This window comes from Liquorilactobacillus satsumensis DSM 16230 = JCM 12392, assembly GCF_001435195.1.
GTDB classification, from domain to species: domain Bacteria; phylum Bacillota; class Bacilli; order Lactobacillales; family Lactobacillaceae; genus Liquorilactobacillus; species Liquorilactobacillus satsumensis.
Window position 1 is genome coordinate 22340 of sequence record NZ_AZFQ01000034.1, and the last position, 51763, is coordinate 74102.

A 51763-nucleotide genomic window follows, 5' to 3' on the forward strand; every position below is an offset into this window, starting at 1 on the left:
TGTACTGCCTTAAAAAAGAAATCTAGTTTAAATTACGCTGTATAAATCCGCACCTTAAGCTTAAAGCTTTTCGTATCTAATATACATTAATTAACTAATATAGTCATATTTATTCATAAAAATAGCTTTTTTACGTTTTTTTATTAAAAAAGTATTGAAATCACATTTTGAATCAGTTATAGTAAACAACAACAAATTGAATTTTTATTCAAAAAAATGAATCTGGAAGGTGAGTAAATGCGTGTTGGTATTTTAGGTGCTACCGGTTATAGCGGGGCCGTCCTTTTTTCGCTATTGAAGCAGCATCCTCAAGTTACAGAAATTGATCTTTACGGTCATGAAGGACAAAGTACAGCCCGACGCTTGCTCGCAGATGAAATCCCAGCATTTTCAAACGCCGCACTTCCAATCGTTCCTTTTGTGCCACAAGATATTATGGCAACAACTGACTGCCTCTTTTGTGCAACTCCGGCAGGGATCACTAAAAATTTGATGGAACCGTTCATTGCACAAAATTTTCCTGTGATCGATTTATCAGGAGATTATCGTTTGAAAGATCCGACACAATATGAAAAATGGTATCACAAAAAAGCTGCCCCATCGCATCTACTGAAAGAAGCTGCGTACGGACTAAGTGAGTTCCTCACTCATCCAGGTCATTACATTGCCAATCCCGGCTGTTATGCAACTGCAACTTTGCTAGGACTTGCACCACTTGCATTAAAGAAATTAATTGAACCAACTTCAATTATTGTTGATGCAAAATCTGGAATTTCAGGTGCTGGTAAAAAACTAAGCGCTACTAGTCACTATACTTTTATAAATGAAAATGCATGCTTATACAAAATCAACGAGCATCAACATATTCCAGAAATTATGCAGCAGTTGCAGCAATGGAATGCAGCAATTCCAGCCATTCAATTTACGACCACGCTGATTCCGATCACGCGCGGTATCATGGTCACTATTTACGCAAAAGCGGCAGCCGGTTTAACCGCGACACAAATCCAAGCGGCTTATGCACAAGTTTATGCTCAAAGTCCTTTTGTTCGCCTGCGTAACCATGGCTTTCCAACTATTCAAGATGTCAAAGGTTCGAACTATTGCGATATTGGCTACAATTACAATCCAAAGACCAACACCATCACAGTTGTTGCAACCATCGATAACCTTTTAAAAGGTGCTGCTGGTCAAGCTGTTCAAAATTTCAATAAACTATCCGGTTTCACAGAAACTGCAGGTTTACCAGAATTGCCAAGTTTTCCCTAGAAAGAGATGAGCATATGCAAAAAATAAAGACTTTTACTGAACAAGAATTTTCCTGGCCGCACGACTTTTACAGCGATGGCACTAATTGCGGATTGCGGACTGGACGCCCAGATTTGGGTTGGATCTATTCGAAGACTCCCGCACATGCCGCCGGGGTCTATACAACAAATCGTTTTTGTGCAGCCCCTACCAAACTTACAAAGCAGCTCATCACGCAAAACCAGCTGCTTCAATGTGTCTTAATGAACAGTGTAATCGCAAATTCCTTCACTGGTGCTCAAGGAGTGGCCGCTGTCCAGGCGGAACAACAAGCTGTCGCAACTAAACTTGGAATTGCTCCCGAATTAGTTGGAGTAGCTTCTACAGGATTAATTGGAGCTTACTTGCCGCTCCACAAAATTACTCAAGGAATCACGCAGCTTGAGTTAACCAAGAAAACGACTGTGACACGTGCAGTCTTAACAACTGATACGCACCCTAAAACTTGTTGCGTCACGATAAAGATTGCAGGCCAGCCGTGCACAATTACTGGTTTTGCCAAAGGCTCTGGTATGATTCATCCTAAGATGGCGACCATGCTCGCCTTTATAACAACGGATGCTGCAATTGAAGCTGCAACACTGCAGTCATTACTGAGCGAATTAACGACTTCAACTTTCAACCAGATCACTGTTGATGGTGATACCTCAACAAACGATATGGTAGTCACTTTAGCCAATGGAGCTAGCAAAACTCCTCTCCTTACACCAACATCCCCTGATTTTGCTAACTTTAAAGCCGCTTATCACCATGTCTTAAAAAGCCTGGCCCAGCAAATCGCAGCAGATGGCGAAGGCGCAACTAAATTAGTTGAAGCAAATGTAGCCTCTGCTAAAACTGCTGCCGAAGCGCAAGCGGTAGCAAAAGCAGTGGTAGGTTCAAATCTTGTTAAGGCTGCGCTTTTTGGTGCAGATCCCAACTGGGGCAGAATTATCAGTACTTTAGGGGCAACTTCCGCGTCCTTTTCACCCGACAAGATTGACTTGTCATTAAATGGACATCTTTTAATCCAACAAAGCCAGCCGCTTTCTTTTGACAAAGAACTTGTCAGCCAGAGTCTGCAAAAAGACAAAGTCTACATTAACCTTGAACTGCATGCAGGCCAAGCCAGCGGTCAGGCCTGGGGTTGTGATCTAACCTATGATTACGTTAAAATCAATGCCTCTTACAGCAGCTAAACACTATCTTAAATATTATCTAGAAAGGAGCAGAAAATGGAAAATTTAATTGTGATTAAAATCGGCGGAAATACGCTTTCGCAGTTGCAGCCGAGTTTTTTTCAGCAGCTTCAATGCTGGCGGAAACAAAATAAAAAAATCCTCCTATTGCATGGTGGCGGTACAAAAATCACCGAATTATCGCATCAGTTGAATCTGCCTGTTCGTAAAATCAATGGAATTCGCGTCACAGATGAACAGGTACTTGAGGTTACGCGTCTTGTCCTCTTGGGAAGAACACAGCCACTTTTGCTCCAGCAATTAGCTGTAAATTCATTACCTGCATTAGGTCTAAACGCTGCCGACCAGTTTCTGCTTCGCGGTTCTTTCTTAGATAAGCAACGTTATGGCTTCGTCGGTAAAATCGTTCAAGTTAATTCAAGTTTGCTGGAACATCTCTTAGCAGAACAAATTGGTGTTTTAGCCCCGCTGGCACTTTCAACGGCTGGCCAATGGCTAAATGTCAACGGTGACAGTGCGGCGGCTGCAATTGCCAGCCTACTGGGCGCAAAACAACTCTATCTAATGACTGATGTTCCAGGCGTCCTCAAAGCTGGCCAAGTTTTGCCGACACTGAATCGTAAAACTGCACAGTACTTGCAAGCAGCACATGTCATTACAACGGGAATGCAACCTAAGATTCAAGCCGCCTTTCATGCAGTCGATACTGGTGTAAACCAAGTTCAAATCACCGATCACTTTTATCACTCTGGAACAAAGATCACACAGGAGGGAGTAAACAATGATGAATTCACTTTTTCAAACCTATAAACGTTTTCCTTTTGAAATTGTCAAAGGACAAGAAACCACACTAACTGACAATTCTGGCAAAGAATATCTCGACCTGACAAGCGGAATTGGTGTCTGCAATCTTGGCTACAGTGCAACTGCAGTCAAACAAGCTGTCAGTTCCCAATTAGACAAGATTTGGCATACTTCCAATCTGTATGAAAGTAGCCTGCAAGAAAAGGTTGCCGAATTACTTACAGTTGGAACCAACAAGAAAGTCTTTTTCTGCAACTCAGGCACCGAAGCTAATGAAGCCGCATTAAAATTAGCACGCAAGGCCACCGGTAAAAAAAAGGTGCTCGCTTTTGACCACTCATTTCATGGACGGACATATGGCTCCCTTTCGCTAACCGGCAATGAAACAATTAAAACCGGTTTCGGTCCATTAGTGCCAGATATCGCCTTTGCCACTTATAATGATTTTGCTGCACTAGCTCAAATCACCTCAGATCTAGCTGCTGTAATTTTAGAAGTTATCCAAGGAGAAGGCGGAATTGTTAACGGTAATCCAAAATGGCTGCACGCCATTGCTCAAAAATGCCATGACTTGGGTGTATTGCTGATTATCGATGAAGTCCAAAGTGGGATGGGCAGAACCGGTAAGCTTTTCGCCTATCAGCATTATGAGCTTGATCCCGATATCGTTACTGTTGCTAAAGGTCTGGCAAATGGCCTACCGGTGGGTGCCATGATCGGCAAAGAAAACTTAGCATCTGCTTTTGGTCCAGGAAGCCACGGAACAACTTTTGGGGGAAATCCGCTGGCAATGGCCGCAGCTGCAGCTGTTTTGGAAACTTTAGACGCCGCTTTTCTTGAGGCAGTACAACAAAAAGCGAGCTTCTTTTGGTACTATCTTGAAAAAGATCTTGCCCCACTTGCCGAAGTTACTGCTCTTTCTGGTAAAGGACTCATGGTAGGAATTCACCTGAAAAAGGAATTACCCGTCGAAAATGTAATTACCGCTCTGCAACATGCAGGATTATTAACACTTTCTTCCCGTGATAATACGCTTCGCTTATTGCCTCCACTTGTCATCACTGGCTCTGAGTTGCTTAAAAGTCTTGAAATAATCAAGAATGTTTTACAAAATATGACCGTGAGTCAGTAAGGAGAAAAAATATGAATCATTTTTTTGGAAGTTCATTTCTCAAAGAAACCGATTTTTCAGCAGCAGAACTAAATTATCTAATTGATTTTGCAATCCATTTAAAACATTTGAAACAACAAAATATCTCTCATCACTATTTAGCAGGGCGCAATATCGCTCTTTTATTCGAAAAGCCTTCGACAAGGACACGTTCCGCTTTTACAGTTGCAGCCTGTGACCTAGGTGCACATCCTGAATTCTTAGGTAAAGATGACATTCAACTAGGGAGTAAGGAATCTGTCGCTGATACTGCAGCTGTTTTAGGAAGCATGTTCGATGGAATTGAATTTCGCGGTTTCAAACAGCAGACCGTTGAACAACTTGCCGCTAAAAGCGGCGTTCCCGTTTGGAATGGCTTGACAGACACGTGGCACCCTACCCAAATGATCGCCGATTTTATGACCCTGAAAGAACATTTTGGACGACTTCAAGGATTAACTTTGACCTATGTCGGTGATGGTCGCAACAATGTTGCCAACAGCCTTTTAGTAACAGGAGCACTTTTGGGAGTGAACGTTCACATCGCTGCTCCCGCGACACTGCAACCCACAGCAGCTGTGCAGGCCTTGGCAAACCAAGCGGCTGCTAAAAGCGGAGCCCAATTACTGCTGAGTACTGATCCAGCTGCTGCCGTTAAAGGTGCAGATGCACTTTATACCGATGTCTGGATCTCAATGGGCGAAAAAGTCGATGTCGCCAAAAGAATTGAACAACTACTCCCATATCAAATAAACAAGCAGCTTCTCCAGCAAACCGGTCAAGAATCAACAATTGTCATGCACTGCCTACCTGCCTTTCATGACGATCAAACGCTTGTCGGTAAAAAACTGGCAGCTCAATTCAAGCTGTCTGCTTTAGAAATTACAGACCAAGTCTTCAGCAGTTCTCAATCCGTGGTTTTCGCAGAAGCAGAAAACCGGATGCACGCTATTAAAGCGATTATGGCCGCAACTCTTGGAAATCTTTTCATTCCGACAAATTTTTTTGAATAATTCCATCCATATAAAAACAGCTTGCATCACTAAAGACTCAAGGAGTCCGAATTTTGCAAGCTGTTTTTATTCTTTTAAATTTTTCACAAAAATTCTCAGACCTTACGTCCGGGATTCAGAATATTATTAGGATCAAACGTATGCTTTACCTTTTTTTGTAATGTCACTAACTGTTGTCCTAATTGTGGCAAAACCCATTCATCTTTCAGGTCACCAATTCCATGTTCGGCAGAAATCGTTCCTCCAATTGACTGAACATAGGCAAAAATTTTCTTAATAGCCGCCTTAACATCTGCAGGAATGACATTTAACTCACGTGGAATAGCAATATTAGGATGAAAATTTCCGTCTCCTGCATGTCCGCCGAGGAAAGCCTTGACTGGTGTCTGGAATGTCAATTGATCAACAAATTCAGCTAATGCCGGTAATTTTGAGAGTGGAACTGCCACATCTTCAACTATTAAACGACCATACGCTGCCTCTGCTTGATAATAGTCTTGGCGAATTTTGATAATCTTCTGGGCGTAGTCCTTTTCTGTGGTAACCGATACGTGCAGTGCATTGTTTTCATGGAGTATCTTTTTGAGCGCCTCAACCGCACCTTGGGGAGTTACATCAAGTTGAAAAATTAATAACGCTGCTGCGTTCCCTTTTCCTAAATCTGTTTGTTCCAGTCGATCCAAGGCTTCAATGGAAGTACTATTCAGTGCCTCCATCAAAGAAGGTGCCAAGCCGCTTGCAGAAATTTTTTCAACTGCAACACTAAGTTCCTTCATACTGGCAAAAGTAGCTAAACCCGTAGTCGGTGTGCCAAAAGGCAATGGTAAGATCCTGACAGTGGCTTCCACAATAATCCCTAATGTTCCTTCAGAACCCACAAAAAGGTCGGTTAAATCATAACCAACATTGTCTTTGAAGCAGCGGCTCCCCATTTCAACAAGTGAACCGTCTGCAAGTACTACTTTGAGTCCAATGACAGATTGTTTGGTAGTCCCATACTTTAAAGAACTCATGCCGCCTGCGTCAGTAGCGATGTTCCCACCAACTGAACTGATTGGCTTCGATCCCGGATCAGGTGCAAAAAAGTAGCCTTGCTGCCGCACTTGGGCATCGAGTACACCATTCAAGACCCCCGCTTGTACGATTGCATATTGATCTGGAATATTGATCTCAATAATTTCATTCAAACCTGAAAGATCAAGGACAATTCCTTCATTCTGACCTGCTGAACCATTAACAATTGAGGTCCCTGCCCCAAAAGCTGTAACAGCAATTCTTCGTTCATTGGCATAGCGCAAAACCGCCTGCACATCCGCGATGCTTTTTACACGAACTACGGCAGCCGGCGTATTGCCATCAATAATCTCTTGGGTATATTTATTCTGTCCATATTCTTTTCTAATTGTTAACTCAGTTTCAAGTTTTCCATCTGGTAAAACGAGTTTTTCAATCTCAGTTGCCATTTTTTTCGCTTCTTTCTGATGATTAGTTGTGACAGCTAGCGTTTGCCGCCGTAGACTAAGGTTCAAATTACAAAGTAACCCGGGCTTGGTTACACGTAATTTAGCCTTAGACATAGGCGGGGCTGGCTGGAACACGATTACAATTAGTTGTGACAGTCAGCGTTTGCCGCCGTAAACTAAGGTTCAAATTACAAAGTAACCCGGGCTTGGTTACACGTAATTTAGCCTTAGACATAGGCGGGGGCTGGCTGGAACACGATTACAATTAGTTGTGACAGTCAGCGTTTGCCGCCGTAGACTAAGGTTCAAATTACAAAGGCACAAATTACGAACGCTTCCTGTTGAGGTTACGTTCGTAGCTTAATTTCTTTGAGTGTTATTGTGCAAACTTGCTGCTACCTACTACTAAAAACACGACTGCCTAAACGATAGTAAACCGGCAATGCTACAAATGCGCCCGCAAACCCTTGGACGATGTTTAAAGGAACTCCCACAATCCCAGTAGCAAAAGTATACATCAAACTATCACTAAGCAGATAACCGCCAACCATTACAACTATGCCGACAAATAAACCAATCCATGCTGAATATTTGGTCGCACGTTCTCCAATTCTTCCAGCTAAATACCCTTCGAGTCCATGAACTACAAGCGAAAAGAGCATATATTGCGGGAAGCCCGAGATTAAGTCTAATAATAGTCCGCTAAGTCCGCCTACAAGCGCACCGGCAGAACGCCCCAATAATAATGCAGCAATGAAAATTCCAGCATCACATAAGTTAATATTACCATGTGTCATGGGTAATGGTATCAAAAAAATTCGCGCAATACCCACATTGACTGCAATTAAAATTGCTAACAAGATTACTCTTTTTAATCCATTTTGTTTCATTTTTGGCCCCCCTAGTCACAAAACACAACTCTCATTTTAGACTAATCATTTTGTAATTTTAACTGTTATTGTAGCATTAATTAACATAATGTAAACTGCTTATTTCTGCTTTTTAGTAAGTAGTTCCCTTATCAGCGGTGCTATTTTCAACCCATATTGCCTTGGACTTTTTGCATGTACAACTTGTTGTAAAGCATTATAGGTTACTTGAGTCGCAGTGCAAACGGCTTGCGTGAGTGAAGCTCCATTCCAAAGCTGGCCAGTTAGAACAGCTGCAAAGGCATCCCCACTCCCATAAAAATGACCTTTCATCTGAGGTAAAAAGAAATGTTTTACTTCACCATTTTCAAGCCACGCACATCCAATCCGATCATCCGTGCGAATGCCCGTGATGACTGCACGTCCAGTTGGTTTCATTAACAATTGGATTTTTTGCAATAATTGCTTTTGCTGCATCACAGTTGGCTTTTCCAGATACCTTTCTCCAGTTAAAAAACATGCTTCCGTTACATTCGGAGTGCTAAAATCTGCATGTCTGAGTAATTTAATGGTGCGGTGCACTTGATTAGCTGTTAATTCTGGATAAAAAAGCCCTTCATCAGCCAGCACCGGATCGATTATAACTAACTTCAAGGGAACCTTTGTCAAAAACGCATGTAAAATTTTACTAACTTCTTCACTGTCAATATAGCCTAGTAAAGCTCCATGCAATGGCACGTGCTGGTCTTGCCAGTGTTTCAAGGTGGCAGCAATCCAAGAAGCGGTTGCAAGCTTTACAGGCACTCCAAAGCCTTCACTTTGTGTTGACATAATTCCAGTTGGGAGGAGCGCAACTGGCACATCTTGTGCAGCTAATATGGGGTATGCAGCAGTCGTTGATAATCCACCAAGCGCAGATAGATCTTCTGCCACCACTAGATACCCCTTCTCAGTTTCTCCCATCTTCTTTAACCCTCCTGTCAAAAAACATGTACCCTTCTTCAAGCTTACTTTTATCTTTAAAGTATACATAATTAAAGTAAAAATAAAAGTGGAAGTGCAACTGCGACTAGCAAACTTTGAGGACCAACAATTATGTACCATAACCGGATTTTGAAGAACGGTAATTTGAGGTTTACGCAAGGGCTATAACAAACAAAAAGGCTGTGACAAAAGTTAAATTTTGTCGCAGCCCCTCTTTTATTCCGGATAAACGTGTTCCATAAGTCAAAATTCTCCGTCTAACTGCAAATTACTCATAGCAAAGTACTCGCTATGTTCGTAATTTCGAGTTAGCACTCAAAATTTTCCCGACTTATGTCACATTCTCTTTTTTTAAATTCTAATTATTTTTATGAAGAAGATCTTGCAACTTATCACCAAAACTGTCGATCTTCTTAGAAGCAAACACAGTCACACCGATCAAAACGCCCCCCACGATCAATGTACTTGCTACCATAAATTTAAAAATTGCCTTCAAAGCTTCCACAATAATTCCCCCTTTTTCCTTAGTAACCGCAATTTTTTAGTGACCTTTACGTTTGCGCCTTTCACCTAACTCCTTGCTAATTGCTAGCAAAAGTTGTCCGAGAGAAAGAAGCAAAGACAGTTTCGTCCAAAAACTAATTCGATTACTTGTTCTTTTCACAACTGCGCCTCCATTCTTTCCCCTAAGTTCTATTCTAATTATAGATGAAAGCGATCTCTAATAGCTAGTAATATGAATTGGAAACACTGCGTATCCTGCTTAATCAGAATTTTTGTTTATTTGTTAACAACGTCCGTACACCGATTGCAAGTCCGCCAACAATTGCTAAGATAAAAAAAAGTTTCTTTCCGTCTTGTTGATCAGTTTGCTTTGGAGCCTGCCGCTGCTGGGTACTAGTTGAAACTACTTGACTACTGGTTCCCGTCGAACTTGCTGCAGCCTTCGCTAGCGTACTGGCACTTGTGACTGCAAATGTCTGCGGCGCTTCTTTTTGCGTGCTTTCAGCTTGGGCAACAACCGCATCTTCCTGCTTGTCAAATACTTTTGCAGCCATCGCAGAACCTAATGTCGCTTTAAAAGTGCTACTACCTGTTGTAGCAAAAACTGTGCTAGTCAACTGACTGCTTTTTGTACTCTCACTCTCCAGCACAGCTGAAGCTTGACTGCTTTGCATCGTTGAGTCGCTGGTTGGGGCAGTCGTAGTCCTGCTATCAGGGATAATTGCAGCCGCGGATGATGCCGCAGCAGCCGGTTGTGGCAATTCAGTGGTATCGAAAATCATTAAAAAATGTACGCTTTTTACTTGTCCTGCAACGCTTGTCTGTAGTTGACCTTCAAGCGGAGCACTGAAATCTTGGACCAAAAAGGAAACCTGCGGCGTGTGTCCCGCTTCAGTCTTCGCTGGTAATTGCAGTTGTTGTCCATTAATAGTCAGGCTTGAAAGCACATCTTCTTTGTTTAAATCTAAGGTCACAATATAACGATCCTGGGTAACAACAATTTTTGCATTCCCCGTGAAAAAATTGCTTGCATCTGAGTGTTGTTTATTGTCAAAATCTTCAATTTGGTAGCTCACTTGCAGTGCTGTTGTTTGGCTTTCAGCTGCTTTGACAAGTGAACCTCCTGATAAAAATATAACCATTGTCAGCAGCATTACTGCTATTTTCTTGTTCATTTCCCTATCCTTGCTTTGAAGCTCTTTTATTTTTTGTAAAAAACTAACTTTCAAAAGTATATCATTAACTAGCCGCTGGCACCCTACTAATTTTCAATTTTTCAAAACACATGCAAATAGGCCGCCCGCTTTTTTCAACCTGCGCTAATATCGCAAAGGTGAAAAAGCGAACGACCCACTCGAATTTTAAAATTACTGCTTAAAAATTAAATTCTAAATTAAAACAGCTTCCAATCCTGCTGCCAAAATTCCTCCTACAAGCGGTCCGAGAAAAGGTACCCAGGCATACGACCAGTTAGGATCGGTTTTATTTGGTACAGGCAAAACTGTATAGGCAAAACGAGGTGCCCAGTCACGTGCAGGATTAAGCGCAAAACCGGTTGTGCCCCCCAGCGCTTGTCCAACCACTGTAATTAATAATCCCACAATCACAGGTTTTAGCCCCTGCGTAAAATCACCTAGGTTCAATAAGGTGAAGATAAATGCACAAGTTGCGATCACTTCACTCAGAAAATTAAAAGTTGGATTTTTAATTGCAGGAGCGGTTGCAAAAATTCCAACCATATTGCCATCTGCAGCAGTTTTCGTGGCTTTAAAATGCGGGTAATACTGAATAATAACGATTACCGCTCCAATAAAAGCACCTAAAAACTGACCCAGCAGGTATGGAAAAACTGCATTCCAAGGGAAAAAGCCAAAGACTGCAAAGCCAATTGTGACTGCAGGATTTAAGTGCCCTTGCGAACCAAAGTGACCAGCAACGTAAACACCAAAAGTAACTGCCATACCCCAAGCCAGTGAGATAAACATCCAATTCTGTGCATGCGCATATGTCTTCTTCAAGTTAACTCCAGCGCCACAACCAACACCAAAAATTATTAAAACTGCTGTCCCCAGCAATTCTCCCCAAAAACCTTCCATATCGCCATCCTCCTTATTTGATCTTCAAAGGTGCCAACTGCTTTTCAATCTCTGTCAACGGTACATCCGCCTGCAAGAGAGTGGCAGCTGTATACGCCCCTTCAAGCAGCGCCGTATCATACAGGTGAACCTTTTTATCAGACATTTCGATTGCAAGTTCGAGGTTCATCTTCGCACTACCAAGGTCATAGAATGCCAGTAACTCAGCTGCCTCATTTTGCTCGAAAGCAGTCACAATCTTCGTGGCACTTGTTCCAACTTCTCCTGCGTCAGTGCCGCCTGCAAACGTAAGCGCAACGTCCGCGGCAACTTGTTCCAGCAAGCGTGGAATCCCAGCCGCTATTTCTGGTACATGAGAAACAATTACGATTCCGATCTTTTTGGTCATTTTACACCTCCTGCTGCGATAAAGGTCTCAAACAGATACCCGCTCGACATCGCCCCTGGATCAAGATGACCCACCGAACGTTCTCCCAAATATGATGCTCTTCCTTTACGCGCAATCATTTCTTTTGTACTTGCAACTGCCTGCTTAATTTGTTCAGTTCCAAAGCTCCCGTCAGTAAGTGCCTTTACAGTTGGGGCCCAGACGTCAACCATTGTCTTGTCGCCTTCTTTGGCCCCGCCGCGTTTCTTAATTCCCTCTAACGCAGCTGCAAACAAGATAGCCGGTTCTTGTGATTCGTCACATTTTTTCGCCATTTCTAAAAAAGCCGTTCCATATAAAGGCCCAGAAGCTCCACCCACTTTGCTAATCAATGCCATTGCAATCGTTCTTAGTGTTTCTTTTAGCGTTGGATCCTTGAGTTTAGCCAAACTGTCTTTAACGCCATCGACGCCGCGTTTCATATTGTTACCATGGTCGCCGTCACCGATCGGAGTATCTAACTCACTTAAGTACGCTTTTTCCTGATCAATTTGAGCATAAAAAAGTTCCATCCATTTTTTCGTTAATTCAACTGTCAGCATTCCTGCTTCCTCCTTTGCCTACTACGTTTACCAAGCAACAGTTGCAACTGGATAATTCAGATATTCAAGCCACTTTTGCTCTGCTAATTCAAAAATAGTCAGCGAAATCCCTGCCATATCAATTGACGTCATGTAATTTCCAACCTTGGTAAAGACCGGCGTAATGTTTTTTTCAGCTAATTTATTTAAAACATCATGGCTGAAAATATATTGTTCCATCAAAGGTGTTGCGCCCATCCCATTTATCAAAAGTGCGTACTGATGGGTTGCATCCAAATGCTGAACTTCATCGATTTTAGAAAGCAGTTCAGCCACCAACTCCTTGGAAGGCTTGATCTTTTCACGTCGATATCCAGGTTCACTATGAATTCCAACCCCATATTCAATCTCATCGTCTGCTAACTCAAAACCAGGCTTCCCCACTTCCGGAACAGTTGCCGCAGATAATGCAACCGCAATTGTACTAATATGGGGCAAAGCTTTTTTAGCCAGCGTCTCAAGTTCGTCCAGGCTTGCACCTTGATCTGCTGCAGCTCCTAGCAGCTTATGCATAAGTACAGTGCCAGCAACTCCTCTTTTTCCTTGTGTATATAAGCTGTTTTCAACGGCAATATCATCATCAACAATGATCTCTTTGACCGCAATTCCATCCATTTCGGCCATATCACGTGCCATTTCAAAATTCATAACATCCCCAGAGTAATTCTTGATTACCAGAAAAACTCCTTTACCCTGATTAACCGCTTTAATTGCTGCATAAATCTGATCTGGAGTTGGTGAGGTAAAGACCTGCCCACAAACTGCCGCACTCAACATGCCTTTGCCTACAAAACCTGCATGTGTCGGTTCATGTCCGCTGCCACCGCCACTAACGAGTCCAACTTTTCCCTTCATTGATGCTTGGTCACTGCGAACCACTGCTTCTGTTTCCGGAATCTGCTTCAAATACTCTGGATACGAGCGTACAAGCCCATCGACCATCTCAGGAACAACGTCTTGTGGACTGTTGATAATTTTTTTCATTTCCTTCACTACTCCTTCTAAATAAACTTGAGCCCGTAAAAGTATACGCTTACAAAGAATGCTATCTAAAACATCCTTCCATCTAAATTTTTACCATAAACAGCCCCAATAAAACAGTAAAATGACTCACTATCATGTCAATTTTTTACCTTTAATGCACCTTATATCCAATGTGTAAAGCGCCTGCGCCTAAATTAAAAAGTTCGTATTCAACATTCTGTGCCCCAGCAGCAATAAACATTGCTTTCAACTGCTGCGGCGTTGCAAAACCGATTGCTGTTTTGTGCAAATAGTTATAATCACTGCAATTATTTCCTTTAAGTCTGGCAATCAGTGGAACCAGCTGCAGATACCCCTTCCAACCAAGCGTCACAATTGGATTAGTCGGATGTGATGTCTCTAGACAAGCAATCATCGCCCCAGGTTTCGCAACTCTGACCATTTCACGCAGAACCTGATTAGCATCCGGCACATTGCGTAACCCAAAACCAATTGTTACTACGTCAAAGTAATTATCCGGATAATTTAATTTCATGACGTTTCCCTGTACTAAAGTTACTTGTTTTTCCAACTGTGCCGCTCGTATCTTTTTTTTTGCAATTTTAAGCATTTCAGCACTAAAATCAATGCCGGTCACATGACCTTCTTTATCCGCAGCTTGCGCTAACAACGTAGTCCACGCACCCGTCCCGCAACACAAGTCCAGTGCCTGTGCTCCAGCTTTGATTGCCATCTTTTTCATTGTTTTTTCGCGCCATCTTTTTTGGGTCCCTAAACTGATCCAATCGTTCATCAGATCATACTGGGGCGCTACTCGATCAAACAGTGAATTTACTTGTTTTTCGGGTGTTTTATTTGTCAAAACCAATTGCAAAACCAACCTTTCTGTATGCTCATTGTGCTACTTTCCTGATGATGAGTGACGTTCAACAAAGTCCGCTTGCTTTATTGTACACCGAAGCAAGTCAATACCAAGACAAAGACTGGCAATAGACCTTTACATGCTTGTCTAAGCAGACTAAAATAAACTGAATGTTTTTAATGCTTAGATGCCTTCATGTCTTAATTTACTCAAATAAAAATCAGTCTAAATTATTATTTGAGTAACACAAGTTTTCTAAGAAAAGCGATCTTGAAATTAAAAATAAAAATTAAAAAACAGGTGTAATTTAGTGAACAAAAAAATTTTGTCAGGTTCCTTTTGGCTTTCATTTGGAAGTACTTTTTCCAAAGCATTAGGAGTCATTTATTTAATTCCGTGGTTATCCATGATGGGATCGGAACATAATATTAATGCAGCGCAAGCACTTTTTAACTCTACTTATAATATCTATGCAATTTTTTTATCGCTAGGAATGGCTGGTTTTCCTTCAGCTATTGCACGGCGAGTTGCCATGTACAATGGTAATCAAGAATTTGAAAATAGCAAAAAAATATTCAGGCTTGGACTCATTTTGATGGGTTTTTCAGGCTTTATTTTTGCAATCAGCTTGTACGCCAGTGCCCCTTTCTTTGCAAGAAATAGCCCCGTTGTTTCCCAACAAGCTTCAATTACCGCCATCAGAAGTATGACACCGGCCATCGCTATTTTGCCGTCAATGAGTGTCTTGCGCGGATGGTTTCAGGGCAATCAAGATCTGAAACCCTTTGGAATTTCACAGTTATGGGAACAACTCTTGCGCGTAATTTTCATTTTATCGTCTACTTATATTTTAATTTATAAGTTTCAAGTCGGTTACGTTGTAGCAGTCTATTTTAGTGTTTTCGCTGCGTTTATCGGCGCGCTTGCCAGTTACACATACTTGATTTGGCATTTCCACAAAATGCTGCCTAATTACCGTGAATTACAGAGAAACAGTAAAAAAGCTAATCTGCATAATCTGAAAAAAATTTTATTGCTGATCGCTTATGAATCAATTCCTTTTGTGGTTGTGGGCGCCGGAATCAATCTTTGCCAAACAATCGATCAGCTTTTCTTCAAACAAATTTTACAAAATTTATTAAACTTTTCCGCCGAGTATACGCAAAATATGTATACAGCTTTTTCTGCCAATCCGGCAAAAATCACCGCACTGGTGATCGCATTAGCGACCGCTGTAGCCGAAAGCAGCTTACCTTTACTAGCTGCTAAAAACTCAATAAACGATAAAAAAGGGGTGCAAAAACTTTTATCTGAAAATCTCAATTATTTATTTTTTATTCTTTTACCGATCACAATTGTTCTAAGCACGCTGTCACCAGAAATTAATGGTTTGTTTTACTTTTTCAGTAATCAAGGAGCTGCTTTCCTATTTTTTAATATCTGGCAAAGCGTTTTTATGGCGATTGCAATTAATGGCTTAACACTCCTACAGGCCCTGCATTATAGTAAAAAGGCAATGACATATCTACTAAGCGGTTTATTAGTGAAAATAATTTTGCAATTTCCGTTAGTTTACTGGCTGCAAGGGATGGGAGCAATTATTGCTACTGCAGTTGCTTTTTTGATGATTTGCCTGCTTACTTACCACAAACTTGGAAAACAATTTATTATTCATTTTTCTGCTTTATTTTCAATTTGCTTGTTTAACTTGGCATTCTTCTTCGGAGTCGTTTTTATTAAGTTGGGAAGTATGCATTTTTACATTCCTGACACCAAGTTAACCGCTTTTCTTTATGCTTGTGGCTTTAGCTGTCTTACGCTTCTAGCATACCTATTCTTCTCTAAAAAAATAGGCCTTACGGAAAAAGTTTTTAAGACCAACAAAACTGCGAACTAATTCAGCATTTATTTTTGAAACCAGCTTAAGTAGCTCTTTAAAAGTATTGCTTATCGATGACGGTGCTAAAATTTTCCTAACAGATAATTTAAAAATAAATTACACCCATAAATTCCGTGTTTTAAGTGTTACTGGCTGATTCACTTCTTTTAACATAGACCAACTTAACGCAATTCACCATTTTTACCACTCTTTTAGCATGACTACTAAAAAGGAAGCTTCTAGTATATTTCGCTAGCAGCTTCCTTACTTAACGATCATTCAATATTTTCCCAAATTTAGCTTAAAACCTAAATTGTCTAAACACTAACACCCTTCAAAAACTCTGTACTTCTTATAAAACTGTATTGTAAAAATCGAACCTCATTATTTCGCATTTTATATTTTTTAAATTTTATAGCTTAATCTTGTCAAATAAAGGTGTTGCGTTACTTTTTAAAACTTCATTTAATTCTTCTATATTCTGCTTTCCTTCACTTTGCAACCATTGCTTTCCAGCATTCTCACCGCCTTGTGCGAATGCTTCAATTGCCCCCTTCCAAGTTGCCCTTCCACATAAGACACCGTTAAAATTCGAACCAGCATTAGCCGCAAATTTCAAAGTCTTTTGAAATAATTGTGCACTGACACCCGCACTTAGAAAAATAAATGGGACTTTTCCAGCTGCTACTGCTTGTTTTTTAAAATAGGAAGCAGCGACTTCAGCAGTATAAACAGGAGTATTGGTATCATTATAACCAGCTACAAACTCCATGTTTACCGGAACTTCAACTTTTAGCACATCTACTTGATAACGGCTGTTAGCAAACTCCTTAACCATTTCAATTACTTTATGCGGTTTAATTCGTGCATATTCACTACTCTTAGTATCACTGATATTTGCATCATATGACATCAGTTCTAAGAAAAAGGGTAATCCGGCATTAGCAGTTTCAGCCCCAATTCGTTCAACAAAGGCACGTTTTTTACGATTAATTTTTTCTTCCTCATCCACATCATAGTACAGCATAAATTTAATTGCATCGGCTCCTGCCTCCTTCAAACGCAAAGCTGACCACTCAGCTAACAAATCTGGCATCCTACCAGGTGTCGTTGTATCATACCCTGTTTTTTCATAGGCTATAAGCAATCCAGCATTAGCGGCACGCACTTTTGAAGCTGGTAATCCGTATTCTGGATCAAGCAAAATTGCCGAAGCATACGGAGTTAATTCACTTGAAATTAATTTCTTGAATTCAGTAATATCCAGCTTTCTATTTTCTTTGCTTGCTGCAGCAGCCAGCATCTTTTTTAAAGAACCTCGTTGGTCGATTGCTACAGCAGCGATTATCCCATCATCATTAACTATTTTCTTTAAACATTCTTTTTTAGTTTCATTCATTTTTATTTTCCCCTCTTCTTATACTGAAAATTTCTTAAACAGTTCCACAATTTCATCGCTATGTTTGCTAGATCTTAGCTTAGCAACAAAATCTTGATGCATTAACAGCTTGGCAGTACTTGATAAATAACGCAGATGTGCCCCATTATCTTGAACAGGAATTAAAAATGAAATAATTAAATCTACTGGTTTTCCATCAAACGTATTCCAACTAACTGGATTTTTTAATTTAAGAATCATCATACTTGAACTTTTAATGGCAGCATCCTGAGCATGCGGAATTGCGATTCCATTTTCCATTCCTGTTGATCCCTCCTCTTCACGTTTAACGTACTTCTGAAATACACTTTCTGTAGAACTACTCAACCCACTCTTAACTGCCTTTTCTGCTAAATAACGCAAAGCTTCTTGCTGGTTTTTGACAGAAACATTGAAAAAAATATTCTCCGGTTTTAAAATCTCGCTTAAATCATTGTCAAACTCCTGATTCTGGTCTTCTTTAGCTGATTGTAAAGTTGATTCAGACCTATTCTCTTCAACTTCACCAGTGATTATTCCCATTCCTCCACCTGCAACAACTCCACCGTGTTTTTTAGCTTGACGGCCGGCAATAATTGCTAGTAAAACCGCCGAAACAGCTGCTCCTATAACAATGTAGATGACCCAGAGAAAAGGATGATTTACCAGCGGCAGTACAATAAAGCCACCATGTGGGGCAGGAACTTGAATTTTTGACATATATGATAAAACCGCCGCAATAGAAGCTCCAACCATGAATGCTGGAATATTCAATAACGGATTCTTAGCAGCAAAGGGAATCGCACCCTCAGTAATATGTGTCGAACCCAATAAAAAGTTGACATATCCTGCACTGCGCTCATCTTTTGAATATGCTTTGGGATTCATTAAAACTGCAAAACCGGTTGCAAGTGGCGGAGCGATACATGCAGCTGAAACACCAGCCATAAAATAATAGTTGCCTTGAGCTAATAAAGCAGTTCCGGTTAAATAAGCAGCCTTGTTAATTGGCCCGCCAAAATCTGAAGCAGCCATACATCCAACAATAATTCCTAAAATTAAAGGATCGGAATTTTGCATACCCTTCAAAAAGTCCATCATTCCAACATTAATTGTCTTCATTGGTGTTGAAATAAACCACATAATTAGTCCCGAAATGAAAACACCTAATACTGGATAAAGAAAAATCGCTTTAAGACCACGAAATTCTTTATCAGGTAGCGGTTTCAAAATTTTTTGCAAAAATATAATCGTATATCCGGCCAAATAACCTCCAACAATTGCTCCAAGAAAACCGGTTCCGTTATTGAAAGCAATCATCCCTGTAGCAAATCCCACAATTAATCCAGAACGTTTACTGATGGCTTCAGCAATATACGCACAAAAGACTGGAACCATTAAATTCATTGTTGTACTTCCAATCGTGTTCAGCATATATGCAAATTGATTATATTGAGATGACTTAGGATCCGCCGAATAGATTCCCCAAAAAAACGATACAGCTATCAAAACACCTCCAGCTACAACTAAGGGCAGCATGTGTGAGACACCATTCATCAACGATGTATATATTTTTGTAACAGCGCTTCCATTTGCCTGCTGTAAATTATTAGCCTTTGATTCTTTTTTAGTTGCTTGAGTGGCTTTATAAATCGGTGTGTCTGAAGACAGTGCGCGCTCAATCAATTTGCTTGGCTCGTGAATTCCGCGTGCAACGGGCACAAGTACCAACTTTTTCCCAGCAAAACGATCCGCATCAACATCAATATCGGCAGCTACTACTACAGCGTCAGCCGCTGCAATATCAGCAGCTGTTAATTGATTTTCAACCCCAGTCTGCCCATGAGTCTCCACCTTAATTGTGAGACCTTTTTCGGCAGCAGCCTGTTCCAATGCTTCTTGTGCCATATAGGTATGAGCAATTCCAGTCGCACAGCCAGTTGCTGCAACAATGTTATACTTTGGCATATTTACTCCTCCGTTCATTTTTTTAATTCGACATAAATTTATGCGTGTTAAATTTTTTTAAAGAGCCATATCCTCAATCTGAATTTCATTCTCCAGTTCTTCTGCTGTAGTAAAATCTGTAATCCATTCTTGTCTTGCTGCATCACTTCCAGCTGCAATTGCCCGCTTTAATGCTGTTATCGTATCAATATGCTTACTTAAATTACCGATAAAAGTGCCTAGCATTGAATCTCCAGCTCCAGCGGTGTTTAAAACTTTTATTTTAGGAGCATTCCCGTAAAACACTCTATCTCTTGAAACTAGGATTGCACCATCGCCTCCAAGTGAAATCAAAACTAACTGTGCTCCTTGATCAATTAATCTTTGCCCTAGTTTCGCTAATTGTTTAAGGTTTAAAGTTTCTGTGATCTTAAACCAGCTTTTAATCTCATCTACATTCGGTTTAATAATCCAAGGATGATACTTAAGCACATCCATTACCTCTTGGTAACTTGTGTCAATAACAAGTTTAGCGTTTTTAGTAACTGCGATTTCAGCAAATTTAATAAGAATTTTTGGGTCAATTCCTTGCGAAAAGCTGCCAGAAATACAAATCACATCATTTTTTCCCAGTTTAGCTTTTAAATACTGCAACAATTTTTTCTGTTCCCCAAGTTCAACTGCTGGTCCTGGGTTCACTAACTTATATTCCTTATCTCCTTTTTTTACTCGTGTAAAGACATTGATCCTAGTAATACCTCGGCTTTCTACAAAATAATGTGCTATCTGACTGCGTTGGAGCTCATCTTGAATATATTTAACTGTAAATCCGTTTCCCACCCCTACTGCAGTACTCGCCACATTAAGTTCTTTTAAAATAAACGAGACATTGATTCCCTTGCCATTGGCCTGAATATCATATTTTTTTGTACGGTTAACTATATTTGGTTCCATTTTTTCTGTATCAATAAAAAGATCTATCGCTGGATTTAGCGTGATTGTATAAATCAATTTCCATCTCCTCCTCTTTTATTAATTATTTCTTTATACTTCTTAGTTTAAATATCTTTTTTTGAAAATGTTTTCAAGAACAGATTATGGTAGGCTATATTATGAAAAACGTTTACACTTTTTTAAAGGAGGAAATAATGGAAAAAAAATTAAGCAGCGCCGAGCACTATTTGTGGGGGTTGATTCAGAACCATATTGATCAAATTGGTGACATGTCAATTGTTAAATTAAGCGAATATGCCAATGTTTCAACCGCTACAATCGTACGAACTATGAAAAAAAAAGGATATTCAGGATATACTGATTTTCGTCATGAATTATTAAGTAAAGAAAAAAATGGTCCAAAATATAACATTTTAAGACAGGCCGACAGTGTGATCCGCTCCGTTATTATGAAAAACGAAACTGAACTCAACAATACTCTCAAAAATTTAGAAATTGATGTCATTGAAGATGCTATCCATCAAATTCAGAACGCAAAGATGGTCTATATTTTTGCGCGTGGTTTATCCGAATCGATCGGCCATGAATTGCAAATGAAATTGCAGTTAGTTGACAAATATACAGAATTACAAACCGATCCCAACATCATTAAGACAGTCGCTAAAAAAATACCGACAAATTGTGTCGCAATTTTCATTTCGTTAAACGGAAAAACACCGGAACTTGTTGAAGCTGCAAAAACTTTGGAGAAAAAAGAAGTCACCAAAATTGTTTTCACAACCAATTTGAGTTCATCAATTGCGACTCTTGCTGACCTCCTTTTCTGTGGTTTTAAATCAGAAACTACTTACTTTCCTGATTACGAAGTTCGTTCTCGACTACCCCTGCAAATCATGACTCGAATCTTAATGGATTCGTATGTTGTTCGAACAAAAAAATAATTGTTGCTCGCTAATTCAAAGTAAAAAAAGAACATTAGCTTAATTGCTAACATTCTTTTAAATTCTAATACGCAGCGCTTTTTAAAATATTTTTTGCTTGGATTATACAAAAAGGCTAACTTCGTTGCATTAAATTGGCTAATTTAATGCAATTTGATAACTGAGTGTTTTTTCCCCATTAACTCCCAAAATTGTATTTCCTTCCTTTTGGAAAATATCATGTTCGTTACCATATATATCAGGCAACCCTGCAAAGGGTTCGATACATAAAAACGGGGCTTTTTCTTTTTCCAGACTCCATAATGCGACGTAAGGAAAATCTCTCAAAGTAATTTTAATCAAATGTGTGGTTTTAGAACTTGAAAGAATAACATTTTTGATTCCTTGGTTAGCCAAAATTATCAAGCCCTTGTCAAATAAGTGGTGACTCAAGGGAATTGTATTATCCTGGCTTTCGTTTAGGGGTATTACCTCACCATTGCGGAATGGGATTGGGGCAATTCCAAACTTTTTTAACTTTTCCTGTACTGGATCAAAACTGATTCGATAGTCACTATAATTTCCTTCGTTGTTGAAAGGAACATTAAATCCTGGATGTGCTCCTAGTGCAAAAGGGAGCGGCTTGTCTCCAAGATTAAGCACTGTAAAGGTCACCCTTACCACGGCCGCTTTTAGTTCATATGCTACAATCAATTTAAAATCAAAAGGATACAATTCTTCTGTCTTTTCATTATTCTCAAGTTCAAATACAACCTTTTTATGACTTTGGTTTGTAACCATAAATCTTTGATCACGGCCAAAACCATGTTGCGGCATTTCATAAATATCATTATTTAATAAGTATGCATTATTGTAAGAACGACCAATCGCTGGAAAAAGAATTGGTGCATGTCTTTTCCAAAAACCCAACCCATTATCATTCCAAATGTAATCAAAATTTTCTTCTAAACTATAAATACTTTGAATTTCAGCGCCTAATTCACTTATTCCAACTCGATACTTTGTATTTTCTAATTGAATCATGTATTTCTCCTCTTAGAAACTTTAGAAAGGCTTCAGCATTTAGATAACTGGACTGCGAAATCATTAAAAATTAACGACTTCTAACTTAGTTACAGAAATCTTTCCAAAATATTTCGAAAATAATTTCTTGTTTACACAACCAGTTTGTTTCTCCATAGTATTCAGCATCCCTAGGGTCATTGCAGTTTTGAGTGTTTCCTCATCATCTTTTCCTTCTGAAATAGCAATCGCTAACCCAGCAAGTGTTGCATCTCCAGAACCAACTGGATTTTCAACGTGAATCTTGGGAATCTTAACACGATAGAAACTATTATTGTGCTTGGCAATTGCGCCTGCTGCACCTAGTGAAACTACGATCCAAGCAACATCTTGAAAAATTTTATTCGACATGTACTTAATTAATATTTCTGAATTTTCTTTGCCATTAAGCTTAATATTTAAAAGCTCGCTAATCTCTTCTTGATTTGGCTTAATGAGATAAGGTTTGTCTTTATTTAATAAGGTCTGCTTCAAAGATTCTCCTGAACTATCAAGCATTACTTTGATTTTTTTTTGCTTAGCCAGTGAAGACAGCTTAGCGTAAAAGTCACTTTCTATTCCTTGTGGAAGACTTCCGGATATAGTAACCACATCTGCTTCGCTCAAAAGCTCTTTATAATTTTCCAAAAAGCGAAAAACATCTTGTGCCGTAAGAACTGGTCCAGCTTCCAATATCTCTGTTTGTTTTCCGCCATCATGCAAAATAGCAATTGAGTTTCTTGTCTCCTGCTTAATATGAATAAAAGCATGATTAATTTTTTCTTTATCCAACTGCTCTTCAATAAAAGCCCCAAAGTTTCCTCCTAGAGCACCCGTTGCAACTATGCGACGCCCCATCATTTTTATAACTCTAGAAACATTAAGTCCTTTACCACCCGCAGTTTTTCTAACTTCACTAACCCGATTAACTGTATTTTCTTTTAAATCTTCAATTGAATAAGCCATATCAATTGAAGGATTCATAGTAACTGTCAGGATCATAACAAAACCCCACTTTCCATTAGCTGATCAAAAAGTTCTGTTCATTATCTTTGTCAATAACTGGTTAGCACCTAATTTATATCAAGCGCTTTCAATTTAATTAATTTACCGCTAACACCCTGTACTACCCCTGAAGCAAGCTTGTCTTTACGAACAAAATGAGCAGCTTGAAATTTATTTTTCTTCACTATCCAAGGATTGTTACTCTTAAAACTTTTTTCAAGCGGCTGATTGGTTCCTTTTAACACCATCACCACTACTTTAAAGCCAGGGCTTCTAACCATTATTGGACTATAGTGCAAAGTATCACTAAAAATTTCTATCACACTACCTGCAGGTACGAAAAACAGCTGTGCATCTTTTTCTGCATTAAAAGTACCATTTTTTATTTCTGATCTTTTTCCAAAAACCATCACCACGTCCGTCAGCATTATATTGACTTCGCTTCCTTGATGAAACTCCACGGCAGAAAAGGAAGTCGTTCTTCCGACACATTCTCCTACATTCACTGCCATTCCAGCAAAAACATCTCGTTCTATCTGCTGAATGGTCCCCATCTTTTCTAAATCTGAGTTGGAAGGGTTATACTCATTTCCTTGTGCAGGAAGTTTTGCTTTCTTTTGAAAATACTGCTTAATCTCTGCAAGGGCATAGCAGGTATAACACATCCCATATCTTTTAAAACTGGCATCTTCAATATTTTGAATTTTATACTGCGGATTTTTAATTTTCAATTCATTAAGTGTTTCCATTTATCTCTAACACCTCTATTTTTCATAATTATTAATAAAATTAGTGGGGACGTGACAATAGGCTAGATCCCGAGTGTTGCAAATATTGGTTGGAGAGACTAAGAGACTGGAACAAAATATGCGTTTTGACCCAGCCTCCTTAATTTTGTCCTGTAGTATGCATACAAACATAGAGCACTAATTTAATTAGTTATTTAACCATGCATTGTTTATAGCTAGGACCAGGATATATTCACAATTTTCAGTTGCTTTTCTAGCATTAATGCCAATTATCAGCTTTATTTTGCCTTAGTAAATAATGAAGTTGCACTCTCCTTGAGTGCTTTATTGAGTGCTTCAATATTATTTTTCCCAACAGTGTTTAACCATTCACGCCCAGCTTCTTCTCCGTCCTTAGCAAAAGGTGTAATTCCACCACGCCATGTTGCACGGCCACATAGAACTCCATTAAAACTTGAACCACTTTTTGCTGCAAATAACAGTGTTTTTTGAAACAGTTCCGCACTTACACCTGCACTCAAAAAGATAAAAGGAACACCATTTGTTAATGCGTTCTGTTCTTTGTAAAAGTCAGCAGCTTCTTGCTGACTATAAACAGGTTCATGTTCGGTGGAAAAACCTTCAACATAAGCCATATTAACCGGAACTTCAACCTTCAAAACATCGACTCTATAACGTGGCTTAGCAAACTCAGCAACCATTTTATTCACTTTGTGTGGTTTTACCTTGGCATATTCTCTGCTATTTGTGTCAACAATCTGAGCGTCATATGACATAAGTTCCAAGAAAAATGGCAGACCAATAGTCTCGCATTCTTCTCCAATACGTTCAACAAAGACTTGTTTCTTTTTATTAATCTCGTTGTTCTCATCTACATCATAATAAAGCATGAACTTAACTGCATCAGCTCCTGCCTCCTTTAATCTTGTTGCTGACCAATCGGGAAGCAAATCAGGCATTCTGCCAGGTTCAGTTGTATCGTACCCAGTTTTTTCATAAGCTACTAATAAACCTGTATTTTGAGCACGTTTTTTTGCAGCCGGCAGACCATATTCAGGATCAAGCAGAATTGCTGAGGCGTACGGCGTCAATTCAGAAGAAATTAGCTTTTTAAACTCCACTATGTCCTCCTCATTTGCTTTTTTGTTTGCCGCCTTTGCTAACATCTTTTTGAGGGAACCACGTTGATCAATCGCCAATGCTGCAATAATACCTTCATCATTTGCAAGTTTTTCTAAAGCTGCCCATTTAATTGTCATTATCCTTATTCCTCCTTTTTCAGATCCTTAGTCATGGTAGTAACCTTCATCCCACAGTTTTAATTCATGATCGAAGAAATGCTTATTATCATGTTGTTCAGGATTATCTTCTTCAATAGCGTTGATTTTTTTTATGAGTTTTTCGTTTTCTTCGCTTTCTTTATATCCAGCTTTAATGAAGGCCGCTACGATATCTTCTGCAAGGTGTTCACCAACAACTGCACCGCCAAATGCAATCACATTTGCATTAAGCTCTTCCTTTGCATAACGTGCAGTCGCTACATCGCCCACCAAGGCAGCTCTGATTCCCACATTTTTATCAGCAGCTGTTGAAATACCCACACCTGTTCCACATAAAACAACACCTAAATCTGCTTTACCATCTCGAACTAAGTCGGCTACTTGAAGCCCATAAAGAGGATAGTGTGTTCTAGTATTATCATAAGTTCCCACATCAATTATTTTGTGTCCCTTTGATTTTAAGAAATCTGAAATCTGCATTTTAACACTAGTTACAATATGGTCGTTTCCAAGTGCAATAATCATTTAAATTCCTCCAATTTTTCAAAATATTCAATTAGCACATTTTTTCGAGCATATCCAATCTGATTTGATGCCGTCCACCAGCATAATTAACATTCAAATATGCAGTAACAATACTTTCAGCTAGTTTAAAGCCAACTATTCCAGCGCCTAAAGCGATTGCCTTTGCTCCATTATGTTGTGTCGTCATATGAGCGGTATTTTCCTCCGTCACATTTGCAGTTACCATTCCATGAATCTTGTTACTTGCCATGGCGGAACCGGTTCCATATTCATCAAACATAATTCCCCTATCGGCCTTTAAACTCAGGACAGTTTTTGCGAGTGCAACAGACGAATCAACAAAATCGTCTGTCGGTTGTTTAGTAAGATCAATGATTTCGTAACCCTTATTTTCCAAAAATTCCTTGATATGTTCTTTTAAATAGAATCCTGCTTTATCCGTAGCCAATGCAACTTTCATTTTAATCTCTCCTTTAAAATTAGCAGCTCACTATTGAAACCGCTTAAACTGAAATTTAACCAAAAGTAGCAACATTAAAATAAACATAAAAACAAACTCAATCTTTTTCATCCGCACACACAATTTAGCACTTAAAAGAACAATAGTCAACAATATATGTTCTATAATGTTCATAACGCACGTTTTTTAGTACACTTTTGTGTCTATTTTGCATATTCCTTTATATTCACAAGCTTAGACTTTTTTATTTTATTTAAAAAAATTTCATTACAATATAATTTATGTTCTCTGGCCTTTAAAGGTTTTGTTAAAATTGTATTTTCACGAAATCTTTGTACCTCGTTTTCCTTATTGTTTTCCAGAATACTTTTAATATTAGAAAACTCTGTGACCAAAGTTTTTTCAGTTGTTATTTGAACAATATTCTTGCTAAATGTATAACTTCCCTCTTCAACAACAAATTTAATTTTCTCAGTATTTTTACTATTTAAAGTTGCATTCAACAAATATGTGCCTTTGCGATTAAGCCGAACTATAAAGCTACAATTATCGACTTTAAAATAAAAATTACCGACATAGTAAAAAAAATACCAATTTATAACCCACGTCAAAATAACTAAAAGAATAGTTATTCCAATTGAGAAAACGTAAATGTTATTGCCCATATTGAAATTCCTTTCTAAAATAAAATCTATTGTACCTATGCAGTAGTATTGAAACTAACATTACATATATACAATAGATTCTAACTTAAATAATTTATTTTCACTTTTTTATTTTTTAAATTCCACCACTTGTGTTACTTTTGCTAGAAGTAGCAGTATTATATAATGCATTAAAACTTAGTTTCTTAGTTCCTTTTTTGGAAATTTCAACCAATGCTTCTCCAAATTCATTAGCTGTCGAAAAATTACTGTAGATTGCTTCAAGTAACGATCCTAAGTTACACCCTGCAACAACAGTAATTTTCTTTTTTCCATATGCTATTGTTGCAGCAACTTTATACGGTGTCCCCCCTACAAGGTCGGTAAAAAACAAACATTCAGAATTGCTATTATTTTTAATAATATCTTCAAAAATTGTTTTTAAATCGCTATCTGACATTCCTTCTTTAAAATCACAAAAATGCCATGTTTTTGGTATCTTTGTTAGCAACTTCAAAGCTCCTTGTACCCCGGAAGCAAACTTTCCATGACCACTTATGATAACTTCTATTTTATTCAATGTTCTTTCACATCCTCAATCTTCTACATCCAACCTATCAACGACATAACAATTGCAAAGGCAAATGTTAAAACAATTAGCCATATAGGGTTAACGTTTTTTTTGAGCAACCAATAAAGTAAAAAAACAAACGCAAAGGGTAAAATGTTTGGAAAAATTTTATCTAATAATTGTTTTTGAAGACTAATAGTCGTATTTCCTGCTCCAATTTTTAACTTAAGTTCCATTTTAACGTAAGAAGCTATCAAGCCCCCAATAACTGTCAAACCTAAAATTGACGCTACATGAGAAATTACTTTTGAATTTTCTTGAATTACGTCTATTGCGCGAGTTCCTAAATTATATCCTAAATGTGCTAACGGCATACGTGACCAAAAAAGAAACAAATACACTAGGAAAAATAGCAGTGGTCCAAAAACGTTCCCGTTTTTTGCAATTGATGCAGAAATCCCACCAACAATTGGCATTATTGTAAACCAGAAAATAGCATCACCAATCCCTGCCATCGGACCAAACAATGCATTTTTGAGTCCTTTAATCGTAGTAGGCTCAACATGATCTTCTTCCATCGTTAACAAAAGCCCCATTAATATTGGATACAGTGGAGGTGAACTATTAATAAACTCCATGTTATCCGCCATTACTCTTTTCAGCCCCTTAGGATCGTTACGATAAATTTTTTCCCAATAAGGTAATTGTGCCCAAGTCCAACCTGGAGCATGCATTCTTTCATAACTAAAAGAAGCTTGCACGAGATTTGAGCGAATCCCCAACATTGATATATCGTGTTTACTGAAAAGACTTTTCCTCTTTCCATCTTTACTTTCAGATGCCATCTTGATCACCACCAGTATTATTTTTTAATTTCTTAAGTTCAGACTCCAACTTATTTGTTTCTCGACTTCTAAAGTATTCAATCATAGCAAGAACTCCACCCACTAAAGCAATTGGAAGAACATTTGAGAATGGTATCATACTTGCTATCACAAAACCAAGCAACAAATACGGAAAATAATTTAACTTCAACATTACTTTAAGTAACATTGCAAAACCAACTGCAGGTAAAATCCCACCCGCAAGTTCAAACCCATGTGTCAACCACTGTGGCATGGAACTTACCAATGTATGCATTGGTCCTTGAGCAGCATAAGCACTTAAAAAAGCTACTATTCCAAACGAAAGAGTCACAATAGATAGTGGAATAAAATTAAGGCGTTTAAAACTCCGCGTGTCCCCTGCAGCTGCATATTTATCAAATCGTGACATAAATAATGAAAATGAAGAATAGAAAAATAAAAGTATATATTGCATCAACATTGCAAATGGCAAGGAAAGTCCGATTGCAGTGGCAGGTGCAGTATTGTTTGTAGCAGCAATTACAACTGTCATAATTCCGCAGATAACTGTATTAGGTGGCTGTGTACCACCTGCAGGAGTTAATCCTGCAAAAGCCAATTCGGTTAATCCACCTGCAATTACTCCTAACTGCAGATCACCTAAAATCAAACCTGTTATTGTACAAACAATAATCGGTCTAAAAATAAAGAACGCCTGTAACCAACAGTCCAACCCAACAATCATTGCCCATATAGCTATCAATAAACCTTGAATAAATGTAACATCCATCTTCTGCCCTCCTAAATTAATTCATTATAAATGTTATGAATAAACTATTTTAAAAGCTTTTCTGTTATTGGATATTTTTTTTCACCCGGATAATCCTTTATATATATATCAATGTCTTGGGAGGATAAATATAAAAGATCCTCCTTGTCCTGCTCGTTAACATACACTTTTTTCGTGATTTCTTTCTTTCCTTGAGAAAAATGCATATTTCCAACATTAACTTCTTTAATCGGAACGCCCCCTTCAACTAGTTTCCGTGCATCTTGAGGAGTTTTTACAACTATAAATATTTTTTGGCGATCAGCAGCCTTGTTAATAATAGCAATCGTTTTTTCAAGTGAGAAAAAACGAATTTCAGCACCAGATGATTCTGCCGTTGTCGCCATTAATTTTTGTTGCAATGTATCTTTTGAAGCTTGATCATTTGCAACAAGAATTAAGTTTGCCCCCAGAGCTCTTGTCCATGTGACTCCCACCTGGCCATGTACCAGTCGATTATCGATTCTAGTCAATAAAATATTAGCAGCCATTTTATTAATACCTCCTTAATTTCAACATTGCGGACAAAAAAGAACATTAATTTGTTTGTTTATGTTCGATTAAAGTATAGAGTAAGCGCTTTTATATGCCAAGGCCGTTTTAAAATTTTTTATTAATACTGTTTTTTACATTTTTTATCAAAAAATGATATAGTGATACATAAGTAATATTGGCCTTTAATAGTTACATAACTTTTTTATAAAATGTAAATTACTATACTTGATCTAAAATGTTTTTTTAATATTAACGTTCAATAACGAACAACACATTAATTATGCTTTTAATATTATGATTCAAAAGGAGTTGCAGTTAAATGTTAAAAAAAGAAAGACTAATGGGAATACTTAACATTGTTAATTTAAAAGGTGTTGTCACTGTAAATTATTTAGTTGATAAATTAAATGTTTCTAACATGACAATTCGTCGAGATTTAGATGAACTTTCTCAAAGCGGGAAGGTGTTGCGGATTCACGGGGGAGCACAAAGTGTCAATAAAGAACGATCTTTTGAACTTTCACGTACTGAAAAAAGGGAAATACATATTACTGAAAAAATAAAGATCGCTACCAAGGCTGCAACTCTAATTCAAGAAAATGATACGCTTTATATCGGTCCAGGAACAACACTTGAGTTGGTAGCAAAATATCTCAATAATGCAAAAAACTTAAGAGTTGTTACTAATAGTTTACCAATATTTCAAATTCTAGAACGTTCAAAAAACGTTGATGTCATATTCATTGGTGGTTCTTATCGGGAACGTTCAAATACTTTCGTAGGCAGTTTAACTAACTCAATGCTTAAGCAATTAAGGTTCAATAAAACTCTGGTAGGAGTCAATGGAATTCATAATGAGAATCTGATGACAGCTAATCCTGAAGAAGGCCAGGCTCAAAGAATTGCTTTAAATAACGCACAAGAAAAAATTATAGTTGCGGATCATTTTAAATTAAATAAAAATGATTTTTACAATTTTTACAGTCTATATGATATTGACTACTTGATTACTAATAAAGATATAGATAAGAACACAAAAAAATATTATGAACAATTTACAAAAATTATCTTAAGCGATGATTAATTTTTCACCTCTAGACAGATCAAAAACAGTTCAAAAACCTAACCCTCAATAATACTTTATACAGGTTAAACTATTTTATTATCCAAGCTAACTTCTTCAAGCAAAAAGATCTAATCTTATTCATAATAAGAAAAGGAGTACTTTATCAGAAAATAGTAATTTTCTTGATAAAGTACTCCTTTTTGAGCTCAAGCTAACCATAATATTTTTAAAATTAAACTAAAGTTCTTGCTGTGTTGGCCTAATCAAGATCTCATTTACTCCGACTTCTTCGGGTTGATTAATTGCATAATAAATAGCTTCAGCAATATTCTTTGGATCAATTCCAACCGATTTTTCTATTTGATTAATTGCATCTTTTTGTTCCTGATCAGTTATGTGAGTTGATAATTCGGTCAAGATTGAACCTGGTGAAATAATTGTTGTACGAATGTGACTAGCAGGAGATTCTTCCATCCGAAGCCCTTCACTAATTGCTCTAACTGCTGCTTTAGTTGCACAATAAACAGCACTGCCAGGGAAAACAATGTGCCCTGCGATACTTGATAAATTGATAATGTGCCCCTGTTTTTGTTTACGCATATATGGCAATACAGCGTTAATGCCATATAACACACCTTTGATATTTACATCCACCATTAAATTCCACTCATCTACTTTTCGCTTTCGCAATTTTGACAAAGGCATTACACCCGCATTATTTATAAGTACATCGACTTTGCCAAATTTCTCCACAGCAAACCGTGCTAAAGACTCCATTTGGGCAACATTGGTGACGTCCGTTACCTGATAAACAGCTTGACCACCTGACACAGCAATTTTTTCCACTATTTGTTGTAAGCTTTTTTCACGGCGTGCAGCTAATACAACATTCGCACCATTAGTGGCTAATTTAATTGCGGTTGCTTTCCCAATTCCGCTTGAAGCTCCTGTTATAATGACTGTTTTATGCGCTATATTCGACATTGTTAATTCCTCCTTTTATAATATAGGACAAGCTTATCAGCTAAAGTATACTTCAACACAAGTAATTAGCCTTTTACCGTTATATAGCCTTAATAGGCTAAAATAAAGTTAATTTTATGACCGCTAAGTTAAAGCAACTTTAAAAAAGGAGAACAAAGATGAATATAGCAGAAATCACTAAACTAAGGAATTTAAAAAAATCTACTTTAAGATATTATGAAAGCGAGGGTATTATTCCCAGCGTACCTAGAGATGAAAGTGGTCACAGAGTCTATACAGAAGAAAGTATTGCATGGATTGATTTTATTATCAGTTTAAAAGAAACTGGAATGCCTTTGAGCAACATTAAACTATATACTAACTTGTACAAAGACGGTGCTAAGACTTTAGCCGCTAGGAAAAGCATGATGGTTCAACATCAAAAAAAAGTAAAAGATAATATCAGTCAAACAATTGCACATTTAGAAAAAATCAATTACAAAATTGCTTTATACGATGTCCAACTAAATAATGTGCGAAAAATGCCATAACCCTTTAAAAAATACGTTCAAAAGAGCGTTTGACATAAGTTGTTAAGCTTTGAATAATTTTGAACTAAAACAGAAAACTTTGACTTATGGAACACGTTTATCCGCAATAAAAAGGAACTGAATCAAAAGTTAACTTTTGACTCAGTTCCTTTTTCATTTAAACACGAATTGCTTATAATCAAGCCCTGGCTAAGTTTACACGCTACACTTAATCCTACAGCAGCTTAGCAATTGAAACCACTTTTCATTATTTACTATAGTTAGGTGCTTCTTTTGTAATTTGAACGTCATGCGGATGTGATTCGCGCAAACCAGCATTAGAGATTTGCACAAACTGTGCATCGTCTTGCAATTCTTTAACATGTCCTGCACCGACGTAACCCATTCCAGCACGCAGACCACCAACCATTTGATAAACCAGATCTGCAATGCTTCCCTTGTAAGCCACACGTCCTTCAATCCCTTCTGGGACCAGCTTGTTAGCTTCGTTCACACTTCCTTGGAAATAGCGGTCAGATGAACCATGTTTGCTGTCCATTGCTCCCAGACTACCCATTCCGCGATAGGTCTTAAAGCGGCGTCCTTGGTAAATCTCAGTCTCGCCTGGTGCTTCATCTGTACCAGCAAGCATACTGCCTAGCATTACCGCGTTACCACCAGCTGCCAGTGCCTTGACGATATCACCAGAGTATTTAATCCCACCATCTGCAATAATTGTTTTTCCATATTCACGTGCGACGCTCGCTGCGTCATAAATTGCAGTTAATTGCGGTACGCCAACTCCAGCAACAATTCTCGTTGTACAAATCGAACCAGGGCCAATCCCCACTTTAACAACATCAACCCCGACATCGTAAAGTGCTTTAGTTGCAGCAGCTGTCGCAACATTTCCAGCAATCAGTGTTACCTCTGGGAATTTTTCTCTAATTTCTTTGATCTTGCGAATTACACCGGCAGAATGTCCATGGGCAGTATCAATTACAATTGCATCTGTCCCTGCTTTAAGCAGCGCTTCGGCACGTTCAAAAGTATCGCTTGTTACACCCACAGCAGCTGCAACCAATAACCGGCCATGGATGTCCTTAGCAGCATGTGGGAATTCAACAACCTTCTCGATATCTTTAATCGTAATTAATCCTGAAAGCCGGCCTTCACTATCAACAACTGGCAATTTTTCAATCTTATGTTTTTGTAAGATCGCTTCTGCCTTTTTCAAAGAAGTCCCAACCGGTGCAGTTACAAGATGATCTTTGGTCATAACGGCAGAAATTGCCACAGAATTGTCATTTACAAAACGCAGGTCACGATTTGTAATGATCCCAACAAATTTGCGATTCTGCAATGTTTCTACAATTGGAACCCCGCTGATTCGATACTTACGCATCAGATTTTCTGCTTCCGCTACGCTATTTTCAGGTGCCAAAAAGAATGGATCAATGATTACGCCGCTTTCAGACCGTTTAACTTTTCTAACCTCATCGGCCTGTCTTGCAATCGTCATGTTCTTATGAATCACACCTAAACCACCTTGGCGTGCCATCGCGATCGCTGTTGCAGCTTCAGTGACAGTATCCATACCTGCACTGATAATCGGGATATTTAATCGGATATTCTTCGCAAGTTGTACGCTTAAATCGACATCATTCGGTAAAACGTGACTCTCAGCTGGTATTAATAGAACATCGTCAAACGTGAATCCTTTTTTTGCAAATTTTGTATCCCAATTGGACATTACAAATGCGCTCCTTTAAAATTATTTTTGTTTTTCAAGTTACCCAATTTTGGCTTGAAATGCAAGCATTCTCATCTATTTTTCAGAAAATTATCTTGAGTTGCACCCTTAGAGCTCTCTTTTATAGAATTTAACCGTTTTATTCTGCACTATTCATTTTATGAGATGTTAACTCCAAATTAACTGTTGACTTTACTTATTAATGATGTTTTAATAATTCTAAATTATCAATTTCAGAAGGGATTAATAACTTTGGATAATATACAGGTTTCTCAAACAACTTTATATTATTATGGCTATGCTTACTTTATTTAGACGTCCGTACTAAGATGCGGGCGTTTATCAACGTTCGTGTCTAAAGTATGCAGGGCCTATTTCCCTTGCCAGTTAGACACTCAGTAAAAGTCTAGCTGGTCTTAATACGATTTTTATCCTTTAAGAGCTTAAAACCAGTTGGATTTTAAAAGTCCGACTGGCTTTTTTATTTCCACAAATCAAGGAGGAATCTTAATGGATACAAATATGAAAAAACGCCTTTCTTTGAGCCTCTACCTGAATTACTTTGTTCACGGGATCGGCCTCATTATTTTGGCGCAAAACATGCAGACCCTCGGTCACCTTTGGCAATCGCCGTTGGCCACTGTCTCGTATGTCATTTCTGGAGTCGGCATCGGACGATTGCTGGCATACTTGCTCTTGGGTTCGCTCGCTGATCGTTACGGACGGAAAAGCTTTGTCTTTCTGGGAATGGGCAGCTATTTGCTTTTCTTTGTTGGAATACTGCTTGCCCCTAATATCCAAGTTGCTTATCTCCTAGCTATCCTAGCAGGTGTGGCCAATTCAGCCCTTGATTCCGGCACCTACCCTACTTTTGCAGAACTAGGAGATCGAAGCAGCTCCGCCAATGTTTTGCTTAAAGCCTTCATCTCTTTGGGTGAATTTGTTTTACCGCTCTGCGTTGCACTCTTAGAGAATCAAAACTGGTGGTTCGGTTGGTCATTTATTTTGGCAGCACTTGTCTTAAGCTTCAACTTTTTCCTGCTGTTACCGCTTGAATTTCCGCCGATGAATCGCCCTCAAAAAAGTGTGCTGTCTAAGAAAACAGCAAATTCTTTCCGCAAAAAGCTGGCATTTGTTGCACTGACTCTTTACGGTTATACCTCAATGGCTTTAATGATTCTATACACTCAGTGGATTACACTTTATGCCACCCAAGAGCTACAGATGAACAACGTTGCGGCACATTTTTTACTATCGCTATACAGTATTGGCTCTATTACTGGCGTTTTGCTGATCTTTTGGTTACTTCGCAGTGGTTTTTCAGAATTGACACTGTTATTGGGACTAAATTGTGGTTCTTTAGTTGCACTGCTGCTACTTTGTTTTATTCATGTTTCGTGGCTAGCAGAAATTGCTTCTTTACTATTTGGCCTAACCGCAGCAAGTGGTGTCATGCAGATCGGCTTAAATATTTTCTTGCGGCTCGCCCCTGAAAGAAAAGGGTTAACCACCGGTATTTTCTTCACACTCGGAAGCTTAGCCTCTTTCAGCATCCCTGTGATTACAGGATGGCTGTCGCAACAAGGGGTTGCCGCAGCATTGGAATTCAACTTAATTATCAGTTTATGTGGCCTTTTGCTGGCTTTAAGCATTCGTTTAGCTTTAGGTAAGCCTCATTCATTGACCACCGTTCGTAGCAAAATTTCCTTGCTTGATCGCTTAATTGTACGCTTGCTAGCCCAGCGTTTTAAAGCAGTCGATCAGGTTGCTGCCTTTAAACGTACTCATGAACTTCCCGTGCTGGACAGCAGTCGCGAAAATATAGTCCTGGAAAACATCGCGCGCCATTGTCCTGATCAACAATTAGAACCGTATCTTCAAGATATTTACAGTAATATCATGGCCAATTCACGCAAATATCAGGAAAAGAAAATTAATTAACTGGAGGAATTATGATGTACTTTTTAACAGCCGGAGAATCGCATGGTCCACAATTGACTGGAATAATTGAAGGTGTCCCTGCTGGAATGCAGCTTGATATCGCCAAAATTAACGCGGCACTTGCAGCTCGCCAAGGCGGGTACGGCCGCGGAAATCGTCAAAAAATCGAACATGATACTGTTGAAATTACTGGAGGTTTACGTCATGGTAAAACACTGGGTTCACCGTTAGCACTGACAATTCAAAATAGAGACCATGCTCACTGGTCAAAAATTATGAATCCTACCAGCCCCGAAACAGCGGAAAACACTCTACGCAAGGTTGAACGCCCACGTCCTGGTCATGCAGATCTTGTAGGGGGAATGAAGTACCGACATACCGATCTCAGAAACGTTTTAGAGCGTTCCTCGGCACGTGAGACTGCAATGCGCGTTGCTGTCGGCTCAATTTGTAAACAACTACTTGAACAGTTGGACATTAAACTGGTTGGTTACGTCCAACAGATCGGCAAGCTTGCTGGTGCTAAGAGCTTACCCACTGATGTTTCTCAGATTGAACAACAAATTCATGCAAATGATCTGCGCATCCTTGATATGGCCCAGGTCACCCCAATTCATAAATTAATTGACGACACTAAAAGAGCAGGCGACACTTTGGGCGGAATTATTCGAGTAGTTGCTGAAAATGTTCCCGCCGGTTTAGGCAGCTATATTAGCTGGGACACAAAATTAGATGCTAAGCTTGCTGCAGCTGTGATGGGCGTTAATGCAATGAAAGGGGTCGCAATCGGTGATGGTTTTACTGCTGCTACCAACCTTGGAAGTGATGTCATGGACCCAATTACTTGGGACCAAGAAAGCGGTTGGAGCAGATCCTCAGATCATTTGGGCGGCTTTGAAGGCGGAATGACCAATGGTATGCCGTTAATCATCCAAGCTGCTATGAAACCTATCCCAACACTTTATAAAGCATTAAAGAGTGTTAACCTCAAGACTCGTGAAGTTCAAAAAGCAAACGTTGAACGCTCCGACACAACCGCAATTGTACCCGCTTCGCTTGTAATCGAAAGCGTCGTGGCGATCGAACTTGCCAAAGAAATCACTGCTACTTTTGACGGCAGTAACCTAGCACGCCTCAAAGAACAATTACAGGCTTACCGTCAGGAACTCAAAGAATATTAATATTGATAAGGTGATTGCATGCTCATCCACACACTTGGTCCGGCAGAGACTGATAGTTATGCCGCGGCCCAACACTACTGCCAAACACATCCGAAAGAACACGCGCACGTTTTTTTACATGCGAGTTTCGAAGAAGTTCTTACGCAGTTAACAGCTTATCGCGGGGCATACCTGTTATTGCCAGCAGCTTTCAAATCAAAGATGCTTAAACTTTCGTGGGGAGAATTACACTATGATCTCCTTGACCAATTACAGCTGATCGATTGTTTTATCTATCAGTTAGCCCCACTGGTTATTATCGAAAATCAAACACGCTTAACGGGTATTGCTTATTCTCATGCTGCAACTGCCAAATTGCTCGCAAAAACAGTCACTCCTCAAAAAATCAAGTGTTGTGCCAGCAAATATCTAGCTTACCAACAATTCTTACAAGATGGACAGTATGTTTTAACCAATCAAAAAAACGTAGAATTGCATTCAGATGACCGCATCATTGCACACTTTAAACCAGATATGGTGTGGTGCTTATACCAAATTAAGGAGTAATTGATTATGGAACAAAAAAAACTAACTACCCATCTGCAGCATGGTTTGAACGGTGCTTTAGCTGTTCCAGGAGATAAGAGTATCTCTCACAGAGCACTGATGCTCGGCGCCATTGCTCAAGGAACAACGACTATCAAACATTTTTTAAGTTCTGCTGATTGTCTCAGCACCCTCAGAGCCATGCAAGACCTTGGAATTAAAATAACTCGTGATGGGGACAACGTTAGCGTAGAAGGCAAGGGGTTAACGGGCTTGAAAAAACCGGAACATCCTTTAAACATGGGTAATTCGGGCACAACTACCCGTTTGCTAATGGGACTGCTTGCGGGCCAATCCTTTGAAACTGAACTTTTCGGCGATACTTCTTTGCAAAAAAGACCGATGCGCAGAGTCAGCGAACCACTTGCCGAAATGGGGGCCTCAATTCTCACAACCAGTACTGGTACGCTCCCCGCCAAAGTTATTGGCAAGCCGCTACAAGGTGCACAAGTTAAACTTAAAGTTGCCAGTGCACAAGTTAAAAGTGCTTTGATTTTAGCCGCTTTACAGGCTAAGACACCTTCAACAATTATCGAAAAGCTCCCCACGCGCGATCATACAGAAAGGATGCTGCAAGAATTCGGTGCACAAATCGAAACTGCCGCAGATCACCTAACAATTACAGTTCAGCCACAACCACGGCTGCTTGGTCAGACAGTTATAGTTCCTGGAGATATCTCATCTGCCGCATTTTTCATAGTTGCAGCTACAATCAGCAAACATTCTGAAATCGTTTTGAAGAATGTTAATATCAATGAAACCCGCACTGGAATACTAAGTGTCTTGCAAAAAATGGGTGGTAATCTTCAACTCGAAAATAAGTCAACTGGAACCGAACCTGCCGCCGATCTTCGTGTCAAGTACGCTACGCTTTCGCCGATCCAGCTTGACGAAAAAGAGATCCCCGCAGTCATCGACGAACTCCCGCTGGTTGCTTTGTTGGCTGCATGTGCGCACGGTCGCAGCATTTTAAGAGGTGCGCAGGAATTACGTGTCAAAGAGACTGATCGCATTGCTACTGTTGCACAGGAACTCCGCAAACTCGGGGTGTTGGTTCAAGAACTTCCTGATGGCTTAATCATTGATGGCCGCCCGGCATGGGACATCAATGATCCAGTACTGGATAGTCATGGAGATCATCGCATTGGAATGATGATGGCCATTGCTGCACTGCGTTCACCAGAAGCCCTCGCGTTAAAGAAGCCGGAAGCAATCGCGGTTTCTTATCCAACATTCTTTTCAGACTTGGAATCATTAATTACCTTAGGTGAGGAGGAATCCAAATGACCACTGTTTTCGTAAAAGGACTTGGTTTAATTGGCAGTTCCCTAATCAGGGCAATTCGACTCAGTGCACCAACAACTGTCATCATTGGATGTGATTCCGATAAAAAAGCTTGTGACTACGCTGTGCAGCATCATCTGATTGACCGAATTGGAACAGATTTAACTGCCGCTGAAACGGCTGATTTCATTATCTTAGCTGCACCAGTTACGACTATCGTGCAGGATCTTCAAGAACTCGCTCACTTGCCCTTGAAGAAAAATGTAATTGTCACAGATGTTGGCAGTACCAAGCAAATTGTCTTACAAGCAGCTGCCGCCTTAACACAGCAGGGGATCACCTTTATCGGCGGTCATCCGATGGCTGGTTCACATAAGTCGGGTGTCACAGCTGGACGCGCTGATCTTTTCGAAAATGCCTTTTATTTCTTGATACCTGCCGTTCCTAACGAGCATGCATGCGCTAGCATTCAAACGTTATTGCGTGCAACCCACGTAAAGTGGCTTACACTTACAGCTGCTGAACACGACAAAATTGTCGGGCAAATCAGTCACTTGCCTCATATTATTGCTGCAGCGCTTGTTAATCAGACACAACAGGCTTTTGCAGACTTTCCGCTGGGAATGCGGTTAGCAGCCGGTGGGTTTAAATCGATCACTCGGATTGCTTCTTCTGATCCACTGATGTGGAGTGCAATTTTAAATTCTAATGCTGCCATTATTATGCAACAGCTTGAGCAATACATTGCACACCTTGAAGCTCTCAAAACAGAGATTGCACAAGCACAGCAACACAAGATCTATGCATTCTTCCAAAACGCGAAAACCAGTCGCGATCAGCTTGGTGCTGACAAAGTTGGTGAGCTTCCTGGATTCTACGATCTATTTATCAATATTCCTGATCAAGTTGGTACGCTCGCGGCAGTTACTCAATTGCTTGCACAAAATAACATTAATATTGTTAATATTCATATCTTAGAAATCCGCGAGGACATTGATGGCGTTTTACAGTTAACATTTATGCGTGCACGTGACCGCTCACTTGCTGAAGATTTGCTGCAACAAAAAGGTTATCTTGTTTTACGGAAGGAGCATTAACATGGAAGCAATTTTAATTGGTTTTATGGGCTGCGGAAAAACTACCATTGGAAAATTAGTAGCGCAACACTTGAATGTCCCCCATGTTGATCTTGATGATCAAATTACTGCGGCCGCTGGAATCCCAATTAAAGATATCTTTGCCAAACACGGTGAAGCTTATTTTCGGCAGCTTGAACATAAGCTGTTGTTACAACAAATGGCTGAACACGGCATTCTGTCAACCGGTGGCGGTACGTCTGCACAACCGGAAAATATGCGTGTTCTCAAACAAACAACTGTCCCCGTAATTTTTCTTGAGGCAACTGCTGCGACAATTCTCAAGCGCGTTTGCAACGATCAAGGACGCCCCTTGGTCAATCAGCTTGATCAAACTGATTTGATCGCACTCAAACAAAGCCGGCAGCAGGCTTACCAAGCATGCGCCGACTTAACGATTGCAACTGATCAAACAGCACCGGATCAAATTGCACAGCAAATTCTTAATTACCTGCGTCAGGCTGTTGATTAACAATTTACAAACTTTGATAGCGACATTTAAAGATGGTTATCTTTTATTAGCTTTTTAAGCTTAAATTGCTCCTGTGATTGATCTTATTTCCAATCAATACAGGAGCATTTCTTATTAAGTTGCAAAAAGCTTTGGCTAAGAAATTCAGATCAAAATCTCATTCCCATTGTTATAAACCTTGTCTCTGCTGTTTAGATGTCTTTAAAACTGTTATTTGGTGCTGGATAAACGTGTTCCATAAGTCAAAATTCTCCGTCTAACTTCGAATTACTCATAGCAAAGTACTCGCTATGTTCGTAATTTCGAGTTAGCACTCAAAATTTTCCCGACTTATGTCACACTCTCAAAATTATAAAACCAATCATTATGTACAAGATTGCGACACTAACCGCACCTCCAAATGAAGCATTATTGGTATTTTGCACCCCCCAAAAAGCAGTTACCACAAAGTCAATCCCAAAATGACATATTATTGGAAACAGCAGATTTTTTGTTCTAATGAACAGGCTAGCAAATAAAAAACCCATCGCCATTGTCTGACAAACCTGGATCGTTGTTAAAGAAAAATTTTGGGAGTATAAATTAAGAAAATGTTCTAAACCAAATAAGACACTTGAGATTATCGCTGGAAATAAAATACGGGTACTTTGTTTTGTTGAGCGCCAAAACAAGCGTAGTAAGGTAACCAAAATTATGCCGCGAAAAAGATACTCTTCAGTTGTACTTGCAATTAATCCGATTGTAAACGCAGCTAAAAAATTTTTTTCATTCATAACACCAATTATAATTAGCGCTGTTATAAGGGTAAGAACCAGGTTTCGTTGTTCCTTGTTGAGCTTCAAAGAAAAAGGAATCTTTTGTCGTGTTAATTTAGCATTTAAAATAATTAGTAAAATTAAAAATAGACATTTATCAAAAAATAAAAAGAACAAATTATTGGATTCATTGATTCCTTTTAGAATGTTGATTCCAAGAAATTCAAATATAACTTCAACAAAGAGCACCCCCAAAAGCCGCTGTGCCATCTTCGTACTATTCATTATGTTTCAGCCTCAAATACAAAATTTTGTAACGCATAATTTAGCACATCCCCCAAAAAATATTCATACTCTACATACCCTATCGTAGGTTCCTCTTCCAATTTACAAAGTTTCCTAACTGCAGATTAAATTATTTCAACATTAACCTTGCAGACCTTATTTAACCTCAAATCCATAACCTCTAATATGCGCCTTCAACATCTTCAGGTAAAGCTGAGCTGCCCTACTCAGATCCATTTTTCTGTGACGTAAATAACCTAAAGTGATCACGTCATCTACATCTAAAGGAATCGCTACAATTTTTTCATCGTTTAGTTCGCTACTGATAATTCCAGAACTGATCGTGTATCCATTCAAACCGACCATCAGGTTAAAGATTGTCGCCCGATCACTGATTAGAATCTGTTTTCGATGAGGCAGTGTACTTTGAATTTCTTCAGAAAAATAAAATGAGTTCGTATCCCCCTGTTCATACGACAAATAGAGATAGTCCTCTAGATCAGCTAAGGTGACATGCGTCTTTTTGGTCAAGGGATTATCTCGTCCCACAAAGACGTGTGGCTGCACCTCAAACAGCGGTGTAAAGGTTAGATTTTTGTCTGAAATCAGCCGCATCATAACCGTTTTATTAAATGCATTGATGTAAATGACTCCTAGCTCACTTTTTAGCGTTTGAATATCGTCCAACACGTTTTCGGTCTGTGTCTCGCGTAAAGTAAACTGGTAAGCGTCGCCTCCGACTTCCTTTACAAATTCAACAAAGGCGTGCACCACAAAAGCATAGTGCTGTGCGGAAACACTGAAAACCCGTTTTCGGACAATTTCCTGACCAAAATGCTGATCTAATAAGTTAACTTGATCGAGCACCCCACGCGCATAATTCATAAATTCACGGCCAGCGTCCGTCAATGTAATCCCTGACTTACTGCGGTAAAGTAATTGAATCTGATATTCCTTTTCAAGTTCTTTCATGGCCTGCGACAGGGATGGCTGACTAATAAATAGTTGTTTGGCAGCTTCGTTAATTGATCCTGTAGCCGCAATTTTTTCTAAGTACCTTAATTGTTGAATACGCATCACTATAACCTCATCTTTTTTGACTATCTTTAACTAATAACATCATTATAGGTATTACCTATAATGATGTAAAGATATTAAGCATTATCTATTTTGATCATTTGTTGTTAAACTAATCTCAATCAAAGATTAACGGAGGCCTTGCTAAATGACACAAACACGATTCCAAATTGTTGGTTCACTTTTACGTCCAACTAACCTACTAGCATATAAAAATGAAATTGAAAAACGTGATAATATTCAATACCCCTTCTATAATGACTTTCCTGGCTATCAGGCGGTCGAGGCAGCAGCTGTGAAGAACGTAATTGAACAGGAAAAGGCTCACGGTCTAGACGTTCTAACTGATGGAGAGTACACAAAATCAATGTGGCATCTAGACTTTATTTGGGGATTTGGCGGAGTTGAACGCTACATTGCTGATCATGGATATACCTTTGAGGACCATGATGGCGGCGACTTTGAAACGCGCAAGGATATTGGTGTTCGTATTACCGCACCGTTATCAGGAAAAAATCATCACTTCCTTGACATCTATCAGGCCCTCAAAGCTGCTGCCGGTGATCAGCAAGTAAAATTAACCGTTTGGGGAGCCGCTCATGCCTTTACCGAATTAGCTTTGATTGATCATTTATATGGTCCAAACGAAGTTTACAAAACCGCAAGTGAGCTTAAACAAGGCTTGATTAATGCCTATAAAGAATTTTTAACAGAATATAAAGCTGTTGGTGGACAAATCATTCAGTTTGACGACTGTCTGTGGGAACTCTTTGCTGATGATAATCAACAAAGCTTCTTCTCCGAGGAAAATAGTAATCTGACTGATCTCGCTGATGACTTTATTAACATCAATAACACGATCGCTGACTTCGGGCATCAACTCGGATTAAAGGTCTGGACACACAATTGCCGCGGAAATTATGAAAGTCGACACGCAGCTAGTGGTAGCTATGCTGCAATTGCGCAAAAATTCTTGCACGATCAGCACTACGATCGCTTCTTCTTAGAATGGGACGATGAACGTGCAGGTGACATTACAGCCTTAAAAGCATTGCAAGACCGTCCAAATGTTGAGGTTGTACTCGGTTTGCTCTCAAGTAAAACCAACACCTTAGACGATGAGGATCGGGTTTATCGCCTGTTAGATCAAGCTAGCGCAATTTTGGGTAAAGATCGTCTTTTCCTCTCACACCAGTGTGGCTTTGCTTCATGTGATTCTGGAAATGAGCTCACTAGTGCCCAAGAATGGGCCAAGATTGATCAAGGTCAAAAAATTGCGGCTAAGTTCTGGGCTTAAATATGCACACTTTGAATCTGAATGGCAGGTTTAAAGCCGGATATTGTACCTAGTGTTTCTTAAAAAGATTTTTAAATTGCTGTTCGTGGAGATCATAAGGGGCTGTGACAAAAGTTAAATTTTGTCACAGCCCCTCTTTTATTCCGTATAAACGTGTTCCATAAGTCAAAATTCTCCATCTAACTTCGAATTACTCATAGCAAAATACTCGCTATGTTCGTAATTTCGAGTTAGCACTCAAAATTTTCCCGACTTATGTCACACTCTCAAAATGACCCGTCTGATGCTGTTAATTCTCGCCAACTAAATGCCTTTTGCCCCACGCTCTGCTGCTTAGTCTTTAACTTAAGATTTTTTATAACACCAGCGTATACGGATCCTCTAAGAATGCCACAATCTTCGCCAAAAAATCAGCGGCAGGCGAACCATCAATCACCTGATGATCAAAGGTTAGGCTCAGTGGTAATTTAACAGCTTGTACCAACTTCCCAGTTTCATCCAATTGAAGCTCTTGTAAAAGTGTGCCTACTCCTAAAATTCCTGTTTCTGGAGTATTAATAATCGGAGTAAAGTACTCCACACCGCTTTTGCCTAAATTACTGATTGTAAATGTGCCTCCAGTATAAAGATCTCCAGCCAGGGTTCCCTGCCGTGTTCCGGTTATCACTCTAGCAAGATTTTCACCTAATTCGGTCAGGGTCATTGTTTGCGCCCTTTTGACTACTGGTACCATCAAGCCGGCACTAACTGCAACTGCCATTCCGATGTTAACATCCTCATTGTGTGTAAACTGTCCGTTTTGATACCACGCATTCATATCTGGCGTGTCTTTCAAAGCCAAAATCGCGGCACGCGTAACCAGCGTAGTCAGACTCAGTTGTCCGCTTGTCAGCGGATGTGCCACTTTTTGCTTCAGTTCTTTCCTAAATGCCATCAAAGAAGTGATATCCGCTTTAGCATGGAGTGTAACTTGGGCTGTAGTCTGCAGACTGCCCATCATTCGTTGTGCAATCACTTTGCGCATCCCTGCTAAACCTTGGCCAACCTCCACCCCAGCCGTTTGTGTTTGCCCAGGTGCTGCAACTGTTGGCTGGCTTGCAACGTAACTTTCAACATCACGCCGCGTTATTCTGCCATTGCCGCCACTGCCTGCAATTTTGCTGTAATCAACTCCTTGCTCTGCAGCAATTTTACGTGCAAGTGGTGTAATGAAAATCCTAGCACCCGCTGCAGGTGATTTTCTTTTCTGTTCAACGTTCTCTTCTGCTGGAGAAGTTGGGGCAGATCCAGCAACAGGCGCTGCTGCCGTTGCTTCTTGTGTCGTTTCAGCAGGTTGTTTAGTGTCTGCTGCTTGTTCTCCTTTTTCGCCAAGATAAGCAATTGGCGCCTTGCACTTGGCATCTTCGCCTTCTTGAACAACAATCTTAAGCAAAACACCATCCGCAGGCGCATCGACATCGGCAGTCAGCTTTTCCGAATTAATAGTTGCAACTGTCTCACCTTTTTTCACCTCGTCGCCTTCGTGTTTGAGCCATTCAAAAACCGTTCCCTCGGTCATTGTCAGACCAAGCTTTGGCATGATTATTTCTGTTGCCATGCTTACACCTCCCTACTTCTTCAAGTCATCAATCAGTTCTGCAGCAGTTTCAAGTACCCGCTTAGGATTCGGTAGGTACAACTGCTCCAGGTTGGTTGCAAATGGCACTGGTGTATTAGGTGCACAGACTGTCTTAATTGGGCCATCAAGATAATCAAATGCTTTGTCACCTACCACGGCTGCAATATCCTTTGCAGTATTGTTATGCGGGTTGGCTTCATCAATTACGACTAACCGGCCTGTCTTTTGAACTGATTTGATAATTGTTTCTTGATCCCAAGGTGCAACTGTCACAAGATCAATTACCTCTGCTTCAATTCCTTCTTTTTCGAGTTGTTCAGCCACATCAAGTGCCACATACAGCATCTTCCCAATTGTGACAATTGTCAGATCAGTTCCTTCGCGTTTAACCTTTGCCTTACCAATCTCCACTTTATAATAATCTGCGGGAACTTCATCCTTTAATCCGTATAATGTTTTATCTTCTGAAAAAACGACAAGATTGTCATCTTCAATCGCAGCCAATAATAAGCCCTTCGCATCGTACGGATTGGAAGGGACCACGACTTTGACTCCAGGAATTGCGCCAAATAAACCGTAGTAAGATCCAGAGTGCTGAGCTGCTGCACTTGCACCGGCTCCATGTGTAGTCCGTACAGTCATCGGAATCCGTGCTTTACCACCGAACATATAGCGCATTTTAGAACCTTGTGCCAAGATTGTATCCAAACTGAAACCAATAAAGTCATTAAACATCAGCTCCGGTACCGGACGTAAGCCAGTTGCAGCTGCACCGACTGCCGCCCCCATATACCCCATCTCAGAAATTGGGGTATCAATGACGCGTGTCCGCCCGTATTTAGGCATCAATCCCTTAGTAACACCAAAAACACCGCCCCAGGCATCTTGATTCTCCGCTTCGAGGTGCTTAACTTTTGCACCTCCGGCAATATCTTCTCCCATTAAGATAACACGTTCATCCTTTGCCATTGCCTGATCAAGTGCCTCATTGATCGCTTTCATAAAAGTTATTCTTCTTGCCATGACATCTTCAGCTCCTTTCTGTTTTTTTTAGTCTGCAAAGACATCTTGATACAGTGTTTCTGGTTTGGGAATATCGCTTTCTTCAGCAAATTTAACTGCATGTTTGATATCTGCTGCTGAGTTTTCTTCGATTTCAGTAGCACTTTCTTCAGAAAGGAGCCCCTGTGCAAGTGCATATTCACGAAATTCTTTGATACAATCACGTTTCGCAAATTCACTTTCCTTTCCGGTCGTTGCCTTATACTTTTGTTCATCACCTTCAAAATGACCATAGTTACGGTACGTGCGACATTCAACCAAGGTTGGCCCTTCACCTTTGCGTGCACGTTCAATCGCTTTACCCGCTGCTTCATAGACTGCCATGAGATCTTTACCGTCAACAGTTTCACTTGGAATTCCAAGCTGACCCGCGATCGGCAATCTTTTTAGAACCTGAAGAGTACCACTGTGGTGTAGCCTCTCCGAAGGAATTATTCTCATTTACAAATACCACCGGTAGCTTCCAGATAGAAGCCATGTTAATACTCTCATGAAAAGTCCCTTCATTAGCAGCTCCGTCACCAAAGAAACAAACCACAACATCTTTAGTTTTCAAGTATTGATTCCGCAAAGCTGCCCCGATTGCAATTGGGAAACCACCGCCAACCATTCCGTTTGCTCCAAGCATCCCTTTATCAATATCGGCAATATGCATCGAACCGCCCTTACCTTTGCACAATCCGGTTTCTTTGCCATAAATCTCGGCCATCATATGATCCAGGCTGCAATCTTTGGCAATACAGTGACCATGTCCGCGATGTGTACTAGTGATATAGTCATCATCTGTCAAATGTGCACAAACCCCAACCGCAACTGCTTCTTCACCCGCATATAAATGGACAAAACCAGGAATCGATCCAGTTGCAAAGATCTGATGAACCTGATCCTCAAAGTTGCGAATATCGTTCATCTTTTTATAGATCCAAGTAGCACGTTCTTCATTTAACTTTGCCATGATTTTTTCCTCCTTCTTGATCATGTTTCACATTCTGACTGTTAAACTAATTATGAATTGCTCTTCCAACCAAAGCATTTGCCGTTTCTCCGATCGTCTCCGTCAAAGTTGGATGTGCAAAGACAGTCTTGGCTAGTTCATCGACTGTTCCTTCAGCAGCACTCACTGCTAATAAAGTGTGAATCATTTCAGTCGCACCGCTGCCAACGACAACCGCTCCTAAAATTTCATGATATTTTTGCTCACTGATAATTTTTACGTATCCTTCTGTCTCAAGGCTTGCAAGCGCTCGTCCATTACCTCCAAACGGGACTGTTTTGACTTTGACCTGATAACCATTTGCTTGTGCTGTCTGCTCATTCATCCCAAAACTTGCAACTTCCGGTTCAGTATAGACACAGCGTGGAATCAATGTTTGCTTCAACACATCCGGCTTTTCACCACAAATCACAGCGGCAGCATGAATGCCTTCTGCACTGGCTGCATGCGCAAGCTGATAACCGCCGCACAAATCTCCAATTGCAAAAACATGCGGGACATTAGTCCGATAATCCTGATCAACTTTGACAAATTTCTGCCGTTCATCAAGTTCAACCCCCAGTTGTGTCGCCAACTCCAGATTTGCTTTTCTCCCTGCTACCACAAGTAGTTGGTCAAATGGGACTGTGCCATGTTCCAATTTGATTGCTGCAGAAGTAACTGCAGCAATTTTTACCTTAGTCTGCACTACAATCCCCAAGGATTTGAGTTTTTCTTTAATAATGGACCGTGCTTGCGCGTCTTCTGTCAATAAAATATCATCTGCAACTTCCAAAAGTGTGACTGCGACCCCCAGCGGCTGCATCGCAAATGCCAATTCAACTGCAATGACACCTCCACCAATTATCGCCAACTGCTGTGGTAATTCTTCTAGATCAAAAAACGTGTCAGTTGTTAAAAAAGGCACTTCGTTTAGACCCTTGATTGGTGGGACAAAAGGATGCCCCCCCGTTGCCAGAATAAAATCTTTAGCCATAATAGTCTGAGTACCTACTTGTAGCTTGCCCTGTGTTTCAAACTTAGCGGTCCCTTCAAGATAAGTAATCTGATTACTCTTGAAAAGGTGGCGAATACCACCTTGGAGGGTTGCCACCACTTGATTTTTACGCTTAACTAAGCGCGGATAATCAATTTTTCCAAACTCAATTGCAACTCCATTAGCAGCGGCTTCATGTGCTTCTAACAACCAGTGACTGTGCTTTAAGTAACTTTTAGATGGTATACAGCCAACGTTCAGACAAGTTCCTCCAATAAACCTTTTTTCTACTACGGCAACCTTTTTACCTTTTTGTGCTGCCCTAATGGCGGCAACATACCCGCCCGGGCCGGCACCAATTACGACAACATCGTATTTTTCCATATAAGATTCCCCTCCTTTTTTAAATCATTTTTCTCTCATACCTCCTCACTTTATCTTTAGCAAGTAACATGCCAAGGCAATTTAAAAAGACTGCTCAGCGCCCCTGCAAGTTACACGAATAAAAAAGAAAAATGTGATTAAAACGCTTCCTTTTTTATGCTTTGAAGGCTTTTTTAGTCAAAAAAATTCGCCTTTCATGCATAAGAAAAAACGAATTTTTAATGAGCTTTAATTTAGTTTAATTTTGGTTAGGCAAAAAAGTGTAACCTGTTACGTTAACAGGTTACACTTTTTTGCACCTTCTTTTCACAACAGCCTACACTAATCCAAATACTACAGCCCATATTTCTTAATTTTACGATATAAGGTTGTCCGTGAAATTCCTAGGTCTGCTGCTGTTTTACTGATTTGATAATGATTATGCTGTAGTCTGATTCGAATCTGTTCCACCGCAAGTTCACTTGCAGAATTTTGCGCTGGTTGCCTTTTTATCACACTGCCTGCTTGAACAAGCTCATGCAATTGTTCACTTGTCGGTTCATTAGTGGGATAAAAAAGATACACCCGCTCTAAAAAATTCCTGAACTCGCGAATATTTCCGTACCACGGATACTGGACAGCGACGGTATAGATTTTCTCGCCCCAGTCTATCTGCCAATTTTTTTCTTCACAACAGGCTTTGAGCAACTGTTTCATATCTGATTTCCGCGCTCGCAATGGCGGAATCTGCAATTGACAAACATATATCCGATAAAACAGATCTGCCCTAAAATGTCCTGTCGCGACCAATTTTCGTAAATCACGATTACTTGCCGTAATTAACTGGAAAGAAACCTTTTGCGGTTTTCCATTGAGGGGGGTTACGCTTTGTTCCTCTAAAACCCGGAGCAATGCTGTTTGCATTTTAAACGGCATGCTGTCAACCTCATCCAAAAAAAGCGTCCCCTTATTTGCCTGCAAAATCTTCCCTGGGCTTCCTTTAACTGCCGCACCGGTAAAGGCACCCGGAGCATACCCAAAAAGCTCACTTTCTAACAGATTCTCACTGATCGCACCACAGTTGACCGTCACCAGTGGTCCAGCGCTCGCTTGACTGTTATAGTGCAAAGTCTTCGCAATAATTTCCTTGCCGCTGCCAGATTCACCATAAATATGCACTGGGAGATTGCTGTGTGCAACTTGCAAGGTTTTATGCAAAAAATCTTGATAATTTTCATCAAGACTGGGAACTCCCGGATAATAAAAGGTCTGCTGTGCTGGTGTCGTTTCATTGAACAACTCAACTTGATAGCCTACAACATGCCCTTCATAACAGATTTTGCTGGTCTTATAAATGGTCGCAGGTTGCAAAAATTTTCTAAAGTCTTCACCTTGCTTTAAAAAGTCAGCATATTTGGTTGGCAGACTGATAATTTTAAAATCAAGGTCACATACCAGCAGCGTGTGGTTCGGATTCGCAAGTAGATAACGAAAAAGATCTTGCTTTCTCTCTAAATTCTTTTGCGTCATCACATTAGCGACTTGCTGTGCAACAATATTCAACAATAATTGGGCATCCTTGACAGAATCATTGCGAAAAGTTGAAATATCCAAAACTCCTAATAGTTGACCATCGGCGGAATTAATTGGAGCCGCGGCACAGCTCCATTGCCGTGAAGTTGCAGCATAATGTTCGTTTAGCTCAACATATTCATTGCTTTTGGTGCGCAATGCAAGCCCAATTGCATTGGTCCCGACATTTCTTTCCGACCAGTTAGTTCCTTCTCTAAAATACATCTCATTTGCTCGGTCGCGGGTGTCATCGCATCCACTGCGCCAGAGAATGTCCCCGGTTGCGTCAGTTAAAATAAAAAGATAGTCTTGCAAAGCAAATCTGTCCTGAAAGCTTTTAACTTGCTGCTCGACCGTTTGAATCAATTCTTTTTTTTGCTTCTGTTTAGTCTGCAAAGCTGCAATTGTCAGTATTTTTTGCGGTCGCGTCGAAAAGGGATTGACCGCTTCCTTATAACAAAGCTCCCAAGATTGGGCAATTTTTTGGGGCAGTTTGCTCAAACCAACTTTTTCACCCGCAATAAAATGTTTCCATAATTGTTGTTCTGTCATCAGCCCATCTCCTTATCGTAAGCGGTTCCAATATTTCTAATTAAAGTATACTATATAATTGTATTTGTAATGCAGAAATCGCATGCCGAAGTGCGACACTCCGCGTTCAGCCTCCGTTGACTAAGTCCTGAATTACAAAGTAACCTGGGCTTGGTTACGCGTAATTTAGGCTTAGGCACAGAAGGCTGGTGATTGAAGCACGTTAAATAGAAGTGCGTAAAAAGGCGCTAGGTTTTGAGGCTTAGCGTCGGATCACAATGGTAACTGCACTTGTTACCGGTGTGATCCATGCTAAACACAAAAACCTGCCTTTTGAAGCACGTTATGAAAGAAGTGCCGACAACCTGCGTTCAACCTCCGTTGACTAAGTCCTGAATTACAAAGTAACCTAGGCTTAGTTACGCGTAATTTAGGCTTAGGCACAGGAGGTTGCGGGGTGGAGCACGTTAAATAGAAGTGCGTAAAAAGGCGCTAGGTTTTGAGGCTTAGCGTCGGA

The 51763-nt window shown here is 39.8% G+C and carries 49 protein-coding genes and 1 pseudogene; 16 read left to right on the top strand and 34 right to left on the bottom strand.

What is annotated here, in order from left to right; translation table 11 throughout:
• Window positions 1-237: 237 nt before the first annotated feature.
• The 5 genes from argC to argF are packed head-to-tail and all read left to right on the top strand — an operon-like array spanning window position 238 to window position 5453.
• Complete coding sequence (argC, locus tag FD50_RS03960) at window positions 238-1269, top strand: N-acetyl-gamma-glutamyl-phosphate reductase (protein WP_056960430.1); 1032 nt, start codon at window positions 238-240, stop codon at window positions 1267-1269.
• Window positions 1270-1283: 14 nt separating this feature from the next.
• Window positions 1284-2486: a bifunctional glutamate N-acetyltransferase/amino-acid acetyltransferase ArgJ gene (gene argJ / locus FD50_RS03965; RefSeq protein WP_056960432.1), complete on the top strand. Its 1203-nt coding sequence runs from the start codon at window positions 1284-1286 to the stop codon at window positions 2484-2486.
• Window positions 2487-2522: 36 nt separating this feature from the next.
• A complete protein-coding gene (gene argB, locus FD50_RS03970; protein WP_056960433.1) occupies window positions 2523-3296 on the top strand; it encodes an acetylglutamate kinase in 774 nt (257 codons plus the stop codon).
• Window positions 3271-4422: an acetylornithine transaminase gene (locus FD50_RS03975; protein WP_056960625.1), complete on the top strand. Its 1152-nt coding sequence runs from the start codon at window positions 3271-3273 to the stop codon at window positions 4420-4422. The genes argB and FD50_RS03975 overlap by 26 nt, the downstream gene beginning before the upstream one ends.
• 11 nt (window positions 4423-4433) lie before the next feature.
• On the top strand, window positions 4434-5453 hold the full coding sequence (argF, locus tag FD50_RS03980) for an ornithine carbamoyltransferase (RefSeq protein ID WP_054757206.1): 1020 nt from the start codon (window positions 4434-4436) through the stop codon (window positions 5451-5453).
• Window positions 5454-5548: 95 nt separating this feature from the next.
• Here the strand turns inward: argF and FD50_RS03985 are convergent, their stop codons facing one another.
• The 11 genes from FD50_RS03985 to FD50_RS04025 all read right to left on the bottom strand — a co-directional run bounded on the left by FD50_RS03985 (window position 5549) and on the right by FD50_RS04025 (window position 14229).
• Window positions 5549-6916 (bottom strand): FAD-binding oxidoreductase, encoded by a 1368-nt coding sequence (locus FD50_RS03985; RefSeq protein ID WP_056960436.1) that lies wholly within the window; start codon window positions 6914-6916, stop codon window positions 5549-5551.
• Window positions 6917-7311: 395 nt separating this feature from the next.
• Entirely contained in the window at window positions 7312-7806 is a 495-nt protein-coding gene (locus FD50_RS03990; protein ID WP_056960438.1) for an ECF transporter S component, read from the bottom strand.
• Between the two features lie 99 nt (window positions 7807-7905).
• Window positions 7906-8748, bottom strand: a complete 843-nt coding sequence (locus tag FD50_RS03995; protein ID WP_056960439.1) for a PfkB family carbohydrate kinase — start codon at window positions 8746-8748, stop codon at window positions 7906-7908.
• 379 nt (window positions 8749-9127) lie between these two features.
• On the bottom strand, window positions 9128-9274 hold the full coding sequence (locus tag FD50_RS12840) for a hypothetical protein (protein ID WP_156653485.1): 147 nt from the start codon (window positions 9272-9274) through the stop codon (window positions 9128-9130).
• Between the two features lie 36 nt (window positions 9275-9310).
• Entirely contained in the window at window positions 9311-9433 is a 123-nt protein-coding gene (locus FD50_RS12985; RefSeq protein ID WP_261907551.1) for a hypothetical protein, read from the bottom strand.
• Between the two features lie 103 nt (window positions 9434-9536).
• A complete protein-coding gene (locus FD50_RS04000; RefSeq protein WP_056960441.1) occupies window positions 9537-10448 on the bottom strand; it encodes a hypothetical protein in 912 nt (303 codons plus the stop codon).
• A gap of 213 nt (window positions 10449-10661) precedes the next feature.
• Window positions 10662-11369 (bottom strand): MIP/aquaporin family protein, encoded by a 708-nt coding sequence (locus FD50_RS04005; protein ID WP_056960443.1) that lies wholly within the window; start codon window positions 11367-11369, stop codon window positions 10662-10664.
• A gap of 13 nt (window positions 11370-11382) precedes the next feature.
• On the bottom strand, window positions 11383-11757 hold the full coding sequence (gene dhaM, locus FD50_RS04010; RefSeq protein WP_056960444.1) for a dihydroxyacetone kinase phosphoryl donor subunit DhaM: 375 nt from the start codon (window positions 11755-11757) through the stop codon (window positions 11383-11385).
• Window positions 11754-12338, bottom strand: coding sequence for a dihydroxyacetone kinase subunit DhaL (gene dhaL, locus FD50_RS04015; RefSeq protein WP_056960446.1), 585 nt, complete (start codon window positions 12336-12338; stop codon window positions 11754-11756). Before dhaL ends, dhaM begins: the two co-directional genes overlap by 4 nt.
• Before the next feature lie 27 nt (window positions 12339-12365).
• Window positions 12366-13361 carry a dihydroxyacetone kinase subunit DhaK gene (gene dhaK, locus FD50_RS04020; protein ID WP_056960447.1) on the bottom strand — a complete coding sequence of 332 codons (996 nt, stop codon included), beginning with the start codon at window positions 13359-13361 and terminating at the stop codon, window positions 12366-12368.
• 151 nt (window positions 13362-13512) lie between these two features.
• Window positions 13513-14229, bottom strand: a complete 717-nt coding sequence (locus tag FD50_RS04025; protein WP_056960626.1) for a demethylmenaquinone methyltransferase — start codon at window positions 14227-14229, stop codon at window positions 13513-13515.
• Window positions 14230-14533: 304 nt separating this feature from the next.
• Here FD50_RS04025 and FD50_RS04030 point away from each other — a divergent pair, with 304 nt between their 5' ends.
• Window positions 14534-16120: a putative polysaccharide biosynthesis protein gene (locus FD50_RS04030; protein ID WP_056960450.1), complete on the top strand. Its 1587-nt coding sequence runs from the start codon at window positions 14534-14536 to the stop codon at window positions 16118-16120.
• Window positions 16121-16514: 394 nt separating this feature from the next.
• Here FD50_RS04030 and FD50_RS04035 read toward each other — a convergent pair whose 3' ends face one another.
• Genes FD50_RS04035 through pfkB form a run of 3 tightly spaced genes read right to left on the bottom strand, consistent with a single transcriptional unit; the run spans window position 16515 to window position 20477 of the window.
• Window positions 16515-17501: a tagatose 1,6-diphosphate aldolase gene (locus tag FD50_RS04035; protein WP_056960452.1), complete on the bottom strand. Its 987-nt coding sequence runs from the start codon at window positions 17499-17501 to the stop codon at window positions 16515-16517.
• Window positions 17502-17519: 18 nt separating this feature from the next.
• Window positions 17520-19487 (bottom strand): fructose-specific PTS transporter subunit EIIC, encoded by a 1968-nt coding sequence (locus tag FD50_RS04040; protein WP_056960455.1) that lies wholly within the window; start codon window positions 19485-19487, stop codon window positions 17520-17522.
• Window positions 19488-19544: 57 nt separating this feature from the next.
• Window positions 19545-20477 (bottom strand): 1-phosphofructokinase, encoded by a 933-nt coding sequence (gene pfkB, locus FD50_RS04045; RefSeq protein WP_056960457.1) that lies wholly within the window; start codon window positions 20475-20477, stop codon window positions 19545-19547.
• Window positions 20478-20614: 137 nt separating this feature from the next.
• Here pfkB and FD50_RS04050 point away from each other — a divergent pair, with 137 nt between their 5' ends.
• Window positions 20615-21361, top strand: coding sequence for a MurR/RpiR family transcriptional regulator (locus tag FD50_RS04050; protein ID WP_056960459.1), 747 nt, complete (start codon window positions 20615-20617; stop codon window positions 21359-21361).
• Between the two features lie 138 nt (window positions 21362-21499).
• On the opposite strand, the gene FD50_RS04055 is transcribed toward FD50_RS04050, so the two are convergent.
• From FD50_RS04055 to agaB, 11 genes are all read right to left on the bottom strand, one after another.
• On the bottom strand, window positions 21500-22384 hold the full coding sequence (locus FD50_RS04055) for an aldose 1-epimerase family protein (RefSeq protein ID WP_056960461.1): 885 nt from the start codon (window positions 22382-22384) through the stop codon (window positions 21500-21502).
• A gap of 63 nt (window positions 22385-22447) precedes the next feature.
• Entirely contained in the window at window positions 22448-23404 is a 957-nt protein-coding gene (locus tag FD50_RS04060) for a hexose kinase (protein WP_054757189.1), read from the bottom strand.
• Window positions 23405-23475: 71 nt separating this feature from the next.
• Entirely contained in the window at window positions 23476-24156 is a 681-nt protein-coding gene (locus FD50_RS04065) for a DUF4867 family protein (RefSeq protein WP_056960463.1), read from the bottom strand.
• Between the two features lie 278 nt (window positions 24157-24434).
• Window positions 24435-25415 (bottom strand): tagatose-bisphosphate aldolase, encoded by a 981-nt coding sequence (gene lacD, locus FD50_RS04070; protein ID WP_054757185.1) that lies wholly within the window; start codon window positions 25413-25415, stop codon window positions 24435-24437.
• A 27-nt stretch (window positions 25416-25442) separates the two neighbouring features.
• Window positions 25443-25961, bottom strand: coding sequence for a galactose-6-phosphate isomerase subunit LacB (lacB, locus tag FD50_RS04075; RefSeq protein WP_054757184.1), 519 nt, complete (start codon window positions 25959-25961; stop codon window positions 25443-25445).
• A gap of 31 nt (window positions 25962-25992) precedes the next feature.
• Window positions 25993-26421 (bottom strand): galactose-6-phosphate isomerase subunit LacA, encoded by a 429-nt coding sequence (gene lacA, locus FD50_RS04080; protein ID WP_056960465.1) that lies wholly within the window; start codon window positions 26419-26421, stop codon window positions 25993-25995.
• A 203-nt stretch (window positions 26422-26624) separates the two neighbouring features.
• Window positions 26625-27086 (bottom strand): hypothetical protein, encoded by a 462-nt coding sequence (locus FD50_RS04085; RefSeq protein WP_054757182.1) that lies wholly within the window; start codon window positions 27084-27086, stop codon window positions 26625-26627.
• Window positions 27087-27201: 115 nt separating this feature from the next.
• The gene (locus tag FD50_RS04090) at window positions 27202-27645 is read right to left on the bottom strand and encodes a PTS sugar transporter subunit IIA (RefSeq protein WP_056960467.1); all 444 of its coding nucleotides are present in this window, start codon (window positions 27643-27645) and stop codon (window positions 27202-27204) included.
• Between the two features lie 23 nt (window positions 27646-27668).
• Complete coding sequence (agaD, locus tag FD50_RS04095) at window positions 27669-28481, bottom strand: PTS galactosamine transporter subunit IID (RefSeq protein WP_056960469.1); 813 nt, start codon at window positions 28479-28481, stop codon at window positions 27669-27671.
• Entirely contained in the window at window positions 28471-29271 is an 801-nt protein-coding gene (agaC, locus tag FD50_RS04100; RefSeq protein ID WP_054757176.1) for a PTS galactosamine transporter subunit IIC, read from the bottom strand. The genes agaD and agaC overlap by 11 nt, the downstream gene beginning before the upstream one ends.
• Before the next feature lie 44 nt (window positions 29272-29315).
• The gene (agaB, locus tag FD50_RS04105) at window positions 29316-29801 is read right to left on the bottom strand and encodes a PTS galactosamine transporter subunit IIB (RefSeq protein WP_054757174.1); all 486 of its coding nucleotides are present in this window, start codon (window positions 29799-29801) and stop codon (window positions 29316-29318) included.
• A gap of 323 nt (window positions 29802-30124) precedes the next feature.
• Here agaB and FD50_RS04110 point away from each other — a divergent pair, with 323 nt between their 5' ends.
• Complete coding sequence (locus tag FD50_RS04110) at window positions 30125-30889, top strand: DeoR/GlpR family DNA-binding transcription regulator (RefSeq protein ID WP_054757171.1); 765 nt, start codon at window positions 30125-30127, stop codon at window positions 30887-30889.
• A gap of 219 nt (window positions 30890-31108) precedes the next feature.
• Here the strand turns inward: FD50_RS04110 and FD50_RS04115 are convergent, their stop codons facing one another.
• Window positions 31109-31855 (bottom strand): SDR family oxidoreductase, encoded by a 747-nt coding sequence (locus FD50_RS04115; RefSeq protein ID WP_056960472.1) that lies wholly within the window; start codon window positions 31853-31855, stop codon window positions 31109-31111.
• Between the two features lie 158 nt (window positions 31856-32013).
• On the opposite strand from FD50_RS04115, the gene FD50_RS04120 reads away from it, so the two are divergent.
• Complete coding sequence (locus FD50_RS04120) at window positions 32014-32385, top strand: MerR family transcriptional regulator (RefSeq protein ID WP_054757167.1); 372 nt, start codon at window positions 32014-32016, stop codon at window positions 32383-32385.
• Window positions 32386-32632: 247 nt separating this feature from the next.
• Here the strand turns inward: FD50_RS04120 and guaB are convergent, their stop codons facing one another.
• On the bottom strand, window positions 32633-34117 hold the full coding sequence (gene guaB, locus FD50_RS04125) for an IMP dehydrogenase (protein ID WP_056960475.1): 1485 nt from the start codon (window positions 34115-34117) through the stop codon (window positions 32633-32635).
• Window positions 34118-34627: 510 nt separating this feature from the next.
• Here guaB and FD50_RS04130 point away from each other — a divergent pair.
• From FD50_RS04130 to FD50_RS04155, 6 genes are read left to right on the top strand one after another with little or no spacing between them, the layout of a single operon-like run.
• Window positions 34628-36058 (top strand): MFS transporter, encoded by a 1431-nt coding sequence (locus FD50_RS04130; RefSeq protein WP_056960477.1) that lies wholly within the window; start codon window positions 34628-34630, stop codon window positions 36056-36058.
• An 11-nt stretch (window positions 36059-36069) separates the two neighbouring features.
• Window positions 36070-37239 (top strand): chorismate synthase, encoded by a 1170-nt coding sequence (aroC, locus tag FD50_RS04135; RefSeq protein WP_056960480.1) that lies wholly within the window; start codon window positions 36070-36072, stop codon window positions 37237-37239.
• Window positions 37240-37257: 18 nt separating this feature from the next.
• A complete protein-coding gene (locus FD50_RS04140; protein WP_056960482.1) occupies window positions 37258-37785 on the top strand; it encodes a hypothetical protein in 528 nt (175 codons plus the stop codon).
• 6 nt (window positions 37786-37791) lie between these two features.
• The gene (aroA, locus tag FD50_RS04145) at window positions 37792-39111 is read left to right on the top strand and encodes a 3-phosphoshikimate 1-carboxyvinyltransferase (RefSeq protein ID WP_056960484.1); all 1320 of its coding nucleotides are present in this window, start codon (window positions 37792-37794) and stop codon (window positions 39109-39111) included.
• On the top strand, window positions 39108-40205 hold the full coding sequence (locus FD50_RS04150; RefSeq protein ID WP_054757156.1) for a prephenate dehydrogenase: 1098 nt from the start codon (window positions 39108-39110) through the stop codon (window positions 40203-40205). The genes aroA and FD50_RS04150 overlap by 4 nt, the downstream gene beginning before the upstream one ends.
• Window position 40206: 1 nt before the next feature.
• On the top strand, window positions 40207-40716 hold the full coding sequence (locus FD50_RS04155; RefSeq protein WP_056960486.1) for a shikimate kinase: 510 nt from the start codon (window positions 40207-40209) through the stop codon (window positions 40714-40716).
• A 335-nt stretch (window positions 40717-41051) separates the two neighbouring features.
• On the opposite strand, the gene FD50_RS04160 is transcribed toward FD50_RS04155, so the two are convergent.
• Together FD50_RS04160 and FD50_RS04165 are read right to left on the bottom strand one after the other, a co-directional pair.
• Window positions 41052-41720, bottom strand: coding sequence for a CPBP family intramembrane glutamic endopeptidase (locus FD50_RS04160; protein ID WP_235803436.1), 669 nt, complete (start codon window positions 41718-41720; stop codon window positions 41052-41054).
• 192 nt (window positions 41721-41912) lie between these two features.
• Window positions 41913-42833, bottom strand: a complete 921-nt coding sequence (locus FD50_RS04165) for a LysR family transcriptional regulator (protein ID WP_054757152.1) — start codon at window positions 42831-42833, stop codon at window positions 41913-41915.
• Between the two features lie 148 nt (window positions 42834-42981).
• On the opposite strand from FD50_RS04165, the gene FD50_RS04170 reads away from it, so the two are divergent.
• A complete protein-coding gene (locus tag FD50_RS04170) occupies window positions 42982-44130 on the top strand; it encodes a cobalamin-independent methionine synthase II family protein (RefSeq protein ID WP_056960490.1) in 1149 nt (382 codons plus the stop codon).
• Window positions 44131-44485: 355 nt separating this feature from the next.
• On the opposite strand, the gene FD50_RS04175 is transcribed toward FD50_RS04170, so the two are convergent.
• The 5 genes and pseudogenes from FD50_RS04175 to FD50_RS04195 all read right to left on the bottom strand — a co-directional run bounded on the left by FD50_RS04175 (window position 44486) and on the right by FD50_RS04195 (window position 51267).
• The gene (locus FD50_RS04175; protein WP_054758094.1) at window positions 44486-45727 is read right to left on the bottom strand and encodes a dihydrolipoamide acetyltransferase family protein; all 1242 of its coding nucleotides are present in this window, start codon (window positions 45725-45727) and stop codon (window positions 44486-44488) included.
• Between the two features lie 12 nt (window positions 45728-45739).
• Complete coding sequence (locus FD50_RS04180) at window positions 45740-46771, bottom strand: alpha-ketoacid dehydrogenase subunit beta (RefSeq protein ID WP_056960492.1); 1032 nt, start codon at window positions 46769-46771, stop codon at window positions 45740-45742.
• 27 nt (window positions 46772-46798) lie between these two features.
• Window positions 46799-47765: pseudogene (locus FD50_RS04185) on the bottom strand (thiamine pyrophosphate-dependent dehydrogenase E1 component subunit alpha).
• A 46-nt stretch (window positions 47766-47811) separates the two neighbouring features.
• Window positions 47812-49164: a dihydrolipoyl dehydrogenase gene (gene lpdA, locus FD50_RS04190; protein WP_056960494.1), complete on the bottom strand. Its 1353-nt coding sequence runs from the start codon at window positions 49162-49164 to the stop codon at window positions 47812-47814.
• Between the two features lie 333 nt (window positions 49165-49497).
• Complete coding sequence (locus FD50_RS04195; RefSeq protein WP_056960496.1) at window positions 49498-51267, bottom strand: sigma-54-dependent Fis family transcriptional regulator; 1770 nt, start codon at window positions 51265-51267, stop codon at window positions 49498-49500.
• Window positions 51268-51763: the final 496 nt, after the last annotated feature.

What these genes read in the sequence shown, in the direction of transcription:
- argC (WP_056960430.1), top strand. Translation starts at nt 238, where the DNA reads ATGCGTGTTGGTATTTTAGGTGCTACCGGTTATAGCGGGGCCGTCCTT.
- argJ (WP_056960432.1), top strand. Translation starts at nt 1,284, where the DNA reads ATGCAAAAAATAAAGACTTTTACTGAACAAGAATTTTCCTGGCCGCAC.
- argB (WP_056960433.1), top strand. Translation starts at nt 2,523, where the DNA reads ATGGAAAATTTAATTGTGATTAAAATCGGCGGAAATACGCTTTCGCAG.
- FD50_RS03975 (WP_056960625.1), top strand. Translation starts at nt 3,271, where the DNA reads ATGAATTCACTTTTTCAAACCTATAAACGTTTTCCTTTTGAAATTGTC.
- argF (WP_054757206.1), top strand. Translation starts at nt 4,434, where the DNA reads ATGAATCATTTTTTTGGAAGTTCATTTCTCAAAGAAACCGATTTTTCA.
- FD50_RS03985 (WP_056960436.1), bottom strand. Translation starts at nt 6,916, where the DNA reads ATGGCAACTGAGATTGAAAAACTCGTTTTACCAGATGGAAAACTTGAA.
- FD50_RS03990 (WP_056960438.1), bottom strand. Translation starts at nt 7,806, where the DNA reads ATGAAACAAAATGGATTAAAAAGAGTAATCTTGTTAGCAATTTTAATT.
- FD50_RS03995 (WP_056960439.1), bottom strand. Translation starts at nt 8,748, where the DNA reads ATGGGAGAAACTGAGAAGGGGTATCTAGTGGTGGCAGAAGATCTATCT.
- FD50_RS04000 (WP_056960441.1), bottom strand. Translation starts at nt 10,448, where the DNA reads ATGAACAAGAAAATAGCAGTAATGCTGCTGACAATGGTTATATTTTTA.
- FD50_RS04005 (WP_056960443.1), bottom strand. Translation starts at nt 11,369, where the DNA reads ATGGAAGGTTTTTGGGGAGAATTGCTGGGGACAGCAGTTTTAATAATT.
- dhaM (WP_056960444.1), bottom strand. Translation starts at nt 11,757, where the DNA reads ATGACCAAAAAGATCGGAATCGTAATTGTTTCTCATGTACCAGAAATA.
- dhaL (WP_056960446.1), bottom strand. Translation starts at nt 12,338, where the DNA reads ATGCTGACAGTTGAATTAACGAAAAAATGGATGGAACTTTTTTATGCT.
- dhaK (WP_056960447.1), bottom strand. Translation starts at nt 13,361, where the DNA reads ATGAAAAAAATTATCAACAGTCCACAAGACGTTGTTCCTGAGATGGTC.
- FD50_RS04035 (WP_056960452.1), bottom strand. Translation starts at nt 17,501, where the DNA reads ATGAATGAAACTAAAAAAGAATGTTTAAAGAAAATAGTTAATGATGAT.
- FD50_RS04040 (WP_056960455.1), bottom strand. Translation starts at nt 19,487, where the DNA reads ATGCCAAAGTATAACATTGTTGCAGCAACTGGCTGTGCGACTGGAATT.
- FD50_RS04050 (WP_056960459.1), top strand. Translation starts at nt 20,615, where the DNA reads ATGGAAAAAAAATTAAGCAGCGCCGAGCACTATTTGTGGGGGTTGATT.
- FD50_RS04055 (WP_056960461.1), bottom strand. Translation starts at nt 22,384, where the DNA reads ATGATTCAATTAGAAAATACAAAGTATCGAGTTGGAATAAGTGAATTA.
- FD50_RS04060 (WP_054757189.1), bottom strand. Translation starts at nt 23,404, where the DNA reads ATGATCCTGACAGTTACTATGAATCCTTCAATTGATATGGCTTATTCA.
- FD50_RS04065 (WP_056960463.1), bottom strand. Translation starts at nt 24,156, where the DNA reads ATGGAAACACTTAATGAATTGAAAATTAAAAATCCGCAGTATAAAATT.
- lacD (WP_054757185.1), bottom strand. Translation starts at nt 25,415, where the DNA reads ATGACAATTAAATGGGCAGCTTTAGAAAAACTTGCAAATGATGAAGGT.
- lacB (WP_054757184.1), bottom strand. Translation starts at nt 25,961, where the DNA reads ATGATTATTGCACTTGGAAACGACCATATTGTAACTAGTGTTAAAATG.
- lacA (WP_056960465.1), bottom strand. Translation starts at nt 26,421, where the DNA reads ATGAAAGTTGCATTGGCTACGGATAAAGCAGGATTCTATTTAAAAGAA.
- FD50_RS04085 (WP_054757182.1), bottom strand. Translation starts at nt 27,086, where the DNA reads ATGGGCAATAACATTTACGTTTTCTCAATTGGAATAACTATTCTTTTA.
- agaD (WP_056960469.1), bottom strand. Translation starts at nt 28,481, where the DNA reads ATGGCATCTGAAAGTAAAGATGGAAAGAGGAAAAGTCTTTTCAGTAAA.
- agaC (WP_054757176.1), bottom strand. Translation starts at nt 29,271, where the DNA reads ATGGATGTTACATTTATTCAAGGTTTATTGATAGCTATATGGGCAATG.
- agaB (WP_054757174.1), bottom strand. Translation starts at nt 29,801, where the DNA reads ATGGCTGCTAATATTTTATTGACTAGAATCGATAATCGACTGGTACAT.
- FD50_RS04110 (WP_054757171.1), top strand. Translation starts at nt 30,125, where the DNA reads ATGTTAAAAAAAGAAAGACTAATGGGAATACTTAACATTGTTAATTTA.
- FD50_RS04115 (WP_056960472.1), bottom strand. Translation starts at nt 31,855, where the DNA reads ATGTCGAATATAGCGCATAAAACAGTCATTATAACAGGAGCTTCAAGC.
- FD50_RS04120 (WP_054757167.1), top strand. Translation starts at nt 32,014, where the DNA reads ATGAATATAGCAGAAATCACTAAACTAAGGAATTTAAAAAAATCTACT.
- guaB (WP_056960475.1), bottom strand. Translation starts at nt 34,117, where the DNA reads ATGTCCAATTGGGATACAAAATTTGCAAAAAAAGGATTCACGTTTGAC.
- FD50_RS04130 (WP_056960477.1), top strand. Translation starts at nt 34,628, where the DNA reads ATGGATACAAATATGAAAAAACGCCTTTCTTTGAGCCTCTACCTGAAT.
- aroC (WP_056960480.1), top strand. Translation starts at nt 36,070, where the DNA reads ATGATGTACTTTTTAACAGCCGGAGAATCGCATGGTCCACAATTGACT.
- FD50_RS04140 (WP_056960482.1), top strand. Translation starts at nt 37,258, where the DNA reads ATGCTCATCCACACACTTGGTCCGGCAGAGACTGATAGTTATGCCGCG.
- aroA (WP_056960484.1), top strand. Translation starts at nt 37,792, where the DNA reads ATGGAACAAAAAAAACTAACTACCCATCTGCAGCATGGTTTGAACGGT.
- FD50_RS04150 (WP_054757156.1), top strand. Translation starts at nt 39,108, where the DNA reads ATGACCACTGTTTTCGTAAAAGGACTTGGTTTAATTGGCAGTTCCCTA.
- FD50_RS04155 (WP_056960486.1), top strand. Translation starts at nt 40,207, where the DNA reads ATGGAAGCAATTTTAATTGGTTTTATGGGCTGCGGAAAAACTACCATT.
- FD50_RS04165 (WP_054757152.1), bottom strand. Translation starts at nt 42,833, where the DNA reads ATGCGTATTCAACAATTAAGGTACTTAGAAAAAATTGCGGCTACAGGA.
- FD50_RS04170 (WP_056960490.1), top strand. Translation starts at nt 42,982, where the DNA reads ATGACACAAACACGATTCCAAATTGTTGGTTCACTTTTACGTCCAACT.
- FD50_RS04175 (WP_054758094.1), bottom strand. Translation starts at nt 45,727, where the DNA reads ATGGCAACAGAAATAATCATGCCAAAGCTTGGTCTGACAATGACCGAG.
- FD50_RS04180 (WP_056960492.1), bottom strand. Translation starts at nt 46,771, where the DNA reads ATGGCAAGAAGAATAACTTTTATGAAAGCGATCAATGAGGCACTTGAT.
- lpdA (WP_056960494.1), bottom strand. Translation starts at nt 49,164, where the DNA reads ATGGAAAAATACGATGTTGTCGTAATTGGTGCCGGCCCGGGCGGGTAT.
- FD50_RS04195 (WP_056960496.1), bottom strand. Translation starts at nt 51,267, where the DNA reads ATGACAGAACAACAATTATGGAAACATTTTATTGCGGGTGAAAAAGTT.